The organism is Allobosea sp. TAB14 (genome assembly GCF_052113865.1).
Classification (GTDB): domain Bacteria; phylum Pseudomonadota; class Alphaproteobacteria; order Rhizobiales; family Beijerinckiaceae; genus Allobosea; species Allobosea spartocytisi.
The window spans coordinates 1-57,671 of sequence record NZ_JBFRDQ010000004.1 but is presented as its reverse complement, the minus strand read 5'-3'; the positions used below and the strand labels follow the sequence as shown (position 1 = coordinate 57,671).

At 66.4% G+C, this 57,671-nt stretch carries 46 protein-coding genes and 2 pseudogenes (1 of these 48 running past the window's edge); 25 read left to right on the top strand and 23 right to left on the bottom strand.

Annotation, left to right across the window (positions count from 1 at the left end; genetic code table 11):
* Positions 1-223: the beginning of an LLM class flavin-dependent oxidoreductase gene (locus AB4Y99_RS01340; protein ID WP_441522109.1), read on the bottom strand. Its footprint begins 773 nt before the window's first position; the window shows 223 of its 996 coding nt (coding positions 1-223); the start codon lies at positions 221-223; its stop codon lies beyond the left edge, outside the window.
* A gap of 24 nt (positions 224-247) precedes the next feature.
* Positions 248-874 (bottom strand): GNAT family N-acetyltransferase, encoded by a 627-nt coding sequence (locus tag AB4Y99_RS01335; RefSeq protein WP_112764182.1) that lies wholly within the window; start codon positions 872-874, stop codon positions 248-250.
* A 113-nt stretch (positions 875-987) separates the two neighbouring features.
* On the opposite strand from AB4Y99_RS01335, the gene AB4Y99_RS01330 reads away from it, so the two are divergent.
* From AB4Y99_RS01330 to AB4Y99_RS01270, 13 genes are all read left to right on the top strand, one after another.
* Positions 988-1,992, top strand: coding sequence for an MsnO8 family LLM class oxidoreductase (locus tag AB4Y99_RS01330; protein ID WP_441522108.1), 1,005 nt, complete (start codon positions 988-990; stop codon positions 1,990-1,992).
* A 316-nt stretch (positions 1,993-2,308) separates the two neighbouring features.
* The gene (locus AB4Y99_RS01325) at positions 2,309-3,634 is read left to right on the top strand and encodes an NtaA/DmoA family FMN-dependent monooxygenase (RefSeq protein ID WP_441522107.1); all 1,326 of its coding nucleotides are present in this window, start codon (positions 2,309-2,311) and stop codon (positions 3,632-3,634) included.
* 150 nt (positions 3,635-3,784) lie between these two features.
* Positions 3,785-4,237, top strand: a complete 453-nt coding sequence (locus tag AB4Y99_RS01320) for an RrF2 family transcriptional regulator (RefSeq protein ID WP_112764179.1) — start codon at positions 3,785-3,787, stop codon at positions 4,235-4,237.
* Positions 4,238-4,323: 86 nt separating this feature from the next.
* On the top strand, positions 4,324-4,863 hold the full coding sequence (locus tag AB4Y99_RS01315) for a flavin reductase family protein (protein ID WP_038362064.1): 540 nt from the start codon (positions 4,324-4,326) through the stop codon (positions 4,861-4,863).
* 115 nt (positions 4,864-4,978) lie between these two features.
* On the top strand, positions 4,979-5,371 hold the full coding sequence (locus tag AB4Y99_RS01310) for an RBBP9/YdeN family alpha/beta hydrolase (RefSeq protein WP_441522106.1): 393 nt from the start codon (positions 4,979-4,981) through the stop codon (positions 5,369-5,371).
* A gap of 201 nt (positions 5,372-5,572) precedes the next feature.
* A complete protein-coding gene (locus AB4Y99_RS01305; protein ID WP_441522105.1) occupies positions 5,573-6,904 on the top strand; it encodes an LLM class flavin-dependent oxidoreductase in 1,332 nt (443 codons plus the stop codon).
* A 606-nt stretch (positions 6,905-7,510) separates the two neighbouring features.
* Positions 7,511-9,091, top strand: a complete 1,581-nt coding sequence (locus AB4Y99_RS01300; protein WP_441522104.1) for an ABC transporter substrate-binding protein — start codon at positions 7,511-7,513, stop codon at positions 9,089-9,091.
* The gene (locus AB4Y99_RS01295) at positions 9,072-10,022 is read left to right on the top strand and encodes an ABC transporter permease (protein WP_441522103.1); all 951 of its coding nucleotides are present in this window, start codon (positions 9,072-9,074) and stop codon (positions 10,020-10,022) included. The genes AB4Y99_RS01300 and AB4Y99_RS01295 overlap by 20 nt, the downstream gene beginning before the upstream one ends.
* Complete coding sequence (locus AB4Y99_RS01290) at positions 10,019-10,885, top strand: ABC transporter permease (protein WP_113253305.1); 867 nt, start codon at positions 10,019-10,021, stop codon at positions 10,883-10,885. Before AB4Y99_RS01295 ends, AB4Y99_RS01290 begins: the two co-directional genes overlap by 4 nt.
* A complete protein-coding gene (locus AB4Y99_RS01285; protein WP_441522102.1) occupies positions 10,882-12,561 on the top strand; it encodes a dipeptide ABC transporter ATP-binding protein in 1,680 nt (559 codons plus the stop codon). The genes AB4Y99_RS01290 and AB4Y99_RS01285 overlap by 4 nt, the downstream gene beginning before the upstream one ends.
* A 282-nt stretch (positions 12,562-12,843) precedes the next feature.
* Positions 12,844-13,806: an ABC transporter substrate-binding protein gene (locus tag AB4Y99_RS01280; RefSeq protein WP_441522101.1), complete on the top strand. Its 963-nt coding sequence runs from the start codon at positions 12,844-12,846 to the stop codon at positions 13,804-13,806.
* Between the two features lie 42 nt (positions 13,807-13,848).
* On the top strand, positions 13,849-14,709 hold the full coding sequence (locus AB4Y99_RS01275; protein WP_441522100.1) for an ABC transporter ATP-binding protein: 861 nt from the start codon (positions 13,849-13,851) through the stop codon (positions 14,707-14,709).
* Positions 14,706-15,575, top strand: coding sequence for an ABC transporter permease (locus tag AB4Y99_RS01270; protein WP_441522099.1), 870 nt, complete (start codon positions 14,706-14,708; stop codon positions 15,573-15,575). The genes AB4Y99_RS01275 and AB4Y99_RS01270 overlap by 4 nt, the downstream gene beginning before the upstream one ends.
* 98 nt (positions 15,576-15,673) lie before the next feature.
* Here AB4Y99_RS01270 and AB4Y99_RS01265 read toward each other — a convergent pair whose 3' ends face one another.
* The 11 genes from AB4Y99_RS01265 to AB4Y99_RS01215 all read right to left on the bottom strand — a co-directional run bounded on the left by AB4Y99_RS01265 (position 15,674) and on the right by AB4Y99_RS01215 (position 29,202).
* Positions 15,674-16,276: an alkylhydroperoxidase domain protein gene (locus AB4Y99_RS01265; protein ID WP_112764168.1), complete on the bottom strand. Its 603-nt coding sequence runs from the start codon at positions 16,274-16,276 to the stop codon at positions 15,674-15,676.
* Positions 16,277-16,292: 16 nt separating this feature from the next.
* Positions 16,293-16,904 (bottom strand): CMD domain protein, encoded by a 612-nt coding sequence (locus tag AB4Y99_RS01260; protein ID WP_441522098.1) that lies wholly within the window; start codon positions 16,902-16,904, stop codon positions 16,293-16,295.
* A gap of 10 nt (positions 16,905-16,914) precedes the next feature.
* Positions 16,915-17,961, bottom strand: a complete 1,047-nt coding sequence (locus AB4Y99_RS01255; protein WP_441522097.1) for a putative FMN-dependent luciferase-like monooxygenase — start codon at positions 17,959-17,961, stop codon at positions 16,915-16,917.
* An 11-nt stretch (positions 17,962-17,972) separates the two neighbouring features.
* On the bottom strand, positions 17,973-18,749 hold the full coding sequence (locus tag AB4Y99_RS01250; RefSeq protein ID WP_441522096.1) for a VOC family protein: 777 nt from the start codon (positions 18,747-18,749) through the stop codon (positions 17,973-17,975).
* A complete protein-coding gene (locus AB4Y99_RS01245) occupies positions 18,746-19,480 on the bottom strand; it encodes an ABC transporter ATP-binding protein (protein ID WP_441522095.1) in 735 nt (244 codons plus the stop codon). Before AB4Y99_RS01245 ends, AB4Y99_RS01250 begins: the two co-directional genes overlap by 4 nt.
* 9 nt (positions 19,481-19,489) lie before the next feature.
* Entirely contained in the window at positions 19,490-20,395 is a 906-nt protein-coding gene (locus AB4Y99_RS01240; RefSeq protein ID WP_441522094.1) for an ABC transporter ATP-binding protein, read from the bottom strand.
* A gap of 10 nt (positions 20,396-20,405) precedes the next feature.
* Complete coding sequence (locus AB4Y99_RS01235; RefSeq protein ID WP_038362045.1) at positions 20,406-22,229, bottom strand: ABC transporter permease; 1,824 nt, start codon at positions 22,227-22,229, stop codon at positions 20,406-20,408.
* Positions 22,230-22,319: 90 nt separating this feature from the next.
* Entirely contained in the window at positions 22,320-23,477 is a 1,158-nt protein-coding gene (locus AB4Y99_RS01230; RefSeq protein ID WP_133561566.1) for an ABC transporter substrate-binding protein, read from the bottom strand.
* A 381-nt stretch (positions 23,478-23,858) separates the two neighbouring features.
* Positions 23,859-27,038 (bottom strand): efflux RND transporter permease subunit, encoded by a 3,180-nt coding sequence (locus AB4Y99_RS01225; RefSeq protein ID WP_441522093.1) that lies wholly within the window; start codon positions 27,036-27,038, stop codon positions 23,859-23,861.
* 77 nt (positions 27,039-27,115) lie between these two features.
* Complete coding sequence (locus AB4Y99_RS01220; RefSeq protein WP_112764160.1) at positions 27,116-28,315, bottom strand: efflux RND transporter periplasmic adaptor subunit; 1,200 nt, start codon at positions 28,313-28,315, stop codon at positions 27,116-27,118.
* A 50-nt stretch (positions 28,316-28,365) separates the two neighbouring features.
* A complete protein-coding gene (locus AB4Y99_RS01215; RefSeq protein WP_441522092.1) occupies positions 28,366-29,202 on the bottom strand; it encodes an alpha/beta hydrolase fold domain-containing protein in 837 nt (278 codons plus the stop codon).
* Positions 29,203-29,310: 108 nt separating this feature from the next.
* Between AB4Y99_RS01215 and AB4Y99_RS01210 the strand changes: the two genes are divergently transcribed.
* From AB4Y99_RS01210 to AB4Y99_RS01200, 3 genes are all read left to right on the top strand, one after another.
* On the top strand, positions 29,311-30,324 hold the full coding sequence (locus AB4Y99_RS01210) for a LysR family transcriptional regulator (RefSeq protein ID WP_441522091.1): 1,014 nt from the start codon (positions 29,311-29,313) through the stop codon (positions 30,322-30,324).
* 295 nt (positions 30,325-30,619) lie between these two features.
* The gene (locus tag AB4Y99_RS01205) at positions 30,620-31,273 is read left to right on the top strand and encodes a hydrolase (protein WP_038362037.1); all 654 of its coding nucleotides are present in this window, start codon (positions 30,620-30,622) and stop codon (positions 31,271-31,273) included.
* Between the two features lie 148 nt (positions 31,274-31,421).
* Entirely contained in the window at positions 31,422-32,819 is a 1,398-nt protein-coding gene (locus AB4Y99_RS01200) for an alginate export family protein (RefSeq protein WP_441522090.1), read from the top strand.
* A gap of 206 nt (positions 32,820-33,025) precedes the next feature.
* Here the strand turns inward: AB4Y99_RS01200 and AB4Y99_RS01195 are convergent, their stop codons facing one another.
* A complete protein-coding gene (locus tag AB4Y99_RS01195) occupies positions 33,026-33,919 on the bottom strand; it encodes a LysR family transcriptional regulator (RefSeq protein ID WP_441522089.1) in 894 nt (297 codons plus the stop codon).
* A gap of 335 nt (positions 33,920-34,254) precedes the next feature.
* Here AB4Y99_RS01195 and AB4Y99_RS01190 point away from each other — a divergent pair, with 335 nt between their 5' ends.
* From AB4Y99_RS01190 to AB4Y99_RS01180, 3 genes are all read left to right on the top strand, one after another.
* The gene (locus AB4Y99_RS01190) at positions 34,255-35,091 is read left to right on the top strand and encodes an alpha/beta fold hydrolase (protein ID WP_441522122.1); all 837 of its coding nucleotides are present in this window, start codon (positions 34,255-34,257) and stop codon (positions 35,089-35,091) included.
* 37 nt (positions 35,092-35,128) lie between these two features.
* Positions 35,129-35,863, top strand: coding sequence for an SDR family NAD(P)-dependent oxidoreductase (locus AB4Y99_RS01185; protein WP_441522088.1), 735 nt, complete (start codon positions 35,129-35,131; stop codon positions 35,861-35,863).
* 95 nt (positions 35,864-35,958) lie between these two features.
* The gene (locus tag AB4Y99_RS01180; protein WP_441522087.1) at positions 35,959-36,927 is read left to right on the top strand and encodes a quinone oxidoreductase family protein; all 969 of its coding nucleotides are present in this window, start codon (positions 35,959-35,961) and stop codon (positions 36,925-36,927) included.
* 38 nt (positions 36,928-36,965) lie between these two features.
* Here the strand turns inward: AB4Y99_RS01180 and AB4Y99_RS01175 are convergent.
* A pseudogene (locus AB4Y99_RS01175) lies at positions 36,966-37,186 on the bottom strand (integrase core domain-containing protein); the annotation flags it as partial.
* A 329-nt stretch (positions 37,187-37,515) separates the two neighbouring features.
* On the opposite strand from AB4Y99_RS01175, the gene AB4Y99_RS01170 reads away from it, so the two are divergent.
* The 6 genes from AB4Y99_RS01170 to AB4Y99_RS01145 all read left to right on the top strand — a co-directional run bounded on the left by AB4Y99_RS01170 (position 37,516) and on the right by AB4Y99_RS01145 (position 45,171).
* Positions 37,516-38,850, top strand: coding sequence for an NAD(P)/FAD-dependent oxidoreductase (locus tag AB4Y99_RS01170; protein ID WP_441522121.1), 1,335 nt, complete (start codon positions 37,516-37,518; stop codon positions 38,848-38,850).
* A gap of 174 nt (positions 38,851-39,024) precedes the next feature.
* Positions 39,025-39,900: a GNAT family N-acetyltransferase gene (locus AB4Y99_RS01165; RefSeq protein WP_441522086.1), complete on the top strand. Its 876-nt coding sequence runs from the start codon at positions 39,025-39,027 to the stop codon at positions 39,898-39,900.
* Between the two features lie 458 nt (positions 39,901-40,358).
* On the top strand, positions 40,359-41,228 hold the full coding sequence (locus AB4Y99_RS01160; RefSeq protein WP_441522085.1) for a GNAT family N-acetyltransferase: 870 nt from the start codon (positions 40,359-40,361) through the stop codon (positions 41,226-41,228).
* A gap of 10 nt (positions 41,229-41,238) precedes the next feature.
* Entirely contained in the window at positions 41,239-42,390 is a 1,152-nt protein-coding gene (locus AB4Y99_RS01155) for an alanine racemase (protein ID WP_441522084.1), read from the top strand.
* A 49-nt stretch (positions 42,391-42,439) separates the two neighbouring features.
* A complete protein-coding gene (locus AB4Y99_RS01150; RefSeq protein WP_441522083.1) occupies positions 42,440-43,717 on the top strand; it encodes an NAD(P)/FAD-dependent oxidoreductase in 1,278 nt (425 codons plus the stop codon).
* Positions 43,714-45,171, top strand: a complete 1,458-nt coding sequence (locus tag AB4Y99_RS01145; protein ID WP_441522082.1) for an aldehyde dehydrogenase family protein — start codon at positions 43,714-43,716, stop codon at positions 45,169-45,171. The genes AB4Y99_RS01150 and AB4Y99_RS01145 overlap by 4 nt, the downstream gene beginning before the upstream one ends.
* A gap of 137 nt (positions 45,172-45,308) precedes the next feature.
* Here the strand turns inward: AB4Y99_RS01145 and AB4Y99_RS01140 are convergent, their stop codons facing one another.
* From AB4Y99_RS01140 to AB4Y99_RS01105, 8 genes and pseudogenes are all read right to left on the bottom strand, one after another.
* The gene (locus tag AB4Y99_RS01140; protein ID WP_038362012.1) at positions 45,309-46,187 is read right to left on the bottom strand and encodes an ABC transporter permease; all 879 of its coding nucleotides are present in this window, start codon (positions 46,185-46,187) and stop codon (positions 45,309-45,311) included.
* 29 nt (positions 46,188-46,216) lie between these two features.
* Positions 46,217-47,167 (bottom strand): ABC transporter permease, encoded by a 951-nt coding sequence (locus AB4Y99_RS01135; RefSeq protein WP_441522081.1) that lies wholly within the window; start codon positions 47,165-47,167, stop codon positions 46,217-46,219.
* 72 nt (positions 47,168-47,239) lie between these two features.
* Positions 47,240-48,907, bottom strand: a complete 1,668-nt coding sequence (locus AB4Y99_RS01130; protein ID WP_441522080.1) for a peptide ABC transporter substrate-binding protein — start codon at positions 48,905-48,907, stop codon at positions 47,240-47,242.
* 31 nt (positions 48,908-48,938) lie between these two features.
* A pseudogene (locus tag AB4Y99_RS01125) lies at positions 48,939-50,306 on the bottom strand (dipeptide ABC transporter ATP-binding protein); the annotation flags it as partial.
* Positions 50,307-50,643: 337 nt separating this feature from the next.
* Entirely contained in the window at positions 50,644-51,129 is a 486-nt protein-coding gene (locus tag AB4Y99_RS01120) for an Lrp/AsnC family transcriptional regulator (protein WP_038362002.1), read from the bottom strand.
* An 81-nt stretch (positions 51,130-51,210) separates the two neighbouring features.
* A complete protein-coding gene (locus tag AB4Y99_RS01115; RefSeq protein WP_441522079.1) occupies positions 51,211-52,539 on the bottom strand; it encodes an aspartate aminotransferase family protein in 1,329 nt (442 codons plus the stop codon).
* Positions 52,540-52,628: 89 nt separating this feature from the next.
* On the bottom strand, positions 52,629-55,049 hold the full coding sequence (locus tag AB4Y99_RS01110) for an alpha/beta fold hydrolase (protein ID WP_441522078.1): 2,421 nt from the start codon (positions 55,047-55,049) through the stop codon (positions 52,629-52,631).
* Positions 55,050-55,087: 38 nt separating this feature from the next.
* On the bottom strand, positions 55,088-57,671 hold a 2,584-nt coding region (locus tag AB4Y99_RS01105; RefSeq protein ID WP_441522077.1), incomplete at its 5' end, for an efflux RND transporter permease subunit.

Genomic DNA, 57,671 nt, shown 5'->3' with positions numbered 1-57,671 from the left:
TGATGCCGATGTCGCGGCTGCGCGGCGCGAGCCAATTGGCCAGAAGGATCGCGTCGAGCCCGTCCCGGCCGGGATCAGCGAAGCGATCTTCCAGGGTCAGGAATTCGGCCGCGCCGTCGAGCCGGCCGATCAGGCCACTCCAGAAGCCGCGCCAGTCGGGATCGTCTCCATGGGAACCGGCATGCAGCCCAAAGCCTACTAGGAAAGTCGATTTCTGCGTCATCGTTCGATCCGATCGGGTCAGTGCTCAGGCGGCCGAGGCCAGATAACTCGCCAGCCGGGCGGAGACCTTCCCCTCCTGCTCGGCCTTGATCGCGGCGACGCGCTTGGTGGCGTCCTCCAGTGACGCAGCCGGCGCGAAGACCGGATAGGTGCCGACCTGCCCCGCCTTTGCCCCGATATGTTTCTCGAACGGCAAGGAGCGGTAGAGGGTGGGATCGACGCTCGTGTCGAAGAGCGGCCGATAGCCCAGGGCGAGGTACAAGGCCGACGCTTCGGGCTGGCGGAAACCGGTGGTCAGATAAGCCCGGGTATAGCCCAACTCGGCCGCCGCCTCTTCGAGTGCAAGCACGATTTGCCGGGCAAGCCCCTGTCGGCGCAGATCCGGGCGCGTCCAGATGCGCTTGAACTCCGCCGTCTCATCGTCGTGGCTCATGAATGCCCCGCCCGCGATCGTCTCCCTGTCGCGCTGCAAGAGCAGGAAGATGCCGAGCGGCGGCGTAAACGCTTCAGCCGGATAGCGCATGATCTCGGAGCGGGCCCCGCCGGGGCGGCTCGCCGCGCCGTAGCGCCCGTCATATTCCGAGATCAGCCCCTCAAGCAGCGGCTCCGCCGCCGGGTCGAGAGGCGAAGACCGCACAAAGACGTCAGCCATAACATTCTCCGAAATCGCAGCGGCTTGGCTTGCCCGCGACCGCTTGATCAAGCATTCTATTAATTCTATAGACTATTCGAACAACATTCTCTGTCAATGCCTGGCGAGACCGAATGCCCTATCGACTGAGCTTCCTCGACAAGAGCCCCCTGCAGGCGAACGAGGCCGCCGCCGACGCGCTCGCGCGGACGCTCTCGCTGGCAAAAGCGGCGGAAGAGCTCGGTTTCGCGCGGTTCTGGGTCGCGGAGCACCACAACGCGGCGAAGCTGGCGAGCTCGTCGCCCGAGGTGCTGATCAGCTTCCTGCTGGCGCACACCAGCCGCATCAGAATCGGCTCCGGCGGCGTGATGCTCCAGCACTACAGCGCCTATAAAGTCGCCGAGAACTTCAACCTGCTGGCGGCACTCGCGCCGGGGCGCGTGGATATCGGCATCGGCAAGGCACCGGGCGGGATGCCGCTGTCGACCCATGCCCTGCAGGGAGCCTATGATCCCGCCCGCAAGCCGAGCTTCGACACGCAGCTCGTGGAGCTCGACGGCTTCCTGCGCGAGCACCATGACGGCAGCGACGCCGGCAATCGGCTCGCGGCCTTCCCGGCGCCGGCGCAGCCCCCGGACCGCTTCCTGCTCGGCGCCAGCATCGAGAGCGCGCGGCTCGCCGCCGGTCTCGGCTGGGGGTTCGTCTATCCCGGCCATATCCATGGCGACGAAGCCGCCATGGGTGAAGCCCTGTCGGCCTATCGCGCCGCCGGCGGCACCTCGGCGCTGCTCGCCTTGGGCGTCGTCACCGCCGAGACCGATGATCTGGCCCGCAGCCTCGCGCCCGATACGCGACGCTTCCGCGTGGATATCGAGAACGGACAGGGCGTCAACGTCACAAGCCGCGAGCAGGCCCTCGAATACATCCGGCAGACCGGCTCGCGCGAATACCGCATCGAAGAGCGCAGCTCGCTGCTCCTGCGCGGCACGCCGGCAGGGATCCATGCCGAGCTCAAGCGGCTGCACCGGGCATTCGGAATCGACGAATTCATCGTCGACTGCCCCGTGAATGAAGGCGCATGGCGCCTGAGGACGATCGAGCTTCTCGCGGCCGAGGCTCGCGCCTCGCTGGCCGCCTGAGCCGGCCAAAGGGGTTCGACATCATGATCACGCGAAGAACACTTCTGGGCGGAGCTCCAGGCGGCCTCCGGCACGGCCCTGCCGTTCATCTCCCGCGATCTCGGCGTCATCCATCACCTCACCGACCGCGTGCTGGTGATGAAGGACGGACGCGTCGTGGAGACCGGCGCGGTCGAGACGGTCTTCGCGCCCCCACGCATAGCTACACCCGCGCTCTGCTCGATGCCGTGCCCGCCCTGCCCTGCCCTGAGCAGCGCTGGCTACCGCGTCGGATCGCCACCCTCCGTCGATCAACGATCAGGATAAGGACGCTGAGATGTCGCCACCCACCCGCCGCCGCCTCAAGACCCTGATGGGCGCCTCCAACGTCATCGCGGCATCGAACGATGCCGATCCGGCCACCGGGGCGAAGCGCGCCACCGCATTCGCCCGCAGGGCCGAGGCCGAGAAGATCACCGGCCTCTTCACCGCCGACCTGCTGCAGATCGATCCGGCCGGCCTCGCCGGCACCGCCGGGGTGCAGGATCCGCTGATCGCGCTCGCCGCGCTGAGCCAGGTCACCTCGCATATCGGCCTCGTGGCGACGGTCTCGACGACGTTCCACCATCCCTACAATCTGGCGCGCCTGATCGGTACGCTGGACCACGCCAGCGGCGGCCGCGCCGCCTGGAACGCGGTCACCTCCTCGGTTGGCGAGGAGAATTTCGGCTTGGACCTGCTCAGCCCCGAGGAGCGCTATGCCCGCGCCGCCGAATTCATCGAGGTCGTGAACGCTCTGTATGATGCGAACGAGAGCGATGCGGTGACGCGCAAGGCCTCCGGCGGGCTTGCTCTCGACCCGGCCAAGTTCCACCGCATCGACTATCGCGGCCGGCACTTCACCGTTCAGGGGCCGCTCAACGTGCCGCCGCTGCCGCAGGGCCGTCCCGTGCAATTCCAGGCCGGCCAGTCTGAAGCCGGCATCAATGTGGGCGCCCGCTATGCCGAGGTTGTCTACACGTCGCAGCCGAAGCTGGAGGGCGCGCTCGCCTTCGTGACCGAGCTGCGGCGGCGCGCCAAAGGCTTCGGGCGCGGCGACAACCTGCCCTTCGTGATGAACTCGTTCCATTCGGTGATCGGGGAATCCGATGCGGACGTCGCCCGGCGCCTGAAGGAGAAGCACGAGCGCATCGATTACGAGCTCGGGCGCCTCAAGCTCGCCGACATGCTGGGCGGCGACATCGATCTCTCGGGCCTGCCGCTCGACAAGCCCTTGCCCGACAGCCTGCTGCCCGAGGTCACCAGCACCAACCGGCGTCGCGGGCGCGTCGAGATCTTCAGCCGCTACGCGAAGCAGGGCCTGACGCTCCGCGAATTGATCATCGAGGCGCAGGAGACGGGGCACTGGTCCGTCGCAGGCACGCCGGAACAATTGGTCGATGCGATCGAGGAGCGCTTCCGCGCCGGGGTGCTGGACGTCCTCACCCTCCACGGGCTCGGCAATCCCGACCAGGAGGACCTTCTCCTGAACGGCCTCCTGCCGGAGCTGCGCCGGCGCGGGCTGATCGACACCGACTATGTCGGAGACGATTTCCGCTCGAACCTGGAGCTGCCTCCCCTCATGCCGGTTGCGGCGGCCGCCTCGCTGGCCCGGAGCGCCTGATCGCTTCAAAGGGAACGGGCCTTCACCCGTTCCCAACACGCCGTATTCGAGATCGTTTTTCTCCGCGCCGCGCCGAGGATAGAACGATCATATTGATAATATGCTGGAACTTGATAGGAAAACTGTACATTCAACATATGGATAGCGCCGGTGCTGACCAACAAGGGGAAATACGGCCTCAAGGCGATCGTGCATCTTGCCCGGCTCGAAGCTGGCGAGACCGCGCAGGTCGCCGACGTGGCACAGCGGAACAACATTCCGAAGAAATTCCTCGATGCCATCCTGCTCGATCTGCGCAATGCCGGCATGCTGCGCAGCAAGAAGGGGCCGGGCGGCGGCTATGCCCTGGCCAAACCGGCGCGATCGATCAAGGTCGGCGCCGTGATCCGGGCCCTGGAAGGCCCGATCGCACCGATCGCCTGCGCCAGCCGCTCCGCCTTTCGAGCCTGCGAAGATTGCGGCGACATCGACACCTGCCCGGTGCGTTCGGTGATGAGCGACGTGCGCGATGCCATCGCAGGGATCGTCGACACCACGACGGTCGCAGATCTTGTTCAGCGCTCGATCGCGCACGCGTCGCTTCATGCGGATTACGCAATCTAATTATCTACTAATTATATAGACAATAAACCTGCCGCCGCCTAAAACGCGGCGGCGGCGTCCGGAGCCGCATGAGGATGCGGTCACGAATGAATCAACAGTCTTCCCTTGCCGTGCGCGATATTCACGCTGACGCGTTCAAGGCGGTGATGAGAAACGTCGCGGGTGCCGTGAGCGTCATCACCGCGACCCATGCACAGCGCCGAGCGGGACTGACTGCGACCTCGCTGACGGCGCTTTCCGCGGATCCGCCGACCGTCATCGTCTGCGTCAACCGCAATGCCTCGGCCTGGCCGACGATCGAGGCCGCGGGCCACTTTGCGATCAACGTCCTCGCCGCCCGGCACCAGAGCATCGCCGATCGCTTCGCCGGGCGCGGCGGCTTCAAGGGCGAAGCACGCTTCGATGAAGGTGACTGGGCGCGCCTGGCGACCGGTGCACCGACGCTCGACGGCGCCCTTGCCGTGCTCGATTGCGAGACCGAGGAGGCGATCGAGCGTCATTCGCACACGATCCTGATCGGCCGCATCAAGGCGATCCGGCACGCGCAGGACGAAGGCGCCCTGCTCTACTGGCGCGGCGTCTACGGCAAGCTGGACGAGAGCCTGCAATACGGCGCCGGCATCTAGATCAGCCGCTTCTGCAAGCGCGCGACATTCGAACCGGGCGAGATAACCGTCCTTGAAGCGGGGAGATGGCAGGCAACCGTCCTCTAAACCGGTCCAAATTTGCCAATCCGTTTCATTGACCGAACGCATCGGCCGGGTCGATGATCGACGCAGCACGCTGCCGATCGGCGGCGCCCTGCTGGTGGCGCCGGCCGATCCCGAGCTGAGAATTTCGAAAGTTCATGGCATCGCCTCGTTCGGCCCGTTGCCGGACGTGCCCTTCCAGTTCCCTGCGATCGTGGTCGCCAGCCGCACCGACCCGTACATGGCGATCGAGCGCGCGCGGATCATCGCCAACATGTGGGACGCCGCCTTCGTCGACCTCGGCGATGCCGGGCACATCAATGTCGCCAGCGGCCATGGCAGCTGGGCCGAAGGGCTGCGTCTGCTCGACCAGCTCCTCTGGCGGCGGAGCGCCGGGCGAGAGCATCAGGCCGTCCGGCCAAGCGCCCTATCCCGGCTGCATTGAGGCCGCTTGTTCACGCGCGTTTTGGACCGGGTTCTGCCGCAGGCTGCGGCCTTCTCCCGAAGGCCGGTTTCGAAGACGGTCCTTCTTCCAACGGCACCCGGTCGATGCGGAATATCGTTTTCTGGGCGCCGGGCATGGCACGCGGCCCTGCCCTTCCCTAGCTGAGCAAGACCTTCCCCAGACTTGCCAGCAGGTCCTCCCATGCCATCGCCCCGACAGCTCCATCTCGGCGCCTTCATGCGCCCGGTCAGCATCCATACCGGCGCCTGGCGCTATCCCGGCGCCTATCCGGACGCCAATTTCARCTTCGCTCATCTCAAGCGGTTCGCGCGGAAGCTGGAAGCCGGGAAATTCGACGCCTTCTTCATGGCCGACCACCTGGCCGTACTGAACATGCCGGTCGAGGCCCTGAAGCGCAGCCATACCGTCACGTCGTTCGAGCCGTTCACGCTTCTGTCGGCCCTGGCCGGCGCGACCGAGCGCATCGGCCTCGTCGCCACCGCCTCGACCACCTTCGATGCGCCCTATCATGTCGCCCGGCGCTTCGCCTCGCTCGACCATATCAGCGGCGGGCGCGCCGGCTGGAACATCGTCACCACCTCGAACCCCGACGCCGCCCTCAATTTCGGCCTGACCGAGCACAAGGAGCATGGCGAGCGTTACGACCGGGCACGCGAATTCTACGATGTCGTCACCGGCCTGTGGGATTCCTTCGCCGACGACGCCTTCACCCGCGACCGCGAAAGCGGGCTCTATTTCGACCCCGACAAGATGCATGTGCTCGACCACAAGGGCGAGCATCTCTCGGTGCGCGGTCCGCTCAACATCGCCCGGCCCGTGCAGGGCTGGCCGGTCATCGTTCAGGCGGGAGCATCGGAGGCCGGTCGCCAGCTCGCAGCCGAGACGGCGGAGGCCGTCTTCGCCGCCCACCGCACGCTTGCCGAGGGCCAGGCCTTCTATGCCGACCTCAAGGGGCGGATGGYGAGGTTCGGCCGCGACCCCGATCACCTCAAGATCCTTCCCGGCGTGCTCGTCGTCGTCGGGGACAGCGTCGAGGAAGCACGCGAGAAGCGCGCCCTGCTCGATTCCTTCGTCCATTACGACAGCGCCATCGCCTCGCTGTCGATCGCGCTGGGCCATGATGCCTCGGGCTTCGACCCGGACGGGCCGCTGCCCGACATCCCCGACACCAATGCCAGCAAGAGCGGGCGCGAGCGCACCATTGCGCTGGCACGTGACGAGAACCTGACCGTGCGCCAGCTCGCCCAGCGCCTCGGCGGCTATGGCGGGCTCGCCTTCGTCGGTACGCCCGCGACCATCGCAGACGCCATGGAGCAGTGGCTCGTCGAACGCGGCAGCGACGGCTTCAACGTGATGTTCCCGTACCTGCCGGAAGGGCTCGACGATTTCGTCGACAAGGTCGTGCCGGAATTGCAGCGGCGCGGGCTGTTCCGGACGGACTATGCCGGTACCACGCTGCGCGACCATCTCGGCCTGCCGCGCCCGGCCAATCGCTTCTTCGCCGAGTCGTAGGGTTCGAAGCTGACACCATCGGCGACGCGGCCGGGCCCCAGCGCCGTTCCCAGCACACTGCCAAGACCGTGAAGGGCGAATTATCCCTTCGGGCCGGCAGCGAAAGCGAATCCTTGCTCCCAGGCGCATGTATTTGAAAATACATTCGATTGACTGAGGGCGTGTAGAAAACAATGATTACTCACATCGTCATGGCTGAAATCAGGACGATCGCGGGATTTGTTGGAGCAGCTTGCACCGCGTCACCAATGCTAAAAGCACCACGCACATTGCCGTGGGCTCCTTTGCTTGAGGAAGACCCATGATTATCCCGTTCAACATCGTCATTCACGCCCTGCTACGCCTGTCGGCATTCCTGCACTGGACACGCACCGGCGAGACCCGCCGCCGCAGCAACAAGTAGCCGGTCGTCGCGCAGCGCGACCGAACACCGATTTTCCGACGCCCAAGGAGCTTCAGGTTGCGGCCATCGCTGGCTCGCGCCGACGCCCTCATTGATCCGAAGGCATGACCATGAGCCCGTCCGATTTCCACACACCTCACCGTGGATGGCTGCCGCACCATCGCGGCTCTGCCCCGGCTCGCGGACGTCATCTGCGTGCGGCCGTGACAGCCATCGCCCTTCTGACTGCCGGCTATTCCGCCTCCGCCGCCGACAACCAGGCGGCCGGGAAGCCCGTAGCCGGAGGAACGCTGACCTTCGGCCTCGCGAGCGACACCGCCATCATCGACCCGTCGGTCACCGGCAATTCGATCACGGCGCTGATCACCCGCAACCTCGTCGATTCCCTCGTCGGTCAGGCGGAGGACAACAGGTTCACGCCATGGCTCGCCGAACGCTGGGAGGTGAATGCCGACAACACGGTCTACACCTTCCACCTGCGCCGCGGCGTGACCTTCAGCGATGGCACGCCGCTCGATGCGGCCGCGGTCAAGTTCAACTTCGACCGGATTCTCGATCCCAAGACGACATCGAGCTATGCCAAGTCCCTGCTCGGTCCGGTCGCGGAGATCGCGGCGCCAGACGCCGCGACGGTGGTGATCTCCTACAAGCAATCCTTCGCGCCGCTGCTGCAAGGCCTGAGCCTGCCCTATCTCGGCATTCAGTCTCCGACCTATCTGCGCGAGGCCAAGAGTACCACGAACACCGTCGTCGGCTCCGGCCCCTTCGTGCTCGAAAGCTTCACCAAGGGCAGCGGCAGCCGGCTGACCAAGCGCGCCGATTACAACTGGGGACCGGGCTATGCCGCGCATCAAGGCCCGGCCCATCTCGACGCCATCGTGTTCCGCTATCTGCCGGAATCCTCGGTTCGCCTCGGCGCGCTGAGCAGCGGGCAGGTGCAGGCGATCGACGAGGTGCCGCCGGCCAATTTTCGCTCCGTCCAGGCCGATAATCGCCTCCAGGTGGTGACGCGCGAAAACCCCGGCGTGAACCGCTCGCTGTTCCTGAACACGAGCAAGGGCGCCTTCGCAGACGTCCGCGTCCGTCAGGCCTTCCAGAGCGCCGTCGACGCGCCCGGCGCCGTCAAGGCCGCCTTCTTCGGCAGCCTCAAGGCGGCCGACAACATCCTCGGCCCCTCCACGCTGTATTACGATCCGACAATCGCGAAGACTTGGGGCTTCGATCCGCAGAAAGCTGCGAAGCTGCTCGACGAGGCCGGCTGGACCACGAAGGACGGCGACGGCATCCGCTCGAAGGGCGGCGAACGCCTGAGTGTCCGCTTCGTCTACGATGCCGCGGCATGGGGCGCCTCGGACCTGACCGTGGCCCAGGCGGTCCAGTTCTCGGTCAAGAAGGCGGGTTTCGATCTGCAGCTCGACCCCGTCGATGCCGGGGGCTACACCGCCCGGACGGCCGCGAACGACTACGACCTCGTCTCGCTCTACTATGTCCGCGCTGAGCCGGACATCCTGCGGACCGTCTTCCATTCGGCCTATATCCCGCCGAACGGCGCCAATAATGCGCGGGTGAAGCGCCTCGACGAGATCCTGACCAAGGCGATCGGCGCCTCTGGCGACGAGCGGCAGCGCCTCTACAGCCAGGCGCAGGCCGAGATCATCGGCSAGGCCTATGCCGTGCCGCTCTATGTCGTCGCCTATCAGCTCGGCGCCTCGAAGAAGCTGCAAGGCATCAGCTGGGCGACGAATGCGAAGCCGAATCTCTACGATGCCTGGCTGGCTCGCTAGCGTCTTACCCGCGGGGCTGCGGCGCCTCGGGGTGATCGTGGCCGTGCTTTGGGGCGCGGCCACGATCACCTTCGTTGCGGTCAAGGCGATCCCCGGCGATCCCGTCGCGGTGCTCACCGGGGGCGAGAACATCGTCGACGCCGCCGAGCGCGAGGCGCTCGTCCGGCAGTTCGGTCTCGACCAGCCTTTGCCCGTGCAATATCTGCGCTATATCGGCCAGGCCCTGCTCGGCGATTTCGGCGACAGCTATCAATACCGGCAACCGGTCATCGAGGTCATCGGCGAGGCGGCCGGGCCTACGCTCCAGCTCGCCGGCACGGCGATGGCGCTGGCTCTCAGCCTCGCCTTCGTCAACGCGCTCGCCACGGCCGGGCGGCGCAAGGGCTTGCGGACCGTCCTCGCCGGGCTGGAGCTCGCCGTGCTGAGCACGCCGGTCTACTGGGTCGGGCTCCTGCTCCTGACGGTCTTCAGCTTCTATCTCGGCTGGTTCCCGATCATCGGTGGCGAGGGCCTCCCCGCGCTCGTGCTGCCCGCCATTGCTTTGAGCCTCCCGCTCGCGGCCTTGCTGGGGCAGGTCCTCCGTGACGGGCTCGAAGAGGCGCTGCTTCAGCCCTTCGCCCTGACCGTACGGACGCGCGGCGTCAGCGAGACGCAGCTGCGCCTGCGCCACGCCCTGCGCCATGCCGCGCTCGCGGTCTCGACATTGACCGGCACGCTCTTCGCCGGCGTCCTGGCCGGATCGATCCTCACGGAAACCGTGTTCGGAAGAGCCGGCATCGGCCAGATCACCCTGCAGGCGATCAAGACCCGCGACATGCCGCTGCTGCTGGGTCTCGTGATGCTGTCGGCCCTCGTCTCGGTGCTGATCAACCTGGCCGTCGATGCGCTCTACCTGCTGATCGATCCGCGGCTGCGGAGGACGGCGCGATGAGCCAGGCCCTCGACGTCATCGCGCGTGTCCGCAACGGCAACCGGGCCGGGAATCCATGGCGCGCGCCTGGGCTCATCATCCCGCTCGCCTTCGTCCTGCTCCTCCTGGCCGCGGCCGCGATGCCGCAATGGTTCACGGCGCTGGCGCCCGACGCGGTCGATACCGATGTGATCTTGCTGCCACCCGGCCCAGGCCATTGGTTCGGAGCCGACCAGCTCGGCCGCGACGTCTTCACGCGCGTCATCTACGGAACCTCGCAATCCCTGGGCATCGGCATCGGCGCGACGCTGATCGGCTGCGCCGGTGGCGTGCTGCTCGGCACGGCCGCGGGGCTGGCTCCGCCCGTCCTGCAGCGCCTGCTCGTGCGACTGATCGACATCCTGCTCGCCTTCCCCGAAATCCTGCTCGCCCTGTTGATCATCGCCGTGCTCGGCCGGGGGCCGACGAACACGCTGCTTGCCGTCGGGCTTTCCAGCATCGCGGGCTATGCCCGGCTGGTACGCTCGCAGGTGCTCCGCGTCTGGCAATCCGGCTATGTCGAGCATGCCGTGTCGCTCGGCGAGTCCACGCCAGCAATCATCGCCCGCCATGTCGTGCCCAATGCCGTCCGGCCGCTCGTCGTCCTGGCCACGATCGGCGTCGGCAACGCCGTGCTGTCGGCCTCGGCCCTGAGCTTCATCGGGCTTGGCGTCGTGCCTCCCGCCGCCGAATGGGGAGCCCTTCTGGCCGATGGGCGCAACTTCCTGGATACCGCGCCCTGGATCAGCTTCCTGCCGGCGACCGTCGTTGCGATCTCGGTCATCGCCATCACCATCCTCGGGCGGCGCCTGCAGCTCCTGCTCTCACAGGGAGGCGAGCCATGAACGTCCAGCTCGTGGGGCGGCATGACGTGGTCTCGGCTGCGCCGGCCGCCCGCCCCGCCATCCTCGAGGTCGAGGATCTGCACATCGCCTTCCCGAGCCGGCTCGGACCACGGGAGGTCGTGCGCGGCATTTCCTTCACCATCGGCGCCGGCGAAATCCTCGCCATCGTCGGCGAATCCGGCTCTGGAAAGTCGGTGACCGCCCGCGCGCTCGTCGGGCTGGCGGGGTCTGGCGCCGAGCTGCGCGCGCGGTCGTTGCGCCTGTCGGGCCACGATGGCGAGGCCCGCTCGCTGACCGAGCTCTCGGAGCGGCAATGGTCGAAGATCCGGGGGCGAGAGATCGGCTTCGTGCTGCAGGACGCTCTCGTCTCGCTCGATCCCTTGCGCAGGATCGGCCGTGAAGTCGGCGAGCCGCTCCTGACCCACGGACTGGTTCCGCGCGCGGAGATCGGCAAGGAGGTCGAAACTCTGCTCGCCCGCGTCGGCATCCCCGATCCGGCGGTCCGGGCCGCACAATACCCCCACGAACTGTCGGGCGGGCTGCGGCAACGGGCGCTCATCGCCTCGGCGCTGGCCGCACGCCCTCGCCTGCTCATCGCCGACGAGCCGACCACGGCGCTCGATGTCACCGTCCAGCAGCAGATCCTCAGCGTCTTCCAGGCGCTGGCGAAGGCCGGGCACGGCATCCTGCTGATCACGCATGACCTGGCCGTCGCAGCCCAGCTCGCCGACCGGATCGCCGTCATGCAGAACGGCGAGCTGGTCGAAACAGGCCCGGCGCGGGAGGTCCTGCGGAAACCGCGCCATGCCTATACGCAGCGCCTGCTGTCGGCCGTGCCGAGCGCGGCGACGCGGGGCCGCTGGCTGTCCACATCCGGCACGCGGCCGGTCAAGGCGCAGCCCGAGCGTAGCCAGCCGATCCTCGCACTGCGCGACATCGCGGTGCGCTTTACCAGACCGGATCGCAGCGTGACCCATGCCGCGAACGGCGTCTCGCTCCACGTCTATCCCGGCGAGACGCTCGGCATCGTCGGGGAATCGGGCTCCGGCAAGACCACGATCGGCAAGGTCGCGCTCGCGCTGCGCCCCCCCGACGCAGGCGAGGTCCTCTTCCGTGGCCACGCTTGGAGCCAGCTCCCGGAACGCCAGCGCCGGCCACTGCGCCGGCATGTCCAGACGATCGTTCAGGACCCGCTGAATTCCTTCGATCCGCGCTATGCCGTGGAGCGGATCATCGAGCAGCCGCTGCTCCTGCACACCGATCTCGGCAAAGCCGCACGGTCAGCGCGCGTGCGGGAGTTGATCCAGCTCGTCAATCTGCCTTCGGATGTCCTCGACCGGCGGCCGACCGCGCTGTCAGGAGGTCAGCGGCAGCGCGTCTCGATCGCCCAGGCGCTCGCCAGCGAGCCCGATCTCCTGATCTGCGACGAGCCCGTCTCCGCACTCGATGTCACCACACAGGCGCAGGTGCTCGATCTGCTGATCGCGCTCCAGAACCGGCTTGGGCTGGCGATGCTTTTCATCTCCCACGACCTCGGCGTGATCCGCCACATGAGCGATCGCATCGCCGTCATGAAGGATGGCGTGATCGTCGAAACAGGCGCGGCCGAGGAGGTGTTCGACGCTCCGAAACACGACTATACGCGCCGCCTGCTCGAAGCCGTGCCGAAGCTTTAGCGACCTGGCCTGCCGCTCCCGCGGAGCCGCGTGCCGCTACCACCGCAGACAGATGCAATTCCAATCTCAAAGATTTATGATCTGRCCTGAACTATAAAACCAGAATATCTATCCCCATACTTCGCATTATTCGAAATATCGTTTGATTGACCTCAATATACCGACACCACAGACTCACGCACTCGATGTAACCCCTATCCCGAAGGTGTCGCGATGGCGAATTCTCCAGTCCGATGGACGCGCAGGCAAGCAACGGCTGCGCTTGGCGGGCTTGCGATCTCGATGGCGACCCTGGGGAACGCGCATGCGGCCGAAGGCCAATTGCGCATCGCCAAGCAGTTCGGAGTCGTCTATCTGCTGCTCGACGTCGCCGCCGAGCAGAAGCTGATCGAGAAGCACGGCAGGGCGGCCGGCGTCGATATCAAGGTCGAATTCGTGCAGCTTTCCGGCGGTGCGGCGGTGAACGATGCCCTGCTGTCGGGCAGCATCGAGATCGCCGGGGCCGGCGTCGGCCCGTTGTTCACGCTCTGGGATCGCACCAAGGGCAAGCAGAACGTCAAAGGCGTCGCGTCGCTCGGCAACTTTCCCTATTATCTCGTCACGAACAATCCGAACGTGAAGACGATCGCGGATTTCACGGAGAAGGACCGCATCGCTCTGCCGGCAGTCGGCGTGTCCGTGCAGTCGCGCATCCTGCAATGGGCCTCGGCCAAGCTCTGGGGCGACACCGAATTCGCGAAGCTGGACAAGATCAGCGTCGCGCTGCCGCATCCGGAAGCCGCCGCCGCGATCATCAAGGGCGGCACCGAGATCACCGGGCATTTCGGCAACCCGCCCTTCCAGGAGCAGGAACTGGCCGAGAACCCGAAGGCCCGCATCGTGCTCAATTCCTACGACGTGCAGGGCGGGCCAGCTTCATCGACGGTGCTCTACGCCACCGAGAAGTTCTACGCGGAGGCGCCGAAGACCTACCGCGCCTTCCTCGACGCGCTGGACGAGGCTGCGAAATTCGTCACCGCCCATCCCGAGCAGGCGGCCGACATCTATCTCAAGGCCAATGGCGGCAAGGGCGACCGAAAGCTGGTGCTCGACATCRTCAAGAGCCCGCAGGTGACCTTCAAGGTCGAGCCGCAGAATACGCTCGGACTCGGCCAGTTCCTGCAGCGCGTCGGCGCGATCAAGAACCAGCCGAAGGCGCTCTCCGATTATTTCTTCGCCGATCCACGGATCGCGGCGGGCAGCTGACGTTCGATGATTGTCGCTGCGCAGAATGAGCGGCAGCGCGCTGTGTCGCAGCGTTCGGCCGTCTGCGCCGTGTCGCGGGCCTCATCCACGCTCGCCGCGCCGCTGCCGCCTCCCCTGCTCCGCGTCGCGGATGTCAGCCTCGAATACCGCAGCGACGACAGGATCGTTCGTGCGACCCATCAGGTCGGCTTCGATATCTACGAGGCCGATCGCTTCGTGCTGCTCGGGCCCTCCGGCTGCGGCAAGTCCACCTTGCTCAAGGCGATCGCCGGCTTCATCGCACCGGTCGAGGGCGATATTTCTCTCGCCGGCGCGCCGATCCGCGGCCCGGGCCCGGACCGCATCGTCGTCTTCCAGGAGTTCGATCAACTCCCTCCCTGGAAGACGGTGTTGCAGAACGTCGCCTTTCCGCTGATCGCCTCGCGCAGCCTGTCGCGCCGGGAAGCGACGGAGCGGGCGCGTTACTATGTCGAGAAGGTCGGCCTCGCGAAGTTCGCGAGCAGCTATCCGCACGAATTGTCGGGAGGCATGAAGCAGCGGGTCGCCATCGCGCGTGCCCTCGCAATGCAGCCGCGGATCCTGCTGATGGACGAACCCTTCGCCGCACTCGACGCCCTGACGCGGCGCAAGATGCAGGAGGAACTGCTCGGGCTCTGGGAGGAGGCGCGCTTCACCCTGCTCTTCGTCACGCATTCGATCGAGGAAGCGCTGATCCTCGGCAATCGCATCGCCGTGCTCTCGCCCCATCCCGGCCGGCTGCGGGCCGAGTTCAACAGCCATGAATTCGATCTCGGCAGCATCGGCAGCGCGTCTTTCCAGCAAGCGGTCCGGCGGCTCCATGCCCGGCTCTTCGAAGGCGAGCCTGAACCGGACGCCGGCGCCCGCGACACCTCTCAGTCATGAAGCTCGCCGCCCCACCGATCCGGCCGGAATTCGACCGGCCGCTGCCGCCCTTCGTCGCCATCGCGGTCGAGCGTCCACGCCCGCTGATCGAGCGGCTCGTACGGCAAGGCTGGCTACGAAGGCTCCTGATCCTGCTCGTGCTGGCGGGGCTCTGGGAGGCGGCAGCGCGCTGGCAGGATAACGATCTGCTGCTGCCGAGCTTCACCGCCACGCTGCGAGCCCTTTTGGAGGGGCTGGCCAGTGGCGAACTCGTCGAGCGGGCGAGGCTGTCGCTGATCGTGCTCGCCCAGGGCTATGCGGCTGGCGTCGTGCTCGCCTTCGTGCTGACGACGCTCGCGGTCTCGACCCAGCTCGGCCGCGACCTGCTCTCGACCCTGACGGCGATGTTCAACCCGCTGCCGGCGATCGCCCTGCTGCCGCTCGCGCTTCTCTGGTTCGGGCTGGGTGCGGGCAGCCTGGTGTTCGTGCTGATCCATTCGGTGCTGTGGCCGCTCGCGCTCAACACCTTCGCCGGCTTTCAGGGCGTATCGGAGGCGCTGCGCATGGCCGGGCGCAACTACGGCCTGACCGGGTTGCGCTACGTCTTCGGCATTCTCGTCCCCGCCGCGCTGCCGGCGATCCTGTCGGGCCTCAAGATCGGTTGGGCCTTCGCCTGGCGCACCCTGATCGCCGCGGAGCTCGTCTTCGGTGCCTCCTCCGGCCGCGGCGGTCTGGGCTGGTACATCTTCCAGAACCGCAACGAGCTCTACACYGACAAGGTCTTCGCCGGCCTGCTGCTGGTCATCCTGATCGGGCTCGTCGTCGAGAACCTGATCTTCGCCGCAATCGAGCGCGTCACCATCAGGCGCTGGGGCATGGCGCGCTGATGGTTTTCTCGTTCCGGATGGCCTGTGTCCTTTTCGACGGAGCCGCCACCGTTCCGCACGCGCTCAAGCCATCCGAGGAGCCTGCATCATGCGCCGGCTCAGTCGCGCGTCTGTGGCTCACCCAGGGTCAGCATCAGCCGGTTCGCCCAGTTGAAGAAGGAGGCGGCGTGGATCAGGTCGGCGATGGCGAGATCGTCGAGGCCGAGGCTGCGTAGCTTGCGGACATGCTCGGGACCGAAAGCGACCGGCGTCGCGGTCAGCGCGACCGAGGCCTCGACAATGGCGTTCCAGAGCGGATCGAGATCGGCCTGGACACCGTCATCCAGCAGGCGCTGAACGTCCTCGCGGCGCTTCGAGAAGGTGCTCGCGAAGCGGGCGTGGACCGAAGCGCAATAGATGCAGCCATTGCTGCGCGAGACGGCAGCGGCGGCAAGCTCGCGCTCGGCCCGCGGCAGGCCAGCCTTGGTGTTGTAGAAGATGTCCTTGTCGGCCAGCGTCCGCGCCTTGAGGATGTCCGGATCATGCGCCAGCAGCCGGAAATACGGGCTCTTGGCGCGGGCAATGTCGACCAGGCCCTGCTTCTGGCGCTCGGTCAGCGCCTCTTCCGGGACCGGATCGACCCAGGCGGTCCAGTCCAGTTCAGCCTGCGTGAAGCGGGTGGGCGCGCCCGTCGCGGGGTGATCGAGAACGGCGGTGCTCATCGGGATGCTCCTCGGTTCAGGCGGCCGCGCCCAGAACGCGCAGGCCGTGGGCCGCGCGGATCTGGAAGGCGAGATAAGCGATGATCTGCGAAAGGGTGACGATCGCGGCCGTGCTCCAGCCGACCTGCTGCAGCGCGGCCAAATGCTGAGCCTGGGCATCGCGCGGATGGAAAACGAGCCGGTGCGTATGGAGGAGCGCGGCCGCGAGACGTTCGCCCAGCGCGTCCCGCTCGGCGGGTTCGAGCGCAAGCTCCGGCCCCGCAAGATCTTCGATCGAGAGAGGTCCGGCCGGATAGGCGCCATAGGGGCCGGTGGTGCGCGCCCGCTCGGCGATCGCCTGCGTCGCATTCGCCAGAGCTTCCCCAGCCGGCTGCGCCCGCAGCAGCCCGAGGTAATGGTCGGATGACGGCCCATCCTCGTGCAGAAGCGCGACGAAGGCGGCCACCGCCAGTCGCTCGTCGAGGGTGACGCTCGCCTTGTCGCCGGCCTCGAACAAGGCGGCATAGCTCGCCTGCACATTGTCGCGCGTCTGCGATCGCTCGCGGCGAAGCGCGTCGAGATGCGAGCCGCCGGAGACCTTGGCGAGCGTATCGAGGATGTCCGCAGCAGCGGTAGCGTGATCGGTCATGGTCAAAGCCTCATGCGGTCGCAGTGAGCGGGCGCAGCCGGACGGGCTGCTGCGAGGGGGCTTCTTTCCAGCCCAGCGCGGGAGCGACCGCTTCGGCCGTGAGCTCGATGGAGCGCAGCACGAGCGGATGCGGCGGATCGACGGAATGGACCTGGAAGACCACGTCGGTGGCGCGGGGCAGCACCGTATCGGCCTGCAGCGACGCGATCACGTCATCCGGCGCTCCGACATGGGTGTCGAGCGAGCGAATGAGGCCGGCGAGACTGCGATCGGCGAGCCGGTGGCCACTGGCGACGAAGCGCTCCAACACGGCGTTCAGGCCACGCTCGGCGTGTCTCAGGGCCTCAACGCGGCTGTCGGCGACGAAAAGCGAGCGCGAGGCCATGATCCGCGGGGCGATGCCTGACGGGAGATTGGCGAGATAGGCGTCGACGATCGGATTCTGGATCTCGGGCAGCGTTGCGTCGGGCCGCTCCGGGCTGCGCGGTTGCGTGCGCGAGAGCATCAGCCCCGCGCCGGCCTTGCCGATCCGCTCGGCGCCGGCAACCGAGAAGGTGGCGTGCCAGGTGCGCTCCTGCAGGTTGTCGGCAGCCGGATAGAGCCGGTTCTGCGGATGGCCGAGTTCTGCCCCGCTCCAGGCGCGGTGCAGCATGTCGAGCTTGCGCGCGAAGACGTCGGCGCGCTCGCCCTTTTCGATGCCGAAGGCGAGGAAGGTCTCGGGCGTCGTGCCAGTACCGAGCCCGACCTCGAGGCGCCCGCCCGACAGAAGGTCGACCGTGACGGTGTCCTCCGCGATGCGCACGGGGTCCTCCATCGGCAGGATGATGATGCCGGTGCCGAGGCGGATGCGGCTGGTGCGGGCCGCGACGAAGGCCAGGAAGGGCAGCGGCGACGGCAGGCCGCCCTCGTCCCGATGGAAGTGATGCTGAGCGACCCAGGCGCTGTCGAAGCCATGGCGCTCGGCATGGACGATCTGCTCGGCCGCAAGGCGATAGCGCTCGCCGGCAGGCGCGTCGTCCAGCAGACGGGTGAAGAAGCCGATGCGTTTGCCGGCCATGGCGAGACCTTTCAAGAGATACCGGCCGAAGCCTTGCTGTAGGAAATGGCTGGATCGGTGCCGGCGAAGGAGAGGCCGAACAGACCTTCGCCCCGCCGCGCGAGATGGCTCGCCACGATGCCGCTGCCGGCACGCTCCGGCGCCAGCAGGATCAGCCGGGTCCCGCCGAGCTCGAGGCTCGTGGCCACCGCCTCCAAGCCCGGTTGCGGACCGATGGGCTGGGCCGGCTGGCCGATCAGGGCCGACCAGCGCCGCGAAGACCGATCGAGATCGTTCACGGCCAGGCTGATCGTGGCAAGGCCGGTCGCGCCATTGGTGTGACGCGGCGCTGCCGGCACTCTCAGCGCGCGCGGCGTGACGTCCGAGCAGAAGAACGGCAGGTCGGTCCCGGCCGGCCGCGCCGTGCGCCAGACCAGCGTTTCGCCGTCGGGGCGCTTGCGGCCGCCATCCTGCGGCGCCCCGTAGCCGAGCTCAACCTCGGCGGCCCGATCCAGCACGGCGTCGAGATCCTCCGGCAGCAGGGCGAGATCGATCGGCCCCTCCCCGTCCTTCTGCAGCACGCGCCACCAGAAGAAATCCTCCTGCGGGAGCGGGAAGGCGATGATCTCGATATAGGCGCCGTCGGCGAAGGAGATCAGCGCGTTGACGCTGCCGCGCGGATGGGTGCCGCCCGGCTCGACGGTGAAGCCGCGCTCCCGCCACGCGGCGATGGACCGGTCGAGATCGTCGGTGACGATCACCGCATGGTCGGCCCTCAGGGTCTGCCGGGTCGTGTCGTTCAAGCTCATGCCGCCTCCGCGCCGCCGAGATAGGCATCCCTGATCCGGGTATCGGTCAGAAGATCGGCGGCCTTGCCTTCGAGAACGATGCGGCCGGTCTGCAGCACATAGCCGCGATGGGCGATCTGCAGCGCCAGGCTGGCATTCTGCTCGACCATGAAGACGGCAACGCCTTGCCTGTTGATGTCGCGGATCAGCTCCAGCACGCGTTCGACCCAGAGCGGCGAGAGCCCCATGGTCGGCTCGTCCATGATGATCACGCGCGGCCTGCTCATCAGCGCCCGCGCCATCGCCACCATCTGCTGCTCGCCGCCCGACAGGGTTCCGGCCTGCTGGTCGAGCCGCTGGGCGACGCGCGGGAACAGCCCGAGCACGCGGTCGAGATCGGCGGCGATGCCGGCCTTGTCGTCGCGCACGAAGGCACCCATGAGCAGGTTCTCGCGCACGCTCATCGCCCCAAAGAGGCGGCGCGCCTCCGGCACGGTGCCGACGCCGAGGCGCACGATCTCCGGCGTCTTGAGCTTCAGCGTCGAGACGCCGTCGACGAGCACSTCGCCGGCAGCAGGCTTCACCAGCCCGAGGATGATCTTCATCGTCGTCGACTTGCCGCTGGCATTGCCGCCGAGCAGGCAGACCGCCTCGCCCTTCGCGACATGCAGCGAGAGGCCGAAATGCGCTTGCACCGGACCGTAATAGGTGTCGATGGCCCTGAGTTCGAGAATCGGGGTTTCGTCGCTCATCGCAGCACCTCAGGCCTGGACAGTGGCGCGTTCGACCGCCGACGCCGGCGAACCGGCCGGTGAGGCCGCCCCGACGCCGCCATGGCCGAGATAGGCCTCGATCACCGCCGGATCGTTCCGCACCGCCTGCGGCAGGCCTTCGGCGATGGTCTTGCCGTCGTCCAGCACCACGACGCGGTCGGACAGCCGCATCACCATGTCGAGCTTGTGCTCGATCAGCAGGATCGTCTGGCCGCGCGCCTTCAGCCCGGCCAAAATCTCCAGCATCTCGGCCGTCTCGGTCTGGTTCATCCCCGCCGTCGGCTCGTCGAGCAGCAGGAGCTTCGGGCGCGCCGCCAAGGCCCGCGCGATCTCGACGCGGCGGCGGTTGGCGTAGGATAGGCTGTAGGCCGGCTGGTCGATGCGCGGCAAAAGCCTGTCACCGAAGATCGCCAGGATCTCGTGGACCTCCTCGCGCAGCGCCTCTTCCTCGCGCTTGACCGAGGCGGGCCGGACCAGCGCCAGCGCCAGTTCGGCCAGCGGGCCGATGACCGGCCAGTCCGGACGCACGGCCTTCAGCCGCCGGTGGGCTCCGACGAGAACGTTGTCGGCGACGCTGAGATTGGCGAAGACCCGGCCGTGCTGGAAGGTGCGCAGCAGCCCGGCCCGTGCGATGGCTTCGGGCGGCCGGCCGGCAATGTCCGCACCGTCGAACCGGACCGTTCCCTCGTCCGGCTTGTCGAGGCCGCTGATCAGGTTGAACGCGGTCGTCTTGCCCGCGCCGTTCGGCCCGATGACGCTGACGAACTCGCCTTCCGCCACTTTAAGGTCGAGTCCGGCGACGGCGGTGAGGCCACCGAAGCGGCGCGTCAGCCCGCTTACCTCCAGAAGAGGTTTTGCGGCGGGCAGGCTCGAAACAGGAAAATGAGCGGTCACCGGCATTTCCTCAGACGGTTCCGAGCAGGCCCTGCGGCCGGAAGCGCACCAGCAGCAGCAGCGCGATGCCGTAGAACAGGATGCGGTACTCGGCCGCGACACGGAAGATCTCGGGCAGGCCGATCAGGGCGAGCGAGCCGAGGATCGCGCCACCGACATTGCCCATGCCGCCGAGGATCGCGATGGTCAGTGCCAGCACGGAGATCTGCGTGTTGAAGGTCTCGTGGTTGATGTAGGAATACATATGCGCGGTGAAGGCGCCGCTGATCCCGGCGAAGAAGCCGCCGAAGGCGAAAGCGAGGCCCTTGTAGCGTTCGAGCCCGATGCCGAAGGAGCGCGCCGCGACATCGTCGTCGCGCACGGCCCTGAGCGTTCGGCCGAGATGCGAGCGGAGCAGGCGCAGCTGCAGCAGCGCGAGCCCCGCCATCAGGGCGAAGGCGAACCAGTAGATCGCGTTGGTGTCGTAGAGGTCGCGGCCGAAGAGCGAGAGCGGCGGGATGCCGGCAACGCCGATGGGCCCGCGCGTGACGCTCTCCCAGTTCAGGATGACCAGCGCCACGATCTCGCCGATGCCGAGCGTGGCAATCGAGACGTAGTGCCCGCGCAGGCGGAAGGCCGGCGAGACGAGGAGCGTGCCGATGCCGGCGGCTGCGAAACCGCCGATCAGCAGCGTCAGCCAGACCGGCCAGCCGAGATTGGAGGCGAGCAGCGCCGAGGTGTAGCCGCCGATCGCGAGCAAGGCGGCATGGCCGAGCGAGACCTGCCCGCTTGTGCCGGCCACCAGCGTGATGCTCAGGCCCAGCAGCGCATAGAGCCAGGCATTGGTCAGCGTCTGGATGAGATAGCCGTTGTCGACGATCAGCGGCAGAGCGATCGCCAGCGCGGCCAGCGCCGCGATCAGCAGCGGCGGCAGCCTGACCGGCTTGCTCGGCGCGACGAAGGTGCCGGTCATCGGCTCGGGCGGGAGCTGGCGCCGGCTGGCGAAGAGGCCGTTCGGCCGGATGACGAGGATCGCGATCAACAGGACGAAGGCGAAGAGATTGCGATAGCTGGTGCCGAGCAGCGCCACGCCATAGCTCTCCACCAGCCCGAGCAGCAGCGAGCCGACGATCGCGCCCGGCACATTGCCGACGCCGCCCACGACCTCGGCGACGATGCCCTTCAGCGTCGCCTCGAAGCCCATCGTCGGGGTGATGACGTTGTAATACATGCCGACCAGCACGCCGCCGACGCCGCCCAGAGCCGAGGCGATGGCAAAGACGATGCTGTTGACCCGGTCGACATCGACGCCCATCGCCCGAGCGGCGTCCCGGTCCAGCGCCGTCGCCCGCACGGCCCAGCCCCATTTCGACAGCTTCAGGAAACCGAACAGGGCCGCTGCGGCGCTGATGCCGATGCCGGCGATCAACAGGTCGAGCACGCCGATCGAGCCGCCGCCGATCGCGATGCGCCAGTTCGGCACCTGCATCGGGACCGCACGCGGATCGGGGCTGAACAGGATCTGCACCGTCTGGTCGAGCACGAAGCTGAGCCCGATCGTCGCCAGCAGCGGTGCGATCCGCGGCGCACCCGCCAGCGGGCGGATCCCGAAGCGCTCGATCACCACGCCGAGCGCGGCGGTGACGATCACCACGATCGCCAGCGTCAACGGAAAGGGCGTCTGCAGCACCGAGACAGCGACCCAGCCGACATAGGCGCCGACGACATAGACCGAGCCATGGGCGAAGTTGATCAGCCGGCTGACGCCGAAGATCAGGGCAAGACCCACGGCCAGCAGCCCGTAGATATTGCCGATGATCAGGCCGTTGATGGTGTGGTCGAACCAGGAGGTCATGGCGATGCTTCAGCGCGGCGGCGAACAGTGAACGGCATCGGCCACGCAGCGCCGCCGCGGCGACGCTGTGCCCCGAAGCCGTGCGGTCTCTCAGTTGGTGACTTTCTGGCCGTCCCACAGCGTGAAGCGGCCATTCTTCACCACGAGCTCGGCGCTCTTGGCGCCGGCGACGCGCCGAGTCGCCGGGTCGAAGCTGGCCTTGCCGTAGATCACGCTCGGCACGTCCTTCACCTTGGCCAACGTGTCGCGGATGGTCTTGCGCTCCAGATCCGGCGCCTCGCGCAGCACCTGTCCGAACAGGATGACGGTGTCATAGGCGTAGGAATTGAACGCGTCCGGCTCCTTGTCGTATTTCGCCTTGAAGGCTTGGACGAAGGTCTGCACTTCGGGCCGCGGATCCTCCGGGAAGAAGCGCGACGAGGTGAACACGCCCTCGGCCGCATCGCCGCCGAGCTCGACGAATTTCGGCGAGTAGATCGAACTCGCCGCCGCCACCGGAACCGTGAGCCCGGTCTGCCTCGCCTGCCGGACGAGCAGCGCGGCATCCGCATAATAGGACACCAGGAAGAGGCTGTCGGGCTTTGCGTCGCGGACGCGCACCAGGGTCGAGCGGAAATCCTTCTCCTCCGGCAGATAGCCTTCCGTGGCGACGACCTCGGCGCCCAGCGCCTTGGCGGCCGTGACGAGATGGTCCTTGCTGGTGCGGCCCCAGTCCGTGTTGAGGTGCAGCACCGCGATGCGCTTGAAGCCGAGCCGCTTCACCGCGAAGGCGGCGTTGAGCGGCTGCTCCTCGGCCTGGCTGACCGAATTGCTCCAGATGAAATCGCCCGTCTTGGTGAAGTCGGGATGAGAATTGGTGAAGCCGAACTGCAGGAGGCCCGCCCGCTGATAGATCGGCGAGGCCGCCATCGAAGCCGGGCTGGAGAAATCGCCGAGCTCGGCGACGATGCGCTTGTCGGCAATGAACTTCTGCGCGACCGCGACCGTCTGCTTGGGGTCGCTCTGCGTGTCCTCGAAGAGGTAGCGCAGGGGCCGCCCCTTGATGCCACCGGAGCCGTTGATCTGGTCGAGCGCGAGGTCGAAACCCTGCTTCCACTGCGCGCCGTACTGAGCATTGGGACCGGTCAGCGGACCGCTCACGCCAAGATAGATCGGCTCGCCCGCGGCCTCCGCCGCCCCGGCGCTTCCAGCACCAACGGCCAATGCCAAAGCCGAGCCGCCAGCCAGAAAAAGACGACGATTGATCACAATGCGCTCCACAGCATTCAGAAAATCGAACTGCCCGAAAAGCTGCGCCCGATCGGAGCGGCGGTCAAGAAAACGTTCTTTTAAAGGAACAACCTCACGGAGAATAATGATCCAACGCCGGACGAAGCGACGCTATTTGTTAGCTAATTTCTCTCGAATGGCTTCCAAGATCAAATGCCGGCCAACAGAAAAGTTCGTTAAAACGAACCATCATCACCGTGATCGCCGCGACGAACCATTCCGACCGTATCGACCCCGCTGTGAAGCGCGCGGGGCGGCTCGACCGTGATCGCCCATCTCACCGTGCAGCGGCGTTCTCGCTGAGACGGCGCAAACGAAACCGCCTCCGGCCGGGTGGCCGGAGGCGGGCTCTTCGTTTGCTTATTCGGCAGCCTGCAAGGCCGGGGCCTCGATATCGTGCCGGGCGAGCGGGCGGTTGCCGGCCAGCTTCCGCATCAGCACGTAGAAGACCGGSGTCAGGAAGATGCCGAASGCGGTGACGCCGATCATGCCGGCGAAGACCGCGACGCCCATCGCCTGCCGCATCTCGGCACCGGCCCCGGTCGAGATCACCAGCGGCACCACGCCCATGACGAAGGCGAGCGAGGTCATCAGGATCGGACGCAGGCGCAGGCGGCTGGCCTCGATCGCGGCCTCGATCGGTGTCTTGCCTTCGAATTCGAGCTCTCGCGCGAATTCGACGATCAGGATGGCGTTCTTGGCGGATAGTCCGACGAGAACCACGAGGCCGATCTGGGTGAAGACGTTGTTGTCTCCGCCCGAGAGCCAGACGCCGGTCAGAGCCGCGAGCAGGCCCATCGGGATGATCAGCAGGATCGCGATCGGCAGAGTCATGCTCTCGTACTGGGCCGCCAGCACCAGGAAGACCAGCAGGATCGCCACCGGGAAGACGATCACCGCCGAATTGCCGGCCAGGATCTCCTGATAGGTCAGCTCGGTCCATTCGAAGGCGAAGCCCTTGGGCAGGGTTTCGTCGGCGATGCGCTGGACCGCGGCCTGCGCCTGCCCCGAGGAGAAGCCCGGCGCCGCGCCGGCATTGATGTCGGCCGAGAGGAAGCCGTTATAGCGCATCGCGCGCTCCGGCCCGGAATCGGCACGCACATTCAGCACGGCGCTGAGCGGGATCATGTCGCCGTTGTTCGAGCGCACCTTGAGCTGGCCAACATGCTCAGGCAGGGCGCGGAAGGGCGCATCGGCCTGGACGCGCACGGTGTAAGTGCGGCCGAAGCGGTTGAAGTCATTGACATAGGTCGAGCCGAGATAAGTCTGCAGCGTGTCGAAGACCTCCGTCACGGGCACGCCGAGCTGGCGGGCCTTGGTGCGGTCGATATCGGCATAGAGCTGCGGAACGTTGACCTGGAAGCTCGAGAACATGCCGGCGATCTCCGGCGCGGTCGCGGCCTTGGCCATGAAGGCCTTGGTCGCCTCGTCGAGCGCGGCATAGCCCAGGCCGGCGCGATCCTCGATCTGCAGCTTGAAGCCGCCGATCGTGCCGAGGCCCTGCACGGGCGGCGGCGGGAACATCGCAATGAAGGCTTCCTTGATCCCCGAGAATTCCTTGTTGAGCTGCATCGCTATGGCGTTGCCGCTCAAGGACGGGTCCTTGCGGTCATGGAAGGGCTTCAGGCCGACGAAGACGATGCCGGAGTTGGACGAGTTGGTGAAGCCGTTGATCGAGAGGCCGGGGAAGGAGATCGCGTTCTCGACGCCTGGGTGCTTCAGCGCGATCTCGTCCATGCGGCGGATGACATCCTCCGTCCGGTCGAGGGTCGCGGCATCAGGCAACTGGGCGAAGCCGACGAGATACTGCTTGTCCTGGCCCGGCACGAAGCCTGACGGCACCGCCTTGAACAGCACGCCGGTCGCTCCGAGCATGACGACATAGACCGCGAGCATCACCGCGCGATGCGAGATCACCCGGCGCACGCCGCCGCCGTAGGCCTCCGACGAGCGGTTGAAGAAGCGGTTGAAGGCGCGGAAGAACCAGCCGAACAGCTTGTCCATGACCCGCGTCAGCGCGTCCTTCGGGGCATGGTGGCCCTTGAGTAGGAGCGCGGCCAGRGCCGGCGACAGGGTCAGCGAGTTGATCGCSGAGATYACCGTCGAGATCGCGATGGTCAGCGCGAACTGGCGGTAGAATTGCCCGGTCAGGCCCGAGATGAAGGCGAGCGGCACGAAGACCGCGACCAGCACCAGCGCGATCGCGATAATCGGGCCGGAGACCTCGCGCATCGCCTTGTACGTCGCTTCCCGCGGCGAGAGCCCGTTCTCGATATTGCGCTCGACATTCTCGACCACGACGATCGCGTCGTCGACGACGATGCCGATGGCGAGCACCAGCCCGAACAGGCTGAGCGCATTGATCGAGAAGCCGAGGAGATACATCACCGCGAAGGTGCCGACGACCGAGATCGGCACCGCGACGAGCGGGATGATCGAGGCGCGCCAGGTCTGCAGGAAGACGATGACGACGAGCACGACGAGCGCGACCGCCTCCAGCAGCGTCGAGATCACCGCCTTGATCGAGGCGCGCACGAACTGGGTGGTGTCGTAGACGATCGAGTAGTCCACGCCCTCGGGCATGTTCTGCTTGATCTCGCGCATCGTCTCCTGGACGCGGTCGGCGATCGCGATGGCGTTCGAGCCCGGCGCCTGGAAGACCGGCACGGCGACGRCCGACTTGCCGTTGAGCAGCGAGCGCAGCGCATAGTCGGCGGCGCCGAGCTCGATGCGGGAGATGTCCTTCAGCCGGACGACCGCGCCGTCGGCGGCGGTCTTGACGATGATCTCGCCGAACTGCTCCTCGGTCTGGAGACGGCCTTGGGCGTTCACCGAAAGCTGGAGGTCGAGGCCCGGCGCATTGGGCGAGGCGCCGATGACGCCGGCCGCGGCCTGGACGTTCTGGGCACGGATCTCGCGCACGATGTCGCCGGGCGAGAGCCCGTGCTCGGCGACCTTCTGCGGATCGAGCCAGACGCGSAKCGAATAGTCGCCCGAGCCGAAGAGCTGGACCTGGCCGACGCCGTCGATGCGAGCGAGCCGGTCCTTGACGTTCAGCACCGCGTAATTGCGCAGATAGGTCATGTCGTAGCGGCCGTTCGGCGAGGTGATGTGCACCACCATCGTCAGGTCCGGCGAGCTCTTGACCGTGGTGACGCCGAGCCGGCGAACCTCCTCGGGCAGGCGCGGCTCGGCCTGGCTGACCCGGTTCTGGACGAGCTGCTGGGCCTTGTCCGGGTCGGTGCCGAGGCGGAAGGTGACGTTCAGCGTCATGACGCCGTCCGTCGTCGCCTGGCTCGACATGTAGAGCATGCCCTCGACGCCGTTGATCTGCTCCTCGATCGGCGTCGCCACCGTCTCGGCGATCACGCGCGGGCTGGCGCCGGGATACTGCGCCCGCACGACGACCGTCGGCGGGACGACCTCGGGATATTCCGAGATCGGCAGGGCCCTGATCGAGAGCAACCCTGCCAGGAAGATCAGAACGGAGAGGACCGCCGCGAAGATCGGCCGGTCGATGAAGAATTTCGAGAGGTTCATGGATAGCGCCCCCTTTCGAGCGGCTTATGCTTGCGGCTGCGGGCCCGTCTCGCGGCACCCGCAGCCGATCGTTGATGTCAGCGTTGTGCGAGTTCGGTCGCGGGCTTCCTGAGCTCGGTCTTCTCGGCCATCGAGACGAGCTCGGGGGCGACCGTCGCGCCGGGGCGCACGCGCTGGAGCCCGTTGACGACGATGCGCTCGCCGGGCTTCAGGCCGGCGGTGACGACGCGCAGGCCGTCATGGGCGGCGCCAAGCGAGACCTCGCGCCAGGTAGCCTTGGCGTCGTCACCGACCACGAAGACGAACTTCTTGTTCTGGTCGGTGCCGACGGCGCGCTCGTTGATGACGAGCTGCTGCTCGGCCTTGGCCTGGCCGAGCTGGACCCGGACGAACTGGCCGGGCATCAGCTTGCCGTCGGGGTTGTCGAGCCTGGCGCGCACCCTGACCGTGCCGCTGGCGCCGTCGATGCCGTTATCGACGAAGTGCAGCTTGCCGCTGAACTGCGCGGGCTGCGCCGTCGCGGTGGAGAGCCTGACCGGGATCTGCTCCAGCGCGCGCGAACCATCCGGCAGCGAGGCCAATGCATCGAGCACGCTGCGCTCGTCGGCATTGAAGGCGGCGTAGATGGGGTCGACCGAGAGCAGCGAGGTCAGCACCTGCCCACCCGCCGCGATCAGGTTGCCGACGGTGACGTCGAGTCGGCCGATGCGGCCGCTGATCGGGGCGCGGATCTGGGTGTAATCGAGATTGAGCTGCGCCGTGCGGCGGGCGGCCTCGGCGACCTGGAGATTGGCCTGAGCCTCCCGCAGATTGTTGATGCGGGTATCGATATCGCGCTGGGAGAGGTTGCGGGTCGCCAGCAATTGCTGGCCGCGCTCGTTCTCGCTTTCGGCGAGCGCCACCCTGGCCTTCGCGCCCTGCACCTGCGCCTCGGCCCGCTGCAGATCGGCCAGATAGGGCGCCTGGTCGATGCTGACGAGCAGGTCGCCCTGCTTGACCAGATTGCCCTCGCGGAAATGCACGGCTTCGACGACGCCGGCGACGCGCGAGCGCAGTTCGACGCGCTCGATCGCCTCCAGCCGGCCGGAGAATTCGGCCCAGGGCACGATCTCGCGGGCTTCGACGGTCGCGACGGAGACGGGGATGGCGGGCGGAGCCGCGGGGGCGGTATCGCCCTGCGCGCGGGTGCCGGAGAGCGCAAAGACTGCGACAGCGGTCAGGGCGACGGAGGCGGTGAGGCCGGCCAAAAGGCCACGACGGTTCGTTCCCGGAATCATGGGTTCGGTCCTTCCTTGAAAATGCTGTGGGGGTTCGAAAAAGGAGAGCGCTAGGAGGGCGCGGTCCGTTCGTAGAAGGCGGCGATCTCGCCGCAGCTCTTGCAGAGACAGGAGCCTTCCTGCGCCGCGTCCGCATAGGCTTGGGGCCAACGTGTCGGCGCGTTGAACTCGACATGGCGGACGGCGATGCCGGCCTGGCCGAGACGATCGGCGTATTGCGCGGCTTCGTCACGCATCGGGTCGTCCTGGCCGCTGATCAACAGAGCCGGCGGCAGGCCGGCGAGGCGCGTCGCTTGGAGCGGGGCGGCATAGGGATGGGCGGCGCGCTCGGGCGTGCCGAGATAATCGGCCCAGCCATCGGCCCAGCGGCAACCGACCGGGCCCGCCTGCGCGCCGCGCAGCGAAGCGGTTCCCAGGCAGGCGTCGAGCATCGGCGAGAACAGGATCTGGCCGGCGAGCGCCGGGCCGCCGCGATCGCGCGCCATCATGGCCAGCGCCGCGGCAAGATTGCCGCCGGCTTCCTCGCCGGCGATGTAGAGCGGTGCGCCGCGCGTCGCCCAGCGATTGCGCCCCCTGGCGAGCGCCTCGAACGCTGCATAGATGCGCTCCAGCGTTTCGGGGAAGCGCTGTACGGGCGCGAGCGGATAGGAGAGCGAGAACACGACCGCGCCGGCTTCCGTCAGCGCCGTGGCGACGGCCTGCCCCTCGGCCGGCGAGCCGCTGTTGAAGTGGCCGCCATGCAGATGGAGCACGAGCCCGGCATTCTCCGGCACCTCGGCAGGCACGTAGAGCCGGCCGGTGAAGCTCTCTCCACGGGCGCTCAGGGTTTCCTCCCGCCAGAAGACGGAAAGGACCGGTTGCAGTTTCTGCGCGGCGATCGCGGGCATGGCGCACCCTCGCTGTTGCGTTGCAGCACGAAATAGTGAATCGGCATTTCCGAATAAATACGCTATTTGCTTATTCATTGTTCACGTACGGAAATAATCCGAGGGCGTATGGACCAGCTTGCCGCGATGCGGGCCTTCGTGCGGGTCGTCGAGACCGGGACCTTCACGCGTGCCGCCGATCTTCTGGACATGCCGAAGCCGACCGTCACCAAGCTGATCCAGCAGTTGGAGGGGCATCTGCGCGCCAAGCTGCTCAACCGGACGACGCGGCGCGTGACCGTGACCATGGATGGCGCGGCCTATTACGAGCGGGCGCTACGCCTGCTCGACGAACTCTCGGAGCTCGACGCGAGTCTGACGCTGGCGCAGGCGCGGCCGAGCGGGCGATTGCGAGTCGATYGCAGCTCGTCGCTGGCAGTCTCGGTCATCATCCCCGCGCTGCATGAGTTTCATGCGCGCTATCCCGACATCCAGCTCGATCTCGGCCTGAGCGACCGGCCGGCCGACCTGATCGGCGAGAACCTGGACTGCGCCGTGCGGGCCGGCGAGATCGTCGACCAGAGCCTGATCGCGCGGCGGATCGGCGAGATGCAACTGATCACCTGCGCCACGCCGGACTATCTGGCGCGCTTCGGCACRCCGGTCCATCCGCGCGATATCGAGGATGGCCACCAGATCGTCGCCTATCGGCCGGCGCTCGGCGGCCGGGTGCTGCCGCTGATCTACCAGAACCAGAACGAGACGATCGAGCTCAGCGGGCGCTACACGATCGCGCTCAATGACGGCATGGGCTATCTCGCCGCCGGGCTCGCCAGCCACGGCATCATGCAGTTGCCGACCTTCATGGCCCGCGTGCCGATCGCCGATGGGCGGCTCGTGCCGCTGCTGCTGGACTGGTGCGCAGCGCCGAAGCCGCTGCACATCGTCTATCCGCCGAACCGYCATCTCAGCAACAAGGTGCGYGTCTTCGTCGAYTGGCTGGCSGAGCTSTTCGCGCGCGAGGAACTGGTCCTGTCGCGCAACGCCGACTCCCTGCCCGGCTGCCTGCCGGAGATTCTTCCAGCAATACCTACGCCGATGCCGCCGAAGGCCCGTCAGCTCTCTTCGAACAGCAGCGCGTAGCTTTCCTCGCCGCCAGCGACCTTGCGGATGCAGTCGCGGAGCGGACCGGCATCAATCTGACGGCCGATCTCACAGCCAGTCTGCGCGGCCATCGACACGCCTACGCCATCGCGATCCCAACAATCCTTTGCAGATCCTCGGTCTCCCCGCTGGCGTTCCTCCTTGCAGGACACAGTTTCGCGCCCGGTGAGACTACCGAGACGCCGGATGGAACGGCAGAAATGCGCCGTGAGCCCGGCGCTACAGGGCTTCGCACGCACTCACACCACCGATGATCTCAGTAGAAGGATTGGAAATGACCTTCCGCAACGGCCTGAACTCGCTCCTTCGTCCCGAAGACTCGGTTCTCGTTCTGATCGACCATCAACCCTATCAGCTTGCCAACCTGAACAGCCACGACCCTCATATGGTCGTGAACAATACAACGGCTCTTGCGAAGCTCGCGAAAGCCTTCGATGTTCCGACCATTCTCACCAGCGTGATCGCGGCGCGCGGTGGCCTTCTCTTCAAGCAGATCACCGACGTATTTCCGGGTCAGGACGTCATCGATCGCACCTGGGTGAACACCTGGGAGGACGAGAATGTCGTGAGCGTCGTCAAGGCGACCGGCCGCAAGCAGCTGATCATCGCCGGCCTGTGGACCGAAGTCTGCGTCGCAATGCCTGTCATCCAGGCCGCCGGCGAAGGCTGGGACGTGACCGTGATCACCGACGCGTCGGGCGGCATTTCGAAGGAATCTCACGAAGTGGCCATTCAGCGAATGATCGCGGCCGGCGCGAACCCGATGACGGTGATGGCGCTCGCCGGCGAATGGCAGCGCGACTGGGCACGCACGGAGCACGTCGAAGAGCTGACACAGATTCTGATCGATCACTTCGGCGGCAGCGGCATCGCCTATCTGTGGGAGCAGCAGCTGCTCAACACGCCGGCGCCGAAGGCCGCCGGCTGATCGAAGCGGGATGACGAGATCCCGCGCGATGCATTCCGCTTCAGTTGAATGCTTGTCGGGATCCGTCATCCCATCTCAACGCTCGGCCGGACGTGGGCACGCCGAGCATCGATCGCGTCGCTCCAGCGGGAGCGGCTGGCGACTGCCGGTGACGTCGATCCGGGGCTTCGTCGTCGCGATGATCGTCGGTGCGACACAGGTCGAGGCACAGGTCGGGACCGATATCGGCCGCGCCCCGACCTTGACGATCGAGCGTTACCCCGAAAGCTGGTCTTATCTCGCAGACCCCGACCGGCGGACGGGGCGGTGGACGGAGCCGTTCAAATACATCCCCCTGAGCACGGATGGATCGGCCTATCTCACGACAGGCCTCGAAATCCGATCGCGCTACGAAGGCTATGCCAATCCCCGTTGGGGTGAAGCGCCGCACGACGGCTATGTCTGGCATCGCTTCATGCCCTATGCCGATTTCCATGTCGGGAAGCTGCGCCTGTTCGCCCAGCCCATCATCTCCGGGATCTCGGGCGTGCGCCGCACCAAGCGCCCCGTCGATACGACCGGTGCGGATATGCTGCAGGCTTTCGTCGAGGTGGAGGCGGATGTCGCGGAGGCGACCTCGCTGCGGATGTCGGCAGGTCGCAAGCTGATCTCGCTGGGCGCGGGGCGCTTCGTCGACACGCGCTACGGTCCCAATATCCCTCAGGCCTTCGACGGTTTCGACATGTCTCTGACGGCCCCGACCCGGCAGGTTACGGCTCTCGCCGTTCGTCCGGTCGACAACCGGCTCGACAGTTTCGACGATCGGACGTCGACCCAGAAATCCCTCTGGGGCGTCTATGCGACGCAATGGCTGGGAGATGGTCGAGCGAAAGGCTTCGACGTCTACTATCTGGGGCTGCGAGATCGGAACGCGATCTACGATCAGGGAACGGGGAAAGAGCTGGTCCACACTTTCGGCACCCGCATATTCGGAGACACCGGCTCCTCATACTGGAACATCGAGGCCGCCGTTCAGAACGGAACGTTCGCAGGCCACCGCAGGGCGGCATGGGGCGTCGGYGGCGAGATCGGCTATCGCTTTGCCCAGGCTCCGCTGCAGCCCGACCTCAGGCTCGCCGCCGACGTGATTTCGGGCGACGACGATCCGGACGATCCGAAACTGGGAACGCTCAATCCCCTCTTTCCAAGGGGCAAGTACTTCGTGTCCCAGTCGCCGATCGGGCCGCGCAACCTGATCCAGCTTCGGCCCTCCATCACGATCCATCCGCGCAAGGACGTCGAGCTGTCGCTGTCGGGGTCGGCCTATTGGCGACAGAGCACCGGGGACGGCATCTACGCGATCTCGGGGGCGCTCGTACGAAGCGGCAGGGGCAGCGATGCGCGCTTCATCGGAACGCAGGCCGAGATCGCCGTCGCCTGGCAGGCCACCCCGGAGCTCAACCTGGCAGCCTCGGTCGGCGTCTTCGATCCGGGAACGTTCATTCRGGAGACCGGCCCGGCTCAGCTCATCAAGCTCGTCGGTGTCATGGCGAACTATCGATTCTGACCATGCCGTCCTTCGCTTCTCTCGAACCCATCTCCCCAAGCCGCGCCGGTGAATGAGCCCGAGGATCGACGCCCGGCTGGTCCAAAGGGTCGCGGGTCCGATGCCCGCCGAGCCTTAGCGCCCCGGCTCAGCGAGGCGAGAGTTCCGCCCGGAGATTTCGATCGGCGGTTCGGTTGATATTGCCGCCTCTTCTGCCGGGCGATGTTTCACCGATCGCGACCCCAGATTTCCGGATTCTGCGCGAAGTACTCGAGCAGCATCTCGGTCAGCACCCTGACTTTTCGCGATGGGTGCTGACCCGGCGGGCGGACCACATAGGCGGCCCCCGGAGGGACCGGATAGCGTGTCATGATCGGCACCAGCGCACCGGAGGCCACATGTCCATATGTGATGCAATCGGGGAGCCAGGCGATGCCGAGACCCGCCACCGCGGCTGCCGCGAGCGCTGTGGCGCTGTCGGCCTTGAACCGGCCCTGCGGCTGAATCGTGACGATCTTGTCGCCATCCATGAACTGCCAGGTTTCCGTTCCCTGCATCAGGGCCGGATGGGTCACGAGTTCGTCCAGAGATTCGGGCGCCCCGTGCACCGCGATATAACTCGGGCTCGCGACGAGCTTCCCATGGATCGGTCCGACGCGCTTCGCGATCAGATTGGAGTCCTGAAGGTAGCCGCCCCGGATCGCGCAATCGAAACCTTCGGCGATCAGATCGACGAAGCGATCGCTGTAGGATGTATGGAGGTGGAGCTGCGGGTGCTGGCGTGCCATTTCCGCGAGCACCGGAGCGAAATGGGTCGGGCCGAAAGTCAGCGGCATGGCAACCCGGAGGCGGCCCCGCAGTTCACCGGTGGGGTGGATCGCTTCCCTAGCCGTATCGATCTCGGCGCTGGCTCTGGCCGCATGATCCCTGAACGTCGCTCCCGCTTCCGTAAGCGCGGCGCCCCGCGTCGTCCTCGCAAGAAGCTGAACGCCGATTTCCGCCTCGATGCGGAGGAGCCGACGGCTGACGATCGATTTTGCGATGCCGAGCCGTCGCGCGGCCGCCGATACCCCGCCGGCATCGGCCACTGCGACGAATGTCTGCAGATCTTCGATATCCAATTCAACGTTCCCCATTTCGCGACACAGCGTGCCTGATTATGGCACTATCTCGTCACTGAAAGGAACGGCAGATTACCTCGGACAGCGGCGGGCTCGATCTGCCCGCCATGACAGACCGCTCATGTGCGGCGACGGCGCAAGAGACCGCCGCGCCGCCTTTTTGATGAACTCGCGGAGAACCCTCGATGCCTCCCAACTCCGCTCCGCGCGTGCCGCTCAGCCGCCGCGAAGCCGTGATCTCGGCTTCGGCGCTCGCAGCGAGCTTCACCTTTTCGCCAGGCACTGCGCATGCCGCGAGGCCGATCACCCACGATGTTCACGCAGGAAAACACCCCATGGGCTTTGTCACGACCGACGACGGCGTTCAGATTTTCTACAAGGACTGGGGTCCCAAGGACGCCCAGCCGATCGTTTTCCATCACGGCTGGCCGCTCAGCTCCGATGACTGGGACGCGCAGATGCTGTTCTTCCTGTCGAAGGGATATCGCGTCGTGGCGCATGACCGGCGCGGCCACGGACGCTCGGAGCAGGTCCCCGACGGTCACGACATCGATCACTACGCGGCAGACGCGTTCGCGGTCGCCAAGGCACTGAACTTGAAGAACGCGGTTCACATCGGCCATTCCACCGGTGGTGGCGAAGTGGCACGGTACGTGGCGCGGCATGGTGGACCGGCAGGTCGGGTGGCCAAGGCCGTTCTCGTCGCCGCCATTCCACCGCTCATGCTGAAAACCGGCGACAACCCCGAAGGCACGCCGATGGCGGTTTTCGATGGCTTTCGGGCGGCACTGGCCAGCAACCGCGCGCAATTCTTCCGCGACCTCCCGTCAGGCCCGTTCTACGGCTTCAACCGCAAGGGTGCGACAATCCATGAAGGCGTGATCCAGAACTGGTGGCGGCAGGGCATGATGGGGAGCGCCAAGGCGCACTATGACGGTATCAAGGCCTTCTCGGAAACCGACCAGACCGAGGACCTCAAGGCGATCACCGTGCCGACGCTGGTGCTGCACGGCGAAGACGACCAGGTCGTTCCGATCGCAGCCTCGGCTTTGAAGGCGGTCAAGCTGCTGCCGAAAGGCTCGTTGAAGACCTATCCCGGTTTCTCGCACGGGATGCTGACGGTGAATGCCGACGTACTGAACGCCGACATTCTGTCGTTCGTCACGAACTGAAGTGGCCGCAGGCGCTGCTAAACGAGAGGATGACCAAATGAGCAGGCTTGACGGCAAGACGGCGGTCATAACGGGCGGCGCGACCGGGATCGGCTTCGCATCGGCCAAGCGGTTCATCGAGGAAGGCGCCTTCGTGTTCCTTTTCGGCCGCACTCAGTCGGCACTTGATAAAGCAGTGGCGAAACTCGGGCCGAATGCGCGGGCCGTCGCCGGCTCGATCAACGAGACCGCGGATCTCGACCGACTATTCGCAGCCGTCAGAAAGGAGCGCGGCAAGGTCGATATCCTGCTCGCAAACGCCGCCGTCTCGGAACCGACGCCGCTTGGGCAGATCGCCAGCGACCAGTTCGATCGAGTCTTCGGCGCGAACGTGAAAGGCTTGCTGCTCACCGTCCAGGGCGCCTTGCCGCTTATGGGCGAAGGCGGATCCATCATTCTGACCGGGTCGAGCGCGTCGGTGAAGGCGTTTCCGAATTTCAGCCTGTATGCCGCAACAAAGGCCGCGGTCCGCAGCTTCGCGCGCAGTTGGACACCGGAACTCGCCGACAGGGGAATCCGCGTGAACGTGCTCTCACCCGGCGGCACACGGACTGAAAAGGCGCTGGAGCTCATGGGCGACGAAGGCGTCGCGGCACTTGCGAAGGCGACGCCTGTCGGGCGCATCGCTGATCCGGATGAGATCGGCGCGGTCGCGGCATTCCTCGCTTCGAGCGACAGCAGCTTCATCGCCGGGAGCGAGGTCTTCGCCGATGGTGGCATCGCCCAGGTGTAGGCGTCTCTGGCTGCTCGGGACTTCGAGACTTGTGCGGCGGCCTTGCCGATGCGTTGAACCGTCACCTCTGGCGAACGATGGCGCAGTGGAGAACCATGAAAGCAGCCATCTATGATCACCCCGGCCCGCCGGATGTCCTTCGTTCTGTGGATGTCCCCGATCCGGTCTGCCCAAGCGATGGTGTCCTGATCCGCGTCGAGGCGGCCGCCATCGAGGGCGGCGACCTGATCAATCGCGCGTCCACGCCGCCGCCCCATCCTGCCTTCGTCCTCGGCTATGCGGCCGCCGGCGAAATCATCGCGGTCGGAGAGAAGGTAAGGGATCGCCATATGGGCCAGAAGGTGACGAGCTTCGATCTCGCCGGGTCGCACGCGGAACTGCGCGCCGTCGCCGCCAGCCGGACTTGGCCTATGCCGGAGGGACTCGACATGGCGGCCGGCGCTGCGCTGCCGATCGCCTTCGGGACAGCTCATCACTGCCTCTTCGCACGAGGGGGTTTGAAGCATGGCGAGACTGTCCTCATCCAGGCAGGCGCCGGAGGCGTCGGGCTCGCCGCCATCCAGCTCGCGCACCAGGCGGGCGCAACTGTGCTGGCAACGGTCTCCGGGGACAGGCGGGCCGGCCGCCTCGTCGCGCTTGGCCTCGATCATGCGATCGATCATCGCTCGGCCGACGTCGTCGATACCGTCATGCGTCTGACGGAAGGGCGCGGCGTGGACCTCGTGGTGGACCCGGTCGGAACTACCTTGCAAGCTTCCCTGGCGGCGCTCCGCCCCGAGGGACGTCTGGTCATCGTTGGCAACGCTGGCGGTTCGCAGCTCAGTCTCGATCTATGGCCAGCGCTGCAGGCGAATCGGTCGCTTTTCGGCGTGTTCATGGGGACGCAGTTCGAAAAGCCGGATGTCTACAGCACTGTTTCCCGGATGCTGGAGCAGGCGGCGCTCGGGCATCTCAAGGTGATCGTGGACAGGACGTTTCCGCTCGCGGCCGCGGCCGAGGCTCACGCCTATGCTCAGAGTGGATCCATTCTGGGGCGCGTCGTCCTCGTCCCGAACTGGCAATGAGTCTCATAGGTCGGATGATGATCGTGCCGACCAAACCAGCGAAGCTTCGCGTTGAAGCTCTCACAATAGCCGTTCTCCCACGGCGAGCCCGGCTCGATGAAGGCCAACTTCGCTCCGACGACCGCGATCCAGTCCGCGCCGCTTTGGCGACGAACTCCGGGCCGTTGTCTGAATGCACATGTCCTGGCACGCCGCGCAGGATGAAGTGGTCCGAGAGGACGTTGATGACATCGGTCGACCTGAGCCTACAATCGATCCGCCATCGACCCGCGCGCCGGAATCGGCGCACCGCACTGCAGCAACCTCGCAGAACGTCTGAACTGCCGAGCTCCCTCCCCTTTTCAGAAGGTTCTGCTGCCTGGCCGGTGCATTTCGGCGCATCCCGATACCGGCGCTTTTGCAAACTCGGAGGCGAGATCGGGCAGTCTCGGCTGGAATGCGGCGCTTCCCTTCACGGGCATTCGGGACGCGCCGGTCGTCGACATCCTTCGTGACTGTCTGCCCGCGATCATTCCGGCTCCTTTCTCGGAACGAGAAGGAGCAGGAATGATCGCATTGGCTCGAAGACGATGGATGATAGGACAAGCCATGCCAATTGAAGTCCAGCGCGTCCAGGACAGTGCCGGGTTCCCAACCAAGGTGGATGTCGTCGTCGTCGGCGCCGGCATCGTCGGATCGTCCACGGCTTACGAGTTGGCGCGCAAAGGCCGGTCCGTCGCCCTTTTCGAGAAAGGCATGGTGGCGGGGGAGCAGTCGGGCCGCAATTGGGGCTGGGTCCGCCAACAAAATCGCGATCTCCATGAACTGCCCCTGGCCGGTTACAGCCTGAAGCGCTGGGGTGAGCTCAACGCCGAGATCGGCACCGATCTCGGCTTCCGTCGCGCCGGCTGCTTCTATCCTTCGCGGGACCCGGCCGAACTGGCGCGTTGGGAGACGTGGAGCCAGAAGGCCCGGGAATACGGCTTCACCAACGAGACGCTGTCCGCGAGCCAGACGCGCGAACGCATGAAGGGCAGCACCAGCCCATGGGTCGGGGCGATCTGGTCTCCGACTGACGGCAAGGCCGAGCCCAGCCTGGCGGCTCCCGCCATCGCCACAGGCGCCAAGGCGCTGGGCGCCCATCTGCACCAGAACTGCGCCGTGCGCGGTCTCGACATCGCAAACGGGCAGGTCAAGGGCGTATGGACGGAGCGCGGACTCGTGCAGGCCGACGCCGTCGTCCTGGCCGGCGGAGCCTGGAGCTCGCGCTTCCTGCGTCGTCACGGCGTCGACCTTCCCGTGGCCAATATCGAGGGAACGGCCCTGCGCACGACCGCAGCGCCCGAGATCGTCGAAGCCGGCTGCATATCGGGGGCGGGGTACGCCCTCAGGCGACGTCTCGACGGCGGCTATACCGTCGCCGTGCCCGGCCATGGGATCGTGAATCTCGCGCCGCAAGGCATCCGCTACGCGACGAAATTCCGCGAGATGATGCGGGCCAAGATCGCCAAAAAGCTCAAATACCGAGTCAGCAGCCGTTTCTGGAACGGCCCCGACGCATGGGGCGGCTGGGACTTCGACAAGATGTCGCCGTTCGAGCGGATCCGGGTCATGGACCCCACCCCCGATCAGAGCCTTGTCGACGAAGCCATCCGCAATCTCGTCGCCGACTTCCCGGCCCTGAAAGGCATCGGCGTCGCTGCGGCCTGGGCGGGCCTGATCGATACATCGCCCGATCTCGTGCCGGTGATCGATACGACGGACGTGATCCGGGGGCTCACGATCGCCACCGGGTTCAGCGGTCACGGTTTTGCCCTCGGCCCGGGAGCGGGCCGTCTGGCAAGCGAGCTTGCGATGAACGAAAAGCCGTTCGTCGACCTCCATGCGTTCCGGATCACGCGCTTCTCCGACGGCTCCGCGATCAGGCGTCCCGAAATGATGTAGGTTGATCCGGAGCAGAACGAGGCAAGCGACGGGCGCGGCGTTGAGTCGGCCATCGGGGGAGGTTATCCCGGCCAGCAGACGCAGCGCCGTCTCATCGACGGTTCCAACCAACGGCTTATCCAAGAAAGCCGAAAGAAGAATGTTACGCGGTCTGGCCTAGGGAGGGGCTGCGAGATGCAACAATCGGTAAGATTGAAATCCTTCGAGCTCTTCGCCCGGGACATCGACGGGATAGACGTGAACCTGCTGCACGCCTTGTCGACCAGTGTCGGCTGGCCGCACCGGCCCAAGGACTGGGAGATGCTGCGCCGCGCCGGCAAGGGCATCGTCGCGGTGGACGGCATCGGTCGCGTCTTCGGCAGCGCGATGTGGTTTCCGCATGGCGACGACTTCGCCACGATCGGCCTCGTGATCACATCGCCGCGCACGCAGGCGCAGGGGAACGGGCGCTGGCTCATGGAGCGGGTTTTCGCCGAATGCGGCGGCCGGCACCTCAGCCTCAACGCCACGCGCGCCGCCTATGCCCTCTATCGTTCGCTCGCCTTCGTCGACGAAGGAATCGTCCACCTCCACCAGGGCAAAGTCTCCGCGGCGCTCCCTTCGCTACCTCGCTTGAACGGGCATTTCGAGGAGCTCGCACCGGGACGATTGGCGGAGATCGCGGCTCTCGACCTCGCGGCGTTCGGAGTGGACCGACTGCCTCTGCTCGAACTCCTCGCCGAACAGGCCTCGATCCGCGTGCTGCGGCGCGACGGGGTCGCCGTCGGCTACTCCATGTGCCGCGCGTTCGGCCAGGGACATGTCATCGGCCCGCTTGTCGCGTCGAACGATGATGACGCGATCCATCTTGCAGCGGTTCATCTCGAGACGTTTGCAGGCAGCTTCATGCGCGTGGACACGCGCTCCACCGGCGCGTTCGCCGCGTTTCTCCGGCGCAACGGACTTTCCGTCACCGATACCGTCACGACCATGTCGAAGGGGCGCCGCTTCCTGAACGAGAAGCCGGGCGAGCCGATGGTCTTCGGCTTGGCCGGCCACGCCCTGGGGTAAGCTCGAGCCGTTGCGCCGCCCGCCGGCCTGGCTCGGCGGACACGACACGCTCCCGCGTCGCGCCGGAAAGGCTTCGGCCGGATCGGCCGGCAGACGCGCACATAGATCTCGCGGATCGCTTCGCGCGCACGCCGGATGCCGCGGAAGGTCCGGGCCTCCCCCGCCCCTCTCCTCGATCTCGACGTGACCCGGCAGGGCCTGACCCGTGCCCCCTTCGCCGCCTCCATCGGAACCGGGCCGAAAGGGTTGAAGGGACGTTCGGCATTCGTGCCGCAAAGCCGGAGGCTTCAGATGAAGATGCCGGAAAGGCTCCACTTTGCAGCGGGAACTGCGGCGCGGCGCGGACCATCTTCTGCCAGGTGGGAGCGCGGCATCGAAGGGAATGGCTCGCCTGGGAAAGCGAGCGCGCCGGCGATCCCCAACTGGCTGGAAACGTCTTCGAGAAGCTTGCACCCATCATGCCATCGACCATCCCCCAGGGGCTGCGGAACAGAGCCGACGACGCGATCCTGACGGCTTTCTCGTCGGAACATCTCGAAGGAGCGCTCAAGCTCTCGCAGGAAATGTCCTGGCCCTACCGGCTCGAAGACTGGGCCTTTGCCATGACGCTGGGCCAGGGCTTCGCCATGGTGCGCGGCGGCGAGGTGATCGGAACGGCCGCCTGGTTTCCCGATGGCGAGGCCTTCGCGACGATCGGCATGATCATCGTATCCGGCAAGGCTCAGGGACACGGCTTCGGCGCCCGACTGATGGACGCGCTCCTGGCTGCGGCGGGAACGCGGACCCTTCTTCTGAATTCCACGACGCAGGGGCGGCCGCTCTACGAGCGGCGCAGCTTCCGGCCCGTCGGCATCATCCACCAGCACCAGGGCGTCCCGAAAGGTCGCCACAAGGCGCCGCCGGTCGATCTTGTCCGCCCGTTGCAGCCATCCGACTTCGACGCCGTCGTCCGCCTCGATCGCCAAGCGACCGGTTCCGAGAGGCGGACACTTCTGCGGCTGCTCGTCGAGGCCGGCGAGGCGCAGGTCCTTCTCCGCGACGGCAAGGTGGCCGGCTATATGATCAGCCGCCACTTCGGCCGCGGACACGTCGTCGGCCCGGTGGTCGCGCAGACGCCCCCCGAGGCGCGCCTTCTGATCGAAGCGGCGCTGGCCCGTCTCGAAGGGTGTTTCGTTCGCATCGATACCGCCGCAACCGACGAGCTGTCGCCCTGGCTCGAAGAGATCGGCCTCTCACTGGTCAGCGATGCGCTCACCATGGTCCGCGGCACCCTGCCGCCGACCGGGCCGGCGCGTGTCTTCGCCTTGTCCAATCAGTCGTTCAATTAGGAGCATCGGAATGCCGCCATCCGACGCCACCACGCTCGACACTCTGGAAACACCAGCGCTCGTTCTCGACGCATCCCGACTCGACCGCAATCTCGCCCGCCTCGCGGCGCGCATGGCCGAACAGGGCGTCGCGCTGCGTCCGCACATGAAGACGGCCAAGTCCATCGACGTCGCTCGCCGGGCGTTTCCGAACGGACCCGGCTCGATCACCGTCTCCACCCTGGCGGAAGCGGAATATTTCGCGGGCCATGGCTACCGCGACATCACCTATGCCGTCGGCGTCTCGCCCCGTACGGCCGCACGAGCCATGCGCCTGCGCCAGGCCGGCATCGATATCAAGGTCCTGCTCGACACGCGGGAGCAGGCGGCGATCCTGGGCGAGGCCGGCCGCGCGGCGGGCGTGACGCCATCAGCCTTCATAGAGATCGACTGCGACGGCCATCGTGGCGGGCTTCTGGTCACCGACCCCAACCTCCTCGGCGTCGCCGCGGCTCTGGATGCGGCGGGCGTCACGCTCGCGGGCGTCCTGACCCATGCCGGCGAATCCTATGCGCTGCATACACCCGAAGCGCTCGAGGCAGCGGCCGAGAACGAGCGGGCCGTCGCCGTCGAGGCCGCGCAGCGGCTGCGGGCCGCCGGGTACGAATGCCCTGTCGTCAGCGTCGGCTCGACGCCCACTGCCCATTTTGCCAAGGCGCTCGACGGCGTCACGGAAATGCGAGCCGGCGTCTACATGTTCTTCGATCTCGTGATGCATGGCGTCGGGGTCTGCACGACCGACGATCTCGCGCTTTCCGTCCTCGCCACCRTGATCGGGAAGCGGCCGGAAAAGGGCTGGATCATGGTCGATGCCGGCTGGATGGCTCTGTCGCGAGACCGCGGCACGGCGGCCCAGCGCGTCGACCAGGGCTATGGGATCGTTTGCGATCTCGACGGCAGACCCTACCCCGATCTGATCGTAGCCCATGCCAGCCAGGAACATGGCACGCTGGTGATCCGCTCCGGCTCCTCGCAGGCGCTGCCTGACCTGCCCGTCGGCGCCAAGGTCCGGATCATGCCCAACCATGCCTGCGCCACCGGTGCGCAGCACGAGCGCTATCACGTCGTCTTCGGACCCGCGAGAGCGATCGCTGCCGAGTGGCCGCGGATGCGCGGCTGGTAGGCGCTGCAGCCCGCAACCCGTCTTCCACTTCGAGAGAGACCAGGGTCCGATGAAGCTCACATCCTACTGGTTGGATACGTCGATCCCCTTCTCGGGCGGTGCCGAAGGGCCGGTTCAAGGCCGCTATGACGTCGCCGTGATCGGCGGCGGCCTGACCGGCTCTTCCGCCGCCCTGGCGCTCGCGAAGAAGGGCGCGCGGGTGATCCTGCTGGAAGCCGAGACGATCGGCCATGCCGCCTCGGGGCGCAATGGCGGCATGTGCAACAACGGCTTCGCGCAGGATTACGGCATCATGTCACAAAGGCTCGGCCATGAAACGGCCGACCGCCTCTACCGTGCCTTCGATGCAGGGGTGGACACTGTCGAGCGCCTCGTTGCCGAGGAGGGCATCGATTGCAGCTTCGCCCGCGTCGGCAAGATCAAGCTCGCGGCCAAGCCAGAGCACTACGACAAGCTGGCGCGGGCCCAGGATCTTCTCGCCGCCCATGTCGATCCCGATACCGAGATGGTGAGCCGCGCGAACCTCGCCTCCGAGGTCGGCTCCGGGCGCTACTATGGCGGCCTGATCTATCGCAAGAGCGCCAGCATCCATATCGGCCGCTTCGTGCGCGGCCTCGCAGAGGCCGCGGCTCGTCGCGGCGTCGCGATCCATGAGCGCACGCCGATGACCGGGCTGAAGCCCGCCTCTGGTGGTGGCCACGTCGTCGCGACGTCGAAGGGAAACATCACCGCCCGGCAGGTGCTGCTGGCCAGTGGCATCTCGCAGGCCGGCCCGCTGGGCTGGGTGCGCCGCCGGATCGTACCGGTCGGGGCGTTCCTGATCGTGACGGAGCCGTTGCCTGTCGACCTTCTCGACAAGCTGACGCCGCGCCGCCGCAACGCGGTCGATACCAGGAATCTCGTCAACTATTTCCGGACGACCCCCGACAACCGCCTGCTGTTCGGCGGCCGGGCGCGCTTCGCCGTATCCAACCCGGCATCCGACGAGAAGAGCGGCGCGATCCTGCGCGCCGCGCTGAACGACGTCTTTCCCGCGCTGCGTGACGCGCGCATCGACTATTGCTGGGGYGGYMTGGTCGACATGACSYSTGACCGSYTSCCGCGCGCCGGCGAGCGTGACGGTGTCTACTACTCGATGGGCTACAGCGGCCACGGCACGCAGATGTCGACGCTCATGGGCACCATCATGGCCGAGGTCATGGACGGGCGTGCCGAGCTGAACCCGTGGAAGGACTTCGCCTGGCCGGCCATTCCCGGCCATTTCGGCAAGCCCTGGTTCCTGCCGCTCATCGGTGCCTATTACCGGATCAAGGACCGTTTCCAATGAGCCATGCCGTGCAGCACCTCAGGGAGAGCGGGCATCTCGGCCGCTTCTACATCGACGGCGGCTGGCGCGAGCCCGATGGTCAGGATCGAGCCTGCGTCATCAACCCCGCAACCGAGACGGCGATCGCGGAGATTCCGCTCGGCAGTTCAGGGGACGTCGAGGCCGCGGTCTCCGCGGCCCGCCGCGCTTTTTCCGGCTGGTCCCGGACAGAGCCTGCGACACGCGCCGCGCTTCTCAGCCGCGTCCATGCGCTCGTGCTGGAACGAGCGGAGCTGATCGCGCAGGCGCTCACCGCCGAAATGGGTGCGGCCATCACCTATGCGCGCCGGGCACAGGTTCCCCTCGCCGCCGAGCATCTGCGCGTGGCGCGAGACAATCTGGCGGACTTCCCCTTCGTCTCGCAGCGCGGCAGCACCGCGATCCTGCGCGAGGCGATCGGCGTCTGCTCCCTGATCACGCCGTGGAACTGGCCGCTCTATCAGATCACCGCCRAGGTCGGCCCGGCGCTGGCCGCAGGCTGCACGGTCGTCCTCAAACCCAGCGAGCTGTCGCCCTTGAGCGCGCTCCTCTTCGCCGAACTCATGGACGAGGCCGGCTGCCCGCCCGGTGTGTTCAACCTCGTCAACGGAACGGGACCGGTGGTCGGCGAGGGTCTCGCCTCGCATCCCGAGGTCGACATGGTCTCGATCACCGGCTCGACGCGGGCGGGCGTCCTCGTGGCGCAGGCGGCCGCTCCGACGGTCAAGAGGGTCGCGCAGGAACTCGGCGGCAAGTCGCCCAATATCGTGCTGCCCGATGCCGATCTCGCCCGGTGCGTACCGCTGGGCGTCGCAGCGGCCATGCGCAATCTCGGCCAGTCCTGCAGCGCGCCGACGCGGATGCTGGTCCCCCGTGACCGCCTCGGCGATGTCGAGGCGCTGGCTGCGACGGCAGCCGCCGAATTCGTCGTGGGCGATCCCCTGCTGGAGGCGACGACGCACGGCCCCATCGCGAACCGCGCCCAGTTCGAGCGCGTCCAGATGATGATCGAAGCGGGCCTCGGCGAAGGCGCGAAACTCGTGACGGGCGGCCCCGGCCGTCCCGCAGGCCTTGCCTCGGGCTTCTACGCCCGCCCGACGATCTTTTCCGAAGTCCGCCGCGAGATGGTAATCGCTCAGGAGGAGATCTTCGGACCCGTCCTGGCGATCCTACCCTATGACACGGTCGAGGAGGCGGTAGAGATCGCGAACGATACGGTCTACGGCCTCGGCGCTCATGTGCAGGGAACCGAGATGAAAGCGGTGCGCGAAGTCGCCTCCCGGATTCGCGCCGGACAGGTTCATCTCAATGCGCCGGACTGGGATCCGAATGCTCCTTTCGGCGGCTACAAGCGTTCGGGCAATGGCCGGGAATACGGGCGCGAGGGCATGGAGGAATATCTGGAAACGAAGGCCGTCCTCGGCTTCTACAGCTAGGACCGGGGAGCGGAGACGTTCTCCGTGATGACCTTCGTTTCATAATAGCGGGCAGAACCTGAGTCCCTCTCAGCACCTGCATCCGTCGCCCGGCGCGGACCCCGGAGGGGCCGCCCGCTTGCGGCTCGGCCTCGCCGTCAGCCGTGCTCGCCCTTCACGTCGAGCGCGTCACGCAGGCCATCGCCGATGAAGTTGAAGCTCGTCACTGCGATCGTGATGGCGGCGCCTGGGATGATCGCCATCCAGGGCGCGCTGGACAGGTATTGCTGGGCCCCGTTCAGCATGTTGCCCCAGCTCGGCAGCGGGGGCTGGATCCCGTAACCCAGGAAACTGATATAGGCCTCCAGCAAGATCGCCCGTGCGACGGTGAGCGACGCCGCGACGGTAATGGGCCCCATCGCGTTCGGAAGGATTTCCCGGAACATGATGTGCACGGAGCTGAGCCCGAGCATGCGGCCAGCCAGCACGAATTCGCGTTCGCGCAGCGACCGGACTTCCGCCTCCACGATACGGGCCACCTCCATCCATTTGGTGACCGCGATGATGACGACGATCATCAGCGGACTGGGCTGAAGGGCGGCCGAGAGCGCAAGCACGAGGAAGATGGACGGAAAGGCGAGGAAGCCGTCCACGGTTCGCATCAGCGCGGCACCGAGCCAGCCGCCGCGATACCCGGCGATGACGCCGACGACCGTGCCGACGACGACCGACAGAAGCATCGCCGAGAAGCCGACGAGGAGCGAGACCCGGCCGGCGACGAAGAGCCGGGCAGCCAGGTCACGCCCGAGCGGGTCCGTGCCGAGAATGTGCGAGCCCGTCAGGGGCGGCGCGAAGCGCGCCCGCAGGTCGATCTGAAGGATGTCGTAGGGCAGGAGCCACGGCCCAACGACACAGGCCACGGTGAGAGCCGTGATCATCACGAGACCGAGCAACGCCAGGGGATGCTGCGCGAAACGCCGCGCGACGCGGCTTTGCCACCAGCGGCTCGGGCGATCGCGCAGAGCGAGGGTGTTCATTGTCGTTGTTCCTCGACCAGTTGCGCCGCTCAGGCCAGTCGGATCCGCGGATCGACGAAGGCGATCACGATGTCGGCGATCAGATTTCCGAGAATGACGATGATGGCCGAGAAGATCAGGAGGCCCATCACCACCGGATAGTCGCTGTAGCTCAGGCTATCCAGGAACAGCCGCCCCATGCCCGGCCATGTGAAGACGGTCTCGGTCACGAGCGCGCCGGTCAGGATGCTGGGCAATTGCACGCCCGCCAATGCGATCATCGGCAGCAGGGCGTTTCCGACGACATGCTTCATCAGCACGCGCCGCTCGCTCGCGCCCTTCGCACGCGCCGTCTTCACGAAATCCTGGCTGATCGCATCGAGCGTCGCGGTTCGCATGTAGCGGCTCCAGATCGCGACATGCACGAGCGACAGCACCACGCTCGGCATGATCAGATGATGCGCGTAGTCCAGCACCGAGCCGTCGCCAATCGCGTACATGTTGCCCGCCGGCAGCCARCCGAGCTTCAGCGTGAAGAAATAGATCMCGAYCAGGCCGAACCAGAAGGTCGGRATCGACAGCGCGATCATGGCRCCGATCGTCGCGAGATAGTCGAAGACCGAATGGCGGTGCGTGGCACCCCGGATTCCGATCCAGCTCCCGAGCGCGATCGCGATCACCGTCGACGTTCCCATCAACAGGAACGTCGCGAAGATGTGGCGCCCGATGACGGACAGCACCGCGGACCCGTCGCGGAAGGATTTTCCCCAATCGCCCTGCAGAAGCCGCCAGGCCCAGTCGAAATACTGGACCCAGAGCGGCCGATCGAGCCCCAGCTGCTGCTTCAGGCGAGCGAGATCGTCCTGGGTCATCCCGGGATCCAGGCCGTACTGCGCCATCGGCCCACCCGGCATCAGGCTGAGGGTGGCGAAGCCGATCAGCGAGACGATCACGAGCAGCACGGCGCTCTGGAACAGGCGATGAAGCAGGAAACCACGCATCGCGCCCTCCTCAATGTCGTTGGCCGTCAGGGGCGTCGCTCGCCGATGTCAGCGAGCGACGCGGGGGGCAGTTCAGCTCATCCAGTACCAATGCGCCGAATCCCAGGATTCGGTGCGCGTGTTGGGATTGGCCTGAAAGCCCTGGATCTTCTTCTTGCGACCGTAGCCGGCCTCGGTCTGGTAGATCGGCATGAAGGGCAGATCCCGCCGCACGAGTTCCTGGATCTTGTTGTAAATCGGGCGGCGCGCCTCCGGATCGAAGGTGCGGGTGCCCTGTTCGAGGAGCGCGTCCACCTCGGGGTTGACGTATTGGGCATTGTTCGAGCCGCGCCCGCCCTTGGCCGGGATGGCCTTGGAGCTGAAGCGGTTGGTGACGTCGGGATCCGCGCCGATCAGGAAGGTGATGCCGACGATCGCCGTGTCGAATTGCGACTGCTGCCAGAAATCGCCCCAGATCACCGCCGCGGGAAGGTTCGAGATCTTCATCTCGATGCCGATCTCGGCGAGGCTCTGCTTGACGAACTGCTGGAGCTGCTCGCGCAGCTGATCGCCGGCCGTCGTCGAATTCGCGAAGGACAGCTTAACGCCGTCCTTGGCGCGAATTCCGTCCGACCCCTTCTTCCAGCCGGCATCTTCCAGCATCTTGGCCGCCTTCTTGAGGTCGAATTCCTGGACCGGCAGGTTCGGATTGTAATAGGCGGACTGCTTGGGCATGAAGGTCTCGGTCGGAGCCGGCATGCCGTAATAGAGGGCATCGATGATCGACTTGCGATCGATGGCCGTATAGATCGCCTGCCTGACGACGAGTTCCTTGAACTGCGGCCGGTCGAGATTGAAGTAGATCGACTCGATATTCGACCGGAGCACCTTCTCGACGGCGAGGTTGGGAAGTTTCTTGGCCTCCTCGAAATAGTTCGCCGGAATGTACTGCTGGCCGATCATATCGATATCGCCGCTTTTCAGCTGCGTGTAGAGCACCGTCGAGTCGGGGATGTATTTGAAGATCAGCCGCTCGAGATAGGGACCCTCGCCGAAATAATCGGGATTGGCCACCAGCTCGACATGATCGCCGGCGACGCGCTTGCCGAATTTAAAGGCGCCGGTTCCGATCGGAGCACGGTTGAAGGCCGCATTGTTGACGTCCGCCTCTCCGTCGAAGGCGTGCTTCGGGACGATGAAGGTCTCCGTCAGGAAGGACAGATAGGGCGCGAAGGGCTGCTCCATACGCCACTGGATCTCGGTCGGGGACACGATCGTGATGTCGCGGACCAGCGCGTGTCCAAGCGTACGCCAGCTGCGGAACTTCGGATTGACGATCAGTTCGAGCGTGAACTTGACGTCCTCGGCGGTGAACGGCTTGCCGTCATGCCAGCGCACATTGTCCCGCAGCTTCACGCGCCATTGCAGGCCGTCCTGCGAAATCCCGCCATTCTGCTGGCTGGGCACCTCGCGCGCGAGGTTGGGCTGGATCACGCCTTTCGGATCGACCCGGAACAGGGCGTCGAACAGCGAGAAGTGCACGCCGTCGTCAACCTCGATCTTGACCATCAGCGGGTTGAGGACGGTCGGCTCCTGCGACATGCCCACGACGACGCGGCCGGCGGGCTTCTGCGGCGGGGTCTGGCTGAAGGCCGGGCGACCCATAAGATTCGGAGCCGCGAGGCCGAGGCCGCCGATGGCGGCCAGGCGCATGGCATCGCGACGCGACCATCCGGCCTTGGTATCAATCGGTTTCGTCATCTGTCGTTTCCCTCTTTTGGTTGCTTGGTTGTCAGCCCGCCAAGGCGATCCGGCCGCCCCCGTCTGGCCTTTCGCCGGGGATGGCGGCGACCAGTTCGCGGGTGTAGGCGGAAGTCGGGTCCAGGAAGATCTGCGAGGGCTGCCCCCGCTCGACGATCTTGCCCTTGTGCATGACCACGATCTCGTCGCAGATCTGGCTCGCGACACGCAGGTCATGCGTGATGAAGACCATCGAGACGCCGGTTTCGCGCTGGATGTCATCGAGAAGCTTCAGGATCTGGGCCTGAATCGAGACGTCGAGCGCCGAGACGGCCTCGTCGGCCACGAGCAGCTTCGGCCTGAACATCAAGGCCCGGGCGATGCCGATACGTTGCCGCTGCCCGCCGGAGAATTCGTGCGGATAGCGATCGAACGCTCCACCATCGAGACCGACGCGCTTCAAGAGCGCGCGGGCCTCGTCCCTGGCCTCGGCATAGGGCGTGCCATGCGCGACGGGACCGACCGTCAGAATCCGGCCGATCGTGGAACGCGGGTTCAGCGAAGCCGAAGGGTCCTGGAACACCATCTGGATCCGGGGCCGCAGCCGCCGGAACTCCGGTTCCGGCATCCTCGCGATGTCGGTCCCCTCGAAGACGATCCGCCCCCCGTCGCTGTCCATCAGCTTGAGCAGCAGCCGGCCGAGCGACGACTTGCCCGAGCCGCTTTCGCCGACGATGCCCAGCGTCTGCCCGGCCGCCAGATCGAAGGACACCTCGTTGACCGCCGCGACCTCGCGCAGGGTCCCCATGAACGCACTGCCGCTGCGGTAGGTTTTGAGCAGGCCCTCGACCTTCAGGACCGGCTCGCTCGCGGCGACATCGAGCGCCGGGCGGTTCTGGCCCGTCAGATGCGGGACCGCGGCGATCAGACGCTGCGTATAGGGATGGCTCGGCGTCTTGAGCACCTTGTCCGCGCTGCCCTGCTCGACGATCTGCCCCTTCTCCATCACGACGACGCTGTCGGCGATCTCCGACACGACGCCGAAATCATGGGTGATGAACATCACGCTCATGTTCTTGCGGCGCTGGATGTCCCGGATCAGCTTGAGGATCTGGGCCTGGGTCGTCACGTCCAAGGCGGTCGTCGGCTCGTCCGCGATCAGGATGGAGGGCTCCAGGGCGAGCGCCATCGCGATCATGACCCGCTGGCGCTGCCCGCCCGACAATCTGAACGGATATTGCTGATAGGTGAGCTCCGGGCTCGGCAGGCCGACTTCGGTCAGGAGTTCGAGCGTGCGTTCGCGCCGCGTCTGCGGCGTTCCGACCCCGTGCACCGCCAGAACCTCGTCAACCTGTTGGCCCACCGTCATCAGCGGATTCAAGGCGGACAACGGATCCTGGAAGATCATCGAGACGACTTTCAGGACGTTGCGATCGAGACAGCTCGTAATTGCCGATCCCCCATGGTCACCCAACCGCTCCGGCAGAATTTGTCGAAAGGGCCAACCTCAACAGCAGAAAGCATCGCCAGAACGACGACCGGCAGAGTTATGCGACGCGCCCTTATCCGCCGAAGCACGCGCTGGCGGCGGTGCAGGCTCTGCTGTCACGATTTCTCGGGAATCAGTGCGGGCAACCGGCCATCATCGCGCGTTGCAGAGGCGCACCCATCTTCAGGCCTGCCCGGTCTCAAGGCGACCACCAAGGCCGGACGCGGCAACAGGCACGGCGGCCCTGCCCCAGACCATGCTGCCGGCTTTATCCGCCGGTCAGCGCCAGCTGCATCTTTCGCGCCTCGAAGGGCTGCCGCAGGACGATCCGGTTCGAGAACTTGATGATGCCGATGTCGAGCTCAAGGAGATTGTCGAGGATCGCACTGAAATCGGCGATGCTCGGGGCGACGATCTTGAGGATGTAGTCGCATCCGCCGGTCACGTTGTAGCACTCGATAATCTCCGGGCAGCGCTCGGCCGCCGCCTCGAACAGCCGGAAACTGTCGCGCCGATGCTCGCTGATCGTGATTTCGGTGAAGGCCGTGATGAAATGCCCCAGCCGCGCAAGGTCGATCACGGCATCGAAGCCGCGGATCACGCCGGATTCCTGCAGGCGTTTCATCCGGGCGAGGCAAGGGCTCGGCGTCAGCCCGACCGCCGCGGCCAGCTCGACATTCGAGCAATGGCCATTGCGCTGAAGGTGATCGAGGATCTTAAGGTCGAACCGGTCGAGTGAAACGAGAGATCCCATGGCTCGATGATAGTCCCGGAGCGGCCGGCGTACCAGAAACAGTCCGGCGACGATGGGGCTGGTTCGGAAGACGGCCCCGGTTCAAGCGGGGCAGGAGGCGACCGCAGCCTGGAGCGAAACGAGAAAACGGTCCACGTGCTCCGCCTGGCAGACCAGCGGGGGTCGGACCTTGAGCGTGTCCTCGTTTGCCCCGGTGGTGCTGATCAGCACGCCGTCGTCGCGCATCGCGTTGACGACATCGAGTGCCATGGCGCGCCGCTGCGATGCAGACATGCCGTCATGGCCGATGTCGATGCCGAAGAACAGACCGGCATGGCGAACCGCCAGAATGCCGCTCGACGCGCCCGCGATCCGCTGCAGACCCTGGCTCAGCCGCTCGCCCATGGCGACCACGTTGTCGAGGATGCGATCGCGCTGCAGGATCGTGAGAACCGCGTCGGCTGTCGCGATGCCGACGGTGTTTCCGGCGAATGTATTGGAATAGCGAGCGGTGGCGCCGAAGCGATCCATGGCCGCATGCCGGCCGACGACCCCGCCGATCGGAAAGCCGTTGCCCATCGGCTTGCCGAGGGTGACCAGATCCGGCACCACGGCGTGCCGCTCGAAGCCCCACATATGATCGCCCGTTCGCCCGAAGCCGGGCTGAACCTCGTCGGCGATGAAGAGCCCGCCCGCCTCTCGCACCGCCGCGATGGCGCCCGCAATGAACCCCGGCGGATCGATCCAGACGCCGTCGCTGGAGAAGATGCTGTCGATCAGGATGGCCGCGACGCCGATTCCGCGCCGGTCGAGATCCTTGATCGCGGCTCTCACCTGCGCCTCGAAGAATGCGGGCGCCTCCGCTTCCGCGACGCCGGCAGGCCCGGGCAGCGCGACCATGCGCACCGAGGGGCTGAGYTTGACCGCCTCGCCGAGATTCGGCGAGACCATCGCGGCGGCGGCGCTCGTGCCATGATAGGCATAGGACGAGACGATGACGCCATCATTGCCGCTGACCAGCCGCGCGATCCTCAAGGCGAGATCGTTGGATTCGCTGCCCGTGCAGGTGAAGACGACGCGGTCGAGCTCCGTCGGGAATGTCGCGACCAGCCGCTCGGCATAATCGACCAGCTTCGGCTCGAGATAGCGGGTATTGGCGCTGATGCGCCCGGCCTGCTCGGCCATCGCCGCATTGACCTCGGGATTGCAGTGCCCGAGCGAGGGGACGTTGTTGTAGAAATCGAGATAGGCGCGGCCGTCGGGGTCGTACAGCCACATTCCCTCGCCCCGGACGAAGTGAACGGGGCGCCGATATTGAAGGCGATAGGACGAGCCGAGCACCTTGTCGCGGCGAGCGATCAGACCCGCCTCGCGCTCTGCGAGATCGGCTTCGCCGGGCATGTAGCGGTTYGGCATGAGATCGACGGACATCCGTTTGGCCTATCACATGGCAAGAGGGTTGGGAGCGGGAAGCAGCGAAACGACTGCGACGACGGCTGACGGCGCGGCCTCCCCGGGTGTCATGAGGAAGCCGCTTCGGCAACGATCGTCCGCGCGGCCTCCCTATCGAGGCGGGACAGGATCGACAGCCCATTCTCGGCTCGAGCGACGTTCTTATTGATATAGGCCGCATGCTCCGGAAAGAGGTGCGACCGCCAGGCATTGATCAGGATCAGCGCGCTCTGGCGCGCCTTCATCAACCCGACGAGCAGATCGGTCTCGAGCGGCGAGAGAGGGCAGACCGAGGCGTATCCGGCGATCAGGCTCTCCGCGCCGCCGAGCGGCAGCGCAGGGTCGCTCACCATGTGGCTGGCCGCGATGGCGAGATCCTGGATTCGCGGTCCCCGGCAGCCATCGCCAAAATCGATGAAGGCAACGCCGTCCTCGGCGAGCAGCATGTTGAACGGGCTCGGATCGTTGTGCGTGACCTGCCAGTCGAGGGCGCCGATCCTGGGCTCGACCGTGGCGAGGTAGTCCCAAAGCGCTGCCTGGACCGCATCCGCCGTCCGGCCGGGCGCCAGATAACGCTGGAACGCGGCAAGCCGGGGCCAGCAGCCGATCTGCCACAGCACGGGCCTGTCGACGGCCGGCAGGCCGTGTGCGTCGCGCAGGGCAATGTCGAGATGAGCCAGCGCCTCTCCCGCATGTCGAGCCGCTTCGGGAGACATCGGCGTCTGGCGGAGGGGCTGGCCCGCGAGCCGGGTCTGAAGATAGCCGGACAACCCGTCCTGCCGGAACATCAAGTCGCCCCGAACGGTCCCAATCACCTGCGGCGAGAGGAAACCATGCGACTTCTCGACCGCGCTGATCGCGGCGGACTGGAAGCGAAAGCTGTCGATCGCCTCGATCCGGGGCGATGCCTTCAGGATCAGCCGACGGGAATCGGGAAGGAGGACCTCGGCGGTGCTCTCGACCTCCGACGACAGCAGCTCGATGCGCCCGCTCAGCCCGTAATGGCGCATCAGAACCTCGGCCAGAAGACCGTCGTCGAGCGCGACGGGAGCCGTGGCGAGAACGGCCGCGGCCGCGTCGAAATAGGCGTCGCGCCCGCCTGCCGGCGCCGAACTGCGTTCAACGGCCGTCTGCCGGTCGGCCTCATCGGAAGCCGGCGAGCCGGGAGCCGTCCTCATGACGGCCTCGCAATCGTGGGCAATGCTCGACCTCGCCTGAAGGATGGTTCGCACATCCATTTTGATAAGGTCGTAACGCTCGCAAGAACTGCCGAAATCGCGGCCTCGCGAGCGCAAAGTTCCGCTCCGACCCAGGCTTCGGCAGAATGTTCGGCCCGGCGACGCGCGGCCGGAGGCAACCAAGACACCGACCAGTGGAGTGCGGAACATCAGCCGCCAGCAGCACCCAATGACAGAGCTGCGGCCTAGTAGCTGATTCGGCCGTCGATGATCCGAGTTTGCATTCCAAACATTATGGCCGAGCGCGTCGTTCGAGTTTGAGGCGCTGGTATCGATCACGGTGATGCCGAGTTGCTTGATCGCATCCGCATAGGGGGCGGGATCGGCGCCTCCAACGCGGTTGACGCCGCCCGAGAGCCAGCGCGAGACTTCGAGAGCCTTGTCACTGGTCGATGTGAAGATGGTGAAGTGCGGGCGCTTCGCCCCCATCTCGATCATCTGGCGCCGGAACACGTCGACGTCGATGTCCGGCGATGCGAGAACGACGTTGCCGACCTTGGTGGGAATGCTCCCCTTGCGCATGGCGACGCCTCGCAATGCTTCCATCGCGAGCCAGGTTCCCATGGAATGGGCGAGGATCGTGATCTCGCCGACATCCGGGCTTTTCGACGCCTCGATGATCAGGTCTTCCAGGGCGCTCCGCGAATAGGTGGTGCTCTCCTTGTCGTAGAGATAGTCGAAGACATTGGCGCGCGAGGGCCAGGTGAACAGGATCGGAGCCGCCGTGATCCCGGCATCATGCTTGAGCTGGGCGAGGCGAAAGACGGCGTCAGCATAGGTATTGTTGAAGCCGTGGACGAAGATGAGCGCCTGCCGCTTGGCGTTGCGATTCCTGCGAAACCAGTCGAGCATCTGCCGCTCGGACTGCGCCTTGCGGACGCCGAGGACCGCGAACTCCCGCTCCGGATTCGCCTCGGCCTGCGCTGGCCACTGGATCTCCCCGGCCCTGCGGTTGCGATCGGACGGGATCGAAACCTCGATGCTGTCGAAGGAGATCGCGTCGCCGCGCTCGCCGGAATAGAGCAGGCCCGGATCCTGCGCCGCCTGACGCGTCGTCACGGCGAGGATGTCGACCCGGCTGGTGTCTGCCGCAGCCGCCGACACCGGGCGGAGGACGCTTTCCTGCCGCGTCGCGCAGGCTGTGAGCAGCGCGAGGGCGGCGAAGAGCGAAACGGCCCGCGCCAGGCGCAACCGGGCGGAAGCCGGGCGGCGCGGAGGACGCGGATCGGCGGCGATGCGATGCTCGATCATCTCGAACCCGGCTCCATGAGGTTGCGGCGCGCGTCGGCTCAGTGCGCCGGCGCAGGCGCGGCAGTCTCCTGCCCGGAGGTCTCGGGCTCGCCCTGCCCCTTCGGCTCCTCGAAGCGGAACCAGGCGACATAGAGCGCCGGCAGGAACAGCAGCGTCAGCACCGTTCCGACGATGATCCCGCCCATCATGGCGTAGGCCATCGGGCCCCAGAACACCTCGCGCGCGATCGGGATCAGCGCCAGGCTCGCGGCCGCCGCCGTCAGCATGATCGGGCGCATGCGGTGCTCCGTCGCCTCGACCACGGCCGACCAGCCATCCCTGCCCTCCTCGCGCAGATGCTCGATCTGGATGACGAGGATGACGGAGTTGCGGATCAGGATGCCGATCAGCGCCAGCACGCCGAGGATGGCGACGAAGCCGAGCGGCGCGCCGCTGGGCACGAGCGCGGCAACCACGCCGATCAATCCCAGAGGCGCGACGACGACCACGAGGAACAGCCGCTGGAAGCTCTGGAGCTGGATCATCAGGATCGTCGCCATCGCAAACAGCATCAGCGGGACGATCGCGACGATCGGGCCCTGGCCCTTGGCGCTCTCCTCGACCGCGCCGCCTGTGACGATCTTGTAGCCGGCGGGCAAGGTCTCGCTGATCCGGGTCAGGGCCGGGGCGAGCTGCTGGACGACGGTCGCCGGCTGCAACGCCGTCGTGACGCTCGCCTTCACCGTGACGGTCGGCAGGCGGCCGCGCCGCCAGACGACCGGCTGCTCGGATTCGTAGCGGAAATTGGCGACCGCAGCGAGCGGCACGGTTTTTCCGGCGCTGGTCTGGATCTGCAGGTTCTGCAGCGTGTCGATCGAGGAGCGCTCGTTGTCGAGCGCCCGGCCGACGACATTGATCAGATAGATGCTGTCGCGCACCTGCGTCACCGTCGCGCCGCCGACGATGCTGTTCAGCGCCGTCGCGATCGTCTCGGAGGTGATGCCGAGCTGGGCCGCCTTGTCCTGCAGCACATCGACCTTCACGACGCGGCCGGGCTCGTTCCAGTCATAGACGATGTCGCCGAGATTGGGGTTCTGCCCGAGCGTGCTCGCGACGTTCTGCGCCAGCGTCCTGACCGTCTGGATGTCGGGTCCGCTGACGCGATACTGCACCGGACGGCCCACGGGCGGGCCGATGTCGAGCAGATGCACGAAGGCGTCGGTGCCGACGAATTCGCGCGCGATGATGTCGTTGAGCTTGGCGCGCAGCCGCTCCCGCGCCGCCAGATCATGGGTCACGATGACGATCTGGCCGAAATTCGGGCTGGCAGGCTGCACATCATAGGACAGCACGAAGCGCATTGCGCCCTGGCCCACATAGGACGACCAGCGCTCGATATCCGGCTCGCCGACGAGCGCGATCTTCTCGAAGCGGTCCATCTGGGCGCGGGTCTCGGTGATCGAGGCATTCTGCGCCACCGTCCAGTCGACGATCAGCTCGCGCCGGTCCGATGAGGGGAAGAACTGCTGCTGGACGAAACGCATGGCACCGACCGAGAGGGCGAACATCAGCACGGTCGCGGCGATGGTCAGCCATTTCCGGCGCACGCAGAGGCGCAGCAGCGCGTTGAAGGCGCGGGTGAAGCGGCCGGGCCCGTCATGATGCTGCTTCATCGTCTTGGGCAGCAGGGTGACGCCGAGCAGCGGCGCGAACAGCACCGCGACCACCCAGGAGACCAGCAGCGAGACCGCGATCACGACGAAGAGCGTGAAGGTGAATTCGCCGGCTGCGCTGCCGTTGAGGCCGACGGGGATGAAGCTCGCCACCGTCACCAGCGTGCCCGTCAGCATCGGAAAGGCGGTCGAGGTGTAGACATAGGTCGCCGCCTTGGTGAGCGTGTCGCCGACCTCGAGCCGCGCCACCATCATCTCGACCGCGATCATCGCGTCGTCGACCAGCAGGCCGAGCGCGATGATCAGCGCGCCGAGCGAGATGCGCTGCAGCGAGATGCCGAAGATCTCCATGAAGACGAAGGTGATGGCGAGCACGAGCGGGATCGTCAGCGCCACGACGAGCCCGGCCCGCATGCCCAGGCTGACGAAGCTGACGATCAGCACGATCGCAACCGCCTCGAACAGCGCCTTGGTGAAGCCGCCGACGGCTTCCTCGACGATGGCAGGCTGGTCGGAGACCAGATGCACGCCGATGCCGATCGGCAATTCGTTCTCGATCTTCGTCATCTCGGCTTTCAGCGCCTCGCCGAAATGCAGGAGATTGGCGTTCGGCTTCATGCCGATGGCGAGCCCGATCGCCGGCTTGCCGTCGACGCGGAAGAGCGAAGTCGGCGGGTCGACATAGCCGCGGCTGATGGTGGCGACGTCGCCCAGGCGAAAGAAACGGTCGTTGATCCGCAGGTTGATCGCCCGCAGGCTGTCCTCGGAGGTGAACTGCCCGCCGACGCGCACACTGATGCGCTCGCCCTTTGCCTCGATCGTGCCCGACGGCGCGATCGCGTTCTGCGCCCGGATGGTGTCGACCACGAGCTGCTGGGTCAGGCCCAGCGCCGCGATCTGGCGCGTCGAGAATTCGAGATAGATCACCTCGTCCTGCGCGCCGACAAGATCGACCTTGCCGACATTGGGC

Coding starts and splice junctions, on each gene's coding strand:
- AB4Y99_RS01335 (WP_112764182.1), bottom strand. CDS start 874: ATGGCTGACGTCTTTGTGCGGTCTTCGCCTCTCGACCCGGCGGCGGAG.
- AB4Y99_RS01330 (WP_441522108.1), top strand. CDS start 988: ATGCCCTATCGACTGAGCTTCCTCGACAAGAGCCCCCTGCAGGCGAAC.
- AB4Y99_RS01325 (WP_441522107.1), top strand. CDS start 2,309: ATGTCGCCACCCACCCGCCGCCGCCTCAAGACCCTGATGGGCGCCTCC.
- AB4Y99_RS01315 (WP_038362064.1), top strand. CDS start 4,324: ATGAATCAACAGTCTTCCCTTGCCGTGCGCGATATTCACGCTGACGCG.
- AB4Y99_RS01295 (WP_441522103.1), top strand. CDS start 9,072: ATGCCTGGCTGGCTCGCTAGCGTCTTACCCGCGGGGCTGCGGCGCCTC.
- AB4Y99_RS01290 (WP_113253305.1), top strand. CDS start 10,019: ATGAGCCAGGCCCTCGACGTCATCGCGCGTGTCCGCAACGGCAACCGG.
- AB4Y99_RS01285 (WP_441522102.1), top strand. CDS start 10,882: ATGAACGTCCAGCTCGTGGGGCGGCATGACGTGGTCTCGGCTGCGCCG.
- AB4Y99_RS01265 (WP_112764168.1), bottom strand. CDS start 16,276: ATGAGCACCGCCGTTCTCGATCACCCCGCGACGGGCGCGCCCACCCGC.
- AB4Y99_RS01260 (WP_441522098.1), bottom strand. CDS start 16,904: ATGACCGATCACGCTACCGCTGCTGCGGACATCCTCGATACGCTCGCC.
- AB4Y99_RS01255 (WP_441522097.1), bottom strand. CDS start 17,961: ATGGCCGGCAAACGCATCGGCTTCTTCACCCGTCTGCTGGACGACGCG.
- AB4Y99_RS01250 (WP_441522096.1), bottom strand. CDS start 18,749: ATGAGCTTGAACGACACGACCCGGCAGACCCTGAGGGCCGACCATGCG.
- AB4Y99_RS01235 (WP_038362045.1), bottom strand. CDS start 22,229: ATGACCTCCTGGTTCGACCACACCATCAACGGCCTGATCATCGGCAAT.
- AB4Y99_RS01220 (WP_112764160.1), bottom strand. CDS start 28,315: ATGATTCCGGGAACGAACCGTCGTGGCCTTTTGGCCGGCCTCACCGCC.
- AB4Y99_RS01215 (WP_441522092.1), bottom strand. CDS start 29,202: ATGCCCGCGATCGCCGCGCAGAAACTGCAACCGGTCCTTTCCGTCTTC.
- AB4Y99_RS01205 (WP_038362037.1), top strand. CDS start 30,620: ATGACCTTCCGCAACGGCCTGAACTCGCTCCTTCGTCCCGAAGACTCG.
- AB4Y99_RS01190 (WP_441522122.1), top strand. CDS start 34,255: ATGGGCTTTGTCACGACCGACGACGGCGTTCAGATTTTCTACAAGGAC.
- AB4Y99_RS01185 (WP_441522088.1), top strand. CDS start 35,129: ATGAGCAGGCTTGACGGCAAGACGGCGGTCATAACGGGCGGCGCGACC.
- AB4Y99_RS01180 (WP_441522087.1), top strand. CDS start 35,959: ATGAAAGCAGCCATCTATGATCACCCCGGCCCGCCGGATGTCCTTCGT.
- AB4Y99_RS01170 (WP_441522121.1), top strand. CDS start 37,516: ATGCCAATTGAAGTCCAGCGCGTCCAGGACAGTGCCGGGTTCCCAACC.
- AB4Y99_RS01165 (WP_441522086.1), top strand. CDS start 39,025: ATGCAACAATCGGTAAGATTGAAATCCTTCGAGCTCTTCGCCCGGGAC.
- AB4Y99_RS01160 (WP_441522085.1), top strand. CDS start 40,359: ATGCCATCGACCATCCCCCAGGGGCTGCGGAACAGAGCCGACGACGCG.
- AB4Y99_RS01140 (WP_038362012.1), bottom strand. CDS start 46,187: ATGAACACCCTCGCTCTGCGCGATCGCCCGAGCCGCTGGTGGCAAAGC.
- AB4Y99_RS01130 (WP_441522080.1), bottom strand. CDS start 48,907: ATGACGAAACCGATTGATACCAAGGCCGGATGGTCGCGTCGCGATGCC.
- AB4Y99_RS01120 (WP_038362002.1), bottom strand. CDS start 51,129: ATGGGATCTCTCGTTTCACTCGACCGGTTCGACCTTAAGATCCTCGAT.
- AB4Y99_RS01110 (WP_441522078.1), bottom strand. CDS start 55,049: ATGATCGAGCATCGCATCGCCGCCGATCCGCGTCCTCCGCGCCGCCCG.